Source organism: Streptomyces sp. NPDC022910, from assembly GCF_055561075.1.
Genome location: NZ_JBVHHL010000015.1, coordinates 1 through 56,915 on the forward strand (window position 1 = coordinate 1; position 56,915 = coordinate 56,915).

Sequence of the window (56,915 nt, forward strand, 5' to 3'; positions counted from 1 at the left end):
GGAGATCCGCGACGACCTCCACGAAGCCTTCCTCACCCTCGGCTGCAGCATCATCTGCTGGCGCCGACTGAAGACCTCTTTTTGCTAGGAGTCCTAACAGGGCCTGCCACACCCCGGCCTCCTGCCAGTCCCGCAGCCTGCGCCAGCACGTACTGCCCGAGCCGTAGCCCAGCTCCTGCGGCAGGAACTCCCAGGGGATCCCGGTGTACAGCACGAACAGGATCCCGTTGAGCACCTGCCGGTCATCCAGCCGTTTGCGCCCCGGATACCGGGTGCGACGTTCGATTACCGGCAGCAGCGGAGCGATCCGCTCCCACAGCCCGTCCTCGACCTCCCACGGCCTCCGCTGCCCCATACCCACCCCGATCCATCGGATGTGGGCACAACGTTGACTGACGGCCTGTCATTCCAAGGAAACGACCGGTCATTTTGCTAGGAGTCCTAAAGAACGGCAGCTAGGGGAGCCGAAAGCTGCCCCACACCTGCCCCACACGGACTGGTCAGCACCCGTATCAGGGTGAGACATACTGGGAAAAAGCGCCCATAGCGACCAGGTCGCGCCCGGGAACGACGAAAGGGTCTGTGTCCAGCATTGCTGCTGGACACAGACCCTTTCGGTCGTGTGGCGGCGCCAGGATTCGAACCTGGGAAGGCTGAGCCGGCAGATTTACAGTCTGCTCCCTTTGGCCGCTCGGGCACACCGCCGGGGTTGCTGCCTCGGACCCGCTTTTCCGCGGTGCTCCCTGGCAACGACGTAAACGATACCTGATACGCAGGGGTGCTTCGCCACCCAATAGATCGGCACTCGGAGGGGAGCGGGTGGCTAGGCTTAGCCGGATGCAACCCGGATCGACGCCGGGCCAGGCGGCCGCGCTCCCGCACGCCGATACGCACCCCGATCCAACCCGATACAAGGAGCCACAGGACATGGCCGACTCCAGTTTCGACATCGTCTCGAAGGTCGAGCGGCAGGAGGTCGACAACGCCCTCAACCAGGCCGCCAAGGAGATCTCGCAGCGCTACGACTTCAAGAACGTCGGCGCCTCTATCACCTGGTCCGGCGACAAGATCCTGATGCAGGCCAACTCCGAGGACCGGGTCAAGGCCATCCTCGACGTCTTCGAGTCGAAGCTGGTCAAGCGCGGGGTCTCCCTGAAGTCACTCGACGCCGGTGAGCCGCAGCTGTCCGGCAAGGAGTACAAAATCTTCGCGTCGATCGAGGAGGGCATCTCCCAGGACAACGCGAAGAAAGTCGCGAAGATCATCCGCGATGAGGGTCCGAAGGGCATCAAGGCGCAGGTGCAGGGCGACGAGCTGCGCGTCAGCTCGAAGAGCCGCGACGACCTCCAGGCCGTGATCGCCCTTCTGAAGGGGAAGGACTTCGACTTCGCGCTGCAGTTCGTGAACTACCGGTAGGTCGTCGAGCGGTACGAGGAAGGGTGGGCACCCCGGACCGGGGTGCCCACCCCTTTCTGCTGCTGGCTGCGGCTTCAGGCGGTGCTCAGCGGCGTGAGTCACCGAACAGGATGCGGTAGATGATCAGCAGCACCAGCGAGCCGCCGATAGCGGCCGCCCAGGTGGCGCCGTCATAGAACTGCTTGGCGACCGGGTGGTGCAGCCAGCGCGCGGAGATCCAGCCGCCGATGAAGGCACCCGCGATGCCGATGAGAGTGGTCCCGATGAACCCGCCGGGGTCCTTGCCCGGCAGCAGGAACTTGGCGATGGCGCCTGCCAACAAGCCCAGAATGATCCAGCTGACAATGCCCATGCCGTGAACCTGCCTCTCCGCGCTGTGCCTGTGCTGTGCTCCTGCTCCGGCCAGGCTGTGTTCATGCGTTGACGCTGCTTGTGTTGCTGTCGGTCGCGCTCGACCCTGCGTTCGTGCGGGCCGTCGCTGTCGGGGAGGACGCCTCGGCTGCGGCCACGGTTGCAGGGATCAGTAGGGTTCGCCTCATGACACAGTCCAGGGCACAGCAGCCCGGTGGCGTGGGACTACGACGGACCCTCGGGGTCGGAGACGCCGTCGTCATCGGGCTCGGGTCGATGGTCGGGGCCGGGATTTTCGCGGCCCTGGCCCCTGCGGCGCGGGCGGCCGGGTCCGGGCTGCTGATCGGGCTCGCGGTCGCCGCCGTGGTCGCCTACTGCAACGCGGCGTCCTCGGCGCGACTGGCCGCCCTCTATCCCGCCTCAGGCGGTACGTATGTGTACGGGCGTGAGCGGCTCGGAGCGTTCTGGGGGTATCTGGCCGGCTGGTCGTTCGTCGTCGGGAAGACCGCTTCCTGCGCGGCGATGGCACTCACCGTGGGCACGTACGTCTGGCCGGGGCAGGCGCACGCCGTGGCCGTCACGGCCGTCGTCGCGCTGACCGCCGTGAACTATGGCGGCATGCAGAAGTCGGCCCTGCTGACCCGGGTGATCGTCGCAGTGGTCCTGGCTGTCCTCGCTTCCGTGGTCGTCGTATGTCTCGGGTCCGCGGCGGCCGACGCCGCACGGCTGGATGTCGGCGGCGCCGACGGCGCCGGGGTACTGCAGGCGGCCGGGCTGCTGTTCTTCGCGTTCGCCGGGTATGCACGGATCGCCACGCTCGGCGAGGAGGTACGCGATCCGGCGCGCACCATCCCACGCGCGATCCCGCTGGCCCTGGGCATCACGCTGGTGGTGTACGCGGGGGTGGCTGTCGCTGTCCTTTCCGTGCTGGGTGCAGGTGGGCTCGGGAACGCGGCGGCGCCACTGGCCGACGCGGTACGGGCGGCGGGCGTACCCGGTCTCGCGCCGGTGGTGCGGGGAAGCGCCGCCGTGGCCGCGCTGGGCTCGCTGCTGGCGCTCATCCTGGGTGTCTCACGGACGACGCTGGCCATGGCGCGCGACCGGCATCTGCCCGGTGCACTGGCGGCCGTGCATCCGCGGTTCCAGGTGCCGCACCGGGCCGAGCTGTCCGTGGGCGTCGTGGTGGCTGCACTCGCCGCAACGGTGGACGTGCGGGGCGCGATCGGTTTCTCCTCCTTCGGGGTGCTGGCGTATTACGCCATCGCCAACGCCTCCGCCTGGACGCTCGACTCGGCGCCGGCATCGCGCGTCGTTCCGGCGGTCGGGATCCTCGGGTGCATCACGCTGGCATTCGCGCTTCCGGGAGTCTCGGTGGGCGTCGGCGCGGGTGTCGTGGGCCTGGGGGCGGTCGCGTACGGCGTACGGCGATGGATGGCCGCGCGGTAGCCGCCGGCAAAGGCCCCCGCGCAGCCGACGCCACACGAACGTGCCCGGCTACGAGGCCCGCGCGGCGCCCGTGCGTATCGGGAAGTCCGGCCACGGCGGCAGGTCCGCGCCGTCATGGGACTCCTCGTACCAGCCGGTGCCGTCGAGCCAGGCCTGCAGCCAGTCAGCCAGGCCGGGGGCGTCCACGTACCAGGCGTGGTCTGCGTCGTCGGCGTTCGGCTCGTAGAGCAGGACCGTGCCCTGCGGGGTGCGGCAGTCCACGCAGGCGTACATCCCGCAGCCCCAGTGGGATATCGGCAGGACGCCTTCGGGCCAGACCCAGTCGGGGTCCTTGCGGCCGCTCTCGCGGTTCGCGAAATACTGCGGGACGGCGGCGGGCTCGCTGGACGGCGGGCTGTCGAGCAGGGGCAACAGGCCGTACTCGGGGCCGAATCCGCCATCTCCTATCCGCAGGTACAGCGCGGCGAGCAGTGGGGGCAGGGAGAAGCCCAGGGCTGCCTCCGCGCGGCCGAGGACGGCCTCCGCCACGGGCTCGGGAAGCGAAGGCCAGCCCCATGGCCGGGCGTTGCGGGCCTGTTCCGCCACCCTGTCCAGCAACTGCTCGTTCTCGGTCATGGGTTCATGATGCAGCGTGCCACTGACACTCGGGCGGCCTGTGGACAACCGTCGGCCCCGGCCCTCTCATGCGTGAGGTCCGCGCTCCCACCCCGGACCGGCTCGGCGGTCAGCGTGTCGCGAACGGCTGGTCCGTGGGCACGATTTCGCGGCCCAGAGGGAGCAGTGAGACCGGGATGAGCTTGAAGTTGGCGATGCCGAACGGGATGCCGATGATCGTGAGGCACAGGGCGATGCCCGTGACGATGTGGGCGAGGGCCAGCCACCAGCCCGCCAGGATCAGCCACAGGACATTGCCGAGGCAGGAGGGCGCGCCCGCGTCGCGGCGCTCGACCGTCGTATAGCCGAAGGGCCACAGCGCGTAGAGGCCGATACGGAACGCGGCTATGCCGAACGGGATACCGAGAATGGTGATGCACAGGAGCACGCCCGCCAACAGGTAGCCCAGGAACAGCCAGAAGCCGCTCAGTACGAGCCAGATGACGTTCAGGATTGCCTTCACCGGTGACGACCTGCCATCTGCTCGAGCCGGGCGATGCGCTCCGCCATCGGCGGGTGAGTGGAGAACATCTTGGCGAGTCCCTGACCCGGACGGAAGGGGTTCGCGATCATCATGTGGCTCGCCGTCTCGATGCGTGGCTCGGGCGGCAGGGGAAGCTGCTTGGTACCCACCTCCAGCTTGCGCAGGGCGCTCGCTAGGGCGAGCGGGTCGCCGGTCAGCTGGGCGCCGGAGGCATCCGCCTGGTACTCCCTGGAGCGGCTGATGGCGAGCTGGATGACGGTCGCGGCGAGCGGGCCAAGGATCAAGATCAGCAGCATGCCGAGGATGCCGGGGCCCTCGTCGTCGTCCGAGCGGCCGACGGGGATCAGCCAGGCGAAGTTCACCAGGAACATGATCACCGAGGCGAGGGCCCCGGCGACCGACGAGATCAGGATGTCGCGGTTGTAGACATGGCTCAGCTCGTGCCCGATGACGCCACGCAGTTCACGCTCGTCGAGGAGGCGCAGGATGCCTTCGGTGCAGCACACGGCCGCGTTGCGCGGGTTACGGCCCGTCGCGAACGCGTTCGGCGCCTCCGTCGGCGAGATGTAGAGGCGGGGCATGGGCTGGCGGGCCTGGTTGGAGAGCTCGCGGACCATGCGGTACAGCGCAGGGGCCTCGAACTCGCTCACCGGTCGCGCACGCATCGCGCGTAGAGCCAGTTTGTCGCTGTTCCAGTACGCGTACGCGTTCGTGCCGAGTGCGACGACGACCGCGACGATCAGGCCCGTACGCCCGAAGAAGCTGCCGATCAGGATGATGAGTGCGGACAGTCCCCCGAGGAGTACTGCGGTCCTGAGCCCGTTGTGCCGGCGGTGCACGGTACGCCCTCCAAGTGGTGCGGCAGGGGAACCCTTTGTCTGCGAATGCTGTTGACTCCACTTCTCAGTGGACCCTCCCGCACTGGTCAACGCCAGGCGGGGAGCGCAAGTTCCCTTGTGTCGGCACCGGAGCGCGTGGGCCGTCCGGGTGACGCGGCAGTTCCCCACCCGCGCGTGGAGGGTCAGGTGTGTCCGCGCGCGTGCAGGCGTCCGTCAGAAGAGGCCGGTGGCGGAGAAACGGAGCACGAGCTGGGGCGCTCCGGAGAGGGCGATGCCGAGGACGGCGGTCAGGGCGATGGCGGCCGTGAGCGGGGCCGGGACGCGGTACTTCTCGGGCTCGCCCTCGGGGGCGCGGAAGAGCAGGGCCGTCCACTGGAGGTAGTAGAAGAGCGCGATCACCACGTTGACGGCCATCACCACGGCAAGCCAGCCCAGCCCCGCGTCGACGGCCGCCGAGAAGACGGTGACCTTCGCGAAGAGGCCGATGATGCCCGGCGGGAGGCCCGCCAGGCAGAGCAGGAAGAACGCCAGGAACAGGGCGGCGAGGGGGTTCGACGCGTACAGGCCGCGGTAGTCGGTGATGCGGTTCAGGGCCCTGGAACGGCCCACGAGTGCGGCCACGGCGAACGCGCCGAGGTTCACCGCCGCGTACATCAGTGCGTAGGCCACGGTGGAGCCGATCGCCTTCTGGGCGTCCTTGGAGTAGGCCGCCGCGGCGATCGGCACGAGGAGGTAGCCGGCCTGGCCGACGGAGGACCAGGCCAGCAGGCGTACGGCGCTGTACGCGCGCGTGGCTTGCTGCCGGAGTGCGCCGACGTTGCCGACGGTCATGGTGAGGGCGGCCAGTGCGGCGAGTGCCGGGCCCCATACGCCGGAGTAGGACGGGAGGGCCACGACGGTGACCAGGATCAGGCCGGAGAAGCCGACCGCCTTGCCGACGACCGACAGGTAGGCGGCGACCGGCAGGGGCGCGCCGACGTATGTCTCGGGTACCCAGAAGTGGAACGGGACGGCGGCTGTCTTGAAGGCGAAGCCGACGAGTGTGAGGACCACACCCGTCTGGGCAAGCACGTGCAGCTGACCGTCCACGTGCTGGATCCGGTCGGCGATCTGGGTGAGGTAGAGGGTGCCCGTGGACGCGTACACGAAGCTGATGCCCATGAGGCTCACCGCGGTCGCGGTGACAGAGGACAGGAAGAACTTCAGGGCTGCTTCGGAGGACCTCTTGTCGCCGTATCGGATGCCGACGAGGGCGAAGGCGGGCAGGGAGGCGACCTCCAGGGCGACGATGAGGGTCGCCAGGTCACGGGAGGCGGGCAGCAGGGCGGCGCCGGCCGCCGAGGAGAGCAGCAGGAACCAGAATTCCCCTTCGGGCAGCTGCCTGTTGGCGTCCTTCAGGGCGGTGACGGACAGGAGGGCCGCGAGGAGGGCGCCGCCGAGGACCAGGAACTGGATGACGAGGGTGAAACGGTCCGCCGTGTAGCTGCACACGTGCGGGTCGCCCGCCAGGCAGAAGGTGGCGCGGTCGCCGTCCAGGAGGGGCAGCAGCATGAGCGCGGCGGCGGCGAGTCCTGCGACGGAGACCCAGCCGAGAAGGGCCTTCTTCTGCTCGCCCAGGAAGAGGTCGGCGACGAGGACGACGAGAGCAACGACGGCCGCGATGGTGGGCGGCGCGATCGCCAGCCAGTCGACGGACTGGACGAGGGAGCTCATCGGGTGCCTCCTGCGAGGAGCTGTTGCACGGCCGGGTCGGTCAGGCCGAGGAGGGCCCCGGGCCACAGGCCGGCGACGACGGTGAGGGCGACGAGCGGTGTCCAGGCCGCGAATTCGTATGTCTGGACGTCGGCGAGTTTCGTGGCCTCCGGCGGTACGACGCCCATGCACACGCGCCGTACAACGACGAGCATGTACGCGGCGGTGAGCAGTGTGCCGAACGCGGCGATAGCCATGAAGGCGAGGAAAGCCGGGCGGCTGAGGTCGGTGGCGGGCTTGAAAGCGCCGAACAGCGCCAGCATCTCGCCCCAGAATCCGGCCAGGCCGGGCAGTCCGAGGGAGGCGACGGCGCCGAAGGCGAGCAGCCCGCCGAGGCGGGGCGCCTTGGCGTACAGGGCGGCGCCGGTCTGCTCGGCGAGGGTGTCGAGATCGGTGGTGCCCGCGCGGTCCTTCAGTGCGCCGACCAGGAAGAAGAGGAGGCCGGTGATGAGGCCGTGGGCGATGTTGGCGAACAGCGCGCCGTTCACGCCGGTCGGGGTCGTCGTGGCGATGCCGAGCAGGACGAAACCCATGTGACCGACGGACGAGTAGGCGATGAGCCGCTTGAGGTCGCCCTTGGCGCCCCGCTTGGCGAGGGCGAGGCAGGCGAGGGATCCGTAGATGATCCCGACGACGGCGAAGGCGGCGAGGTAGGGCGCGAAGGTGTGGAAGCCGTTGGGCGCGATGGGCAGAAGGATCCGGACGAACCCGTACGTACCCATCTTCAGCAGGACACCGGCCAGCAGGACCGAGCCGACGGTCGGCGCGGCGGTGTGGGCGTCGGGCAGCCAGCTGTGCAGCGGCCACATCGGCGTCTTGACCGCGAGCCCGATTCCGATCGCCAAAACCGCGATGACCTGCACGGATGTGGTGAGTGACCGGCCGTTGTCAGTGGCGAGTGCCACCATGTCGAACGTGCCCGCCTTGAGTCCGATCAGGAGCAGGCCGAGCAGCATGACGACGGAGCCGAGCAGCGTGAAGAGGATGAACCTCCAGGCCGCACGGGTCCGCCCCTCACCGCCCCAGCGGGCGATGAGGAAGTACATCGGGATGAGGACCATCTCGAAGGCGAGGAAGAAGAGCAGCAGGTCGAGGACGGCGAAGGTCGCGAGGGTGCCGGCCTCGAGGACGAGGAGCAGGGCGACGAAGGCCTTCGGGGACGGGCCCGCAGGCATTTTGAAGTAGGAGTAGAGGGCACAGAGGAAGGTCAGCAGCGCGGTCAGGACCAGAAGGGGGAGGGAGATGCCGTCGATGCCGAGGTGGATCCGCACGTCGAGCGCGGGGATCCAGCTGATGTCGGTCGTGGCCTGCATCTTCGACGGATGGCCGTGGTCGAAGCCGAGCGCGAGAGCGATCGCCGCGATGAGCACGGCGCCGGTGACCGTCACACCGTGCCGGAGCACGGCCTGCTCGGGCGACTTCCCCTTCAGCCCGGGCGGGGCCGGCAGGAGAGCGGTGAGCGCGCCGATGAGCGGCACGACGACGATGAATGCAAGAAGGAACTGCATCACGGACTCGCTGATATCGATCACGCCTGCTCACGCTCCCGTGGCGACGAGGAGGGCGGCCACCGCCAGGACGACGGTGCCGGCGAGCAGCGCGCTCACATAGGTCTGCACATTGCCGGTCTGGGCGCGTCGTACGGCGGCCCCGAGCAGGCGGGGTAGGGCTCCGGCGCCGTGGACGTACGTCTCGACGACTTCGCGGTCGAGGAACCGGACGAGGCTCGCCGCGGCCAGCGCCGGACGGACGAAGAGCACGTCGTACACGCGGTCCAAGTGGAAGCCGACGGCCGCACGGCGGTGCAGTGGGCCGAGCAGGAGACGGCCGGGATCCGCCGGGTCGGGTGCGTAGGCCACATCCCCGTACGCGGGAGCGTGGCTCGCGATGGCCTCTGCCTCGACCAGGCCGGCGTCCGCCTCCGGGTGGGCCGCGACCGCACCCAGCGGTATGCGGGCCGCGAGCGCGGTGGTGTGCCGCCACGCGCCGTACGTCACGAGGCCGCCGACCAGGGCGAGGCCCGTACCGAGGACGGAGGTGGTGAGCGTCGGCGTCAGGGTGCGGCCGTCGAACCAGTCGGGCAGCACCGCGTACGCGAGTCCGAACGCCAGCGAGGGGACGGCGAGGACCCACAGCACGGCGTTCATGACGAGGGGCTGCTTGCCGTGGTCGGGAGCCTCGACGCCGTGGCCACGGAAGGCCAGCAGCCACAGGCGGGTCGCGTATGCGGCGGTGAGCAGGGCCGTGACCAGGCCGGTGACGAGGACGATCCAGCCGGCGGCGACGGGTGCGTGCTCGGTGTGGCCGGTGGCGACGTGCTCGGCGGCGCCGAGGACGGACTCCTTGGAGAAGAAGCCGGCGAAGGGGGGAATCGCGGCGAGCGCGAGGAGCGCCACGGTCATCGTCCAGTAGGCGTCGGGGACACGCAGGCGCAGGTCCTTCATACGGGACATGGCGGCGAGCGAGTTGGTGCCGGCGGCGTGGATGATCACGCCGGCGGCGAGGAACAGCAGCGCCTTGAAGGCGCCGTGGGACAGGAGGTGGAAGACGGCGGCGCCGCGGTCACCGACGGCGAGCGCGCCGGTCATGTAACCGAGCTGGCCGACCGTCGAGTACGCAAGGACGCGCTTGATGTCGTCCTGGGCGAGCGCGGCGAGCGCCGAGCCGGCCATCGTGACGGCGGCCATGACGGCGAGGACCAGCATCGCGGCCGAGGAGGCCTCGAAGACCGGGAGGAGACGGGCGATGAAGTAGACACCGGCGGCGACCATGGTCGCGGCGTGGATCAGGGCGGAGACGGGGGTCGGGCCCGCCATCGCGTCGGGGAGCCAGGTGTGCAGCGGGAACTGCGCCGACTTGCCCGCCACTCCGGCCAGGAGCAGCAGGGCGATCAGGGTCGGGTAGTGCAGTCCGCCGCTCGCGACGGTGCCGAGGACCTTCGTGAGGCGGAAGGAGCCGGCGTCGGTGCCCAGCGCGAACAGTCCGATCAGGAAGGGGACGTCGCCGAGCTTGGTCACCAGGAAGGCCTTGATGGAGGCGGCGCGGGCCTCCGGGGTCTCCCAATAGTGGCCGACCAGGAAGTAGGAGCAGATGCCCATGACTTCCCAGCCGACCAGCAGCACGATCAGGTCGCCCGAGTAGACGACCAGCAGCATCGCGGAGGTGAACAGGGAGACGAGAGCGGCGTACGAGGGGTAGCGCGGGTCGTCGCGCAGATAGCCCGTGGAGTAGATCTGCACGCAGGAGGCGACGACGCCCACCAGGACGGCGACGAGGGCGGCGAAGCCGTCGATGTGCAGGGCGAGTTCGATCGGGACCGAACCGGTGGGCGTGAGCTCGGTGGCGGAGTCGATGGCCGGTCCACCGCCCTGACCCGCGGCGACCAGCACGGCCAGCACGAGTGAGACAAGGCTGGGCAGGACGGCGAGCGGGCGGACGAAGCCGGGGGCCGTGCGACCGAGCAGCAGGCCGGCCGCGGCGCCCAGGAACGGAAGAAGGGGGACGAGAACGGCGAGGGTGGTCGTGGTCACGCGGTGGCCTCAGCCTTCTCAGCCGCGGGGCTGTCGCTTTCGTGGCCCTCGGCGGTGTCGCGGAGTCGGTCGATGTCCGAGGTGCCGCGGTTGCGGTAGACGGCGAGGACGATCGCCAGGCCGATCCCGATCTCGGCGGCGGCGATGGCGATGGTGAACAGAGTCAGAGCCTGGCCGGAGTGCAGCGTTTCGCGGGCGGCCCTACTCAGCCATACGTCGAAGGCGACGAGGTTGAGGTTGACGGCGTTGAGCATCAGCTCGACCGACATCAGGACGAGGATCGCGTTGCGGCGGGCGAGGACGCCGTACAGGCCCGTCGAGAAGAGGAGGGCGGAGAGCACGGCGGGATAGGCGAGGTGCATCAGCGGATGCCTTCCTTCTCGCTCCGGGTGCCCGGGACGGTCGGAGGACTCGCGGTGGTGGTCGCCTCGTTCGCCTTCGCCTTGCGGGAAAGGACGATCGCGCCGACCAGGGCGGCGAGGAGGAGGACGGAGAGGGCCTCGAAGGGAAGGACCCAGCTCTGGAACAGGCTCGCGCCGGTGACCTTGGTGGAGCCGGATGCGGCGCCGTCCAGATCGATCCAGGTCGTACGGAAGGCGTCGACGACCACCCAGACCAGGGCGGCCCCGGCGGCGACGGCCACGGTGAGGGCCGCCCAGCGGTTGCCGGAGTCGGCGTCCGGGGAGCGGCCGATAGGCGCCTTGGTGAGCATCAGCCCGAACAGGAGGAGGACGACGACGGAACCGACGTAGATGAGCACCTGCATCCACGCGATGAACTCGGCGGTGAGCAGGAGGTACTCGACGGCGAGGCCACCCAGGGTCACCACGAGCCACAGGGCGGCATGCACCAGCTGCCTGGTGGTGACGGTGATGAGCGCGGCGCCGAAGGTCACCAGGCCGACGAGGAGGAAGGCGATCTCCACGCCGGTCGGGGAGAGAAAGCCGTGCGTTTCGGTGGCGGCCGTGGTCGCCACAGCGGAGGCGAGGCTCACGACTCTCCTCCCTGCGGACCGGCGGGCTCGGTCGGCTCGGCCTGCGCGGCGGCCAGTTTCTCGGCGGTTTTGCGGGCCGCGGCGATCTCCTTGGGTTCCTCGGCACCGGGATCGAGGGCGGGCGGGGCCGGCACGGTCCACATCCACTCGCGGAGCTTGTCGCGCTCGTGGGTGAGGTCGCGGATGTCCGTCTCGGCGTACTCGAACTCCGGGGACCAGAACAGGGCGTCGAAGGGGCAGACCTCGATGCAGATACCGCAGTACATGCAGAGGGAGAAGTCGATGGCGAAGCGGTCGAGCACGTTGCGGCTGCGCTCGCGGCCGCCGGGGGCCGCAGCCGGGATCGTCTCCTTGTGGGAGTCGATGTAGATGCACCAGTCCGGGCACTCGCGGGCGCACAGCATGCAGACCGTGCAGTTCTCCTCGAACAGGCCGATGACGCCGCGGCTGCGGGGCGGGAGGGCGGGCTGGGTGTCCGGGTACTGCTCGGTGACGGACTTCTTCGTCATCGTGCGGAGGGTGACGGCCAGGCCCTTGGCGAGACCGGAGCCAGGAATCGGCAGGCGGGGCCGCCCGGAGGGGGTCTTTGAGGAGCGGTGGTCGGGCGACGGTCGGGACACTAGGAGATCACCACCTTGACGATGCCGGTGACGGCGATCTGAGCGAGGGACAGGGGGACAAGGAGGGTCCAGGAGAGCTTCTGGAGCTGGTCCTCGCGCAGGCGGGGATAGGTGACGCGGAGCCAGATGACCACGAAGGCGAGAATCGCGGTCTTCAGGAGCGTCCACAGCCAGCCGAGGCCGTCGGCGCCCCAGGGGCCGTGCCATCCGCCCAGGAAGAGGACGGTGGTCAGACCGCACAGGACGATGATTCCGGCGTATTCGGCGAGGAGGAACAGGGCGAAACGGAGGCCGGTGTACTCGGTGTACGCACCGAAGATGATCTCCGAGTCGGCGACAGGCATGTCGAAGGGCGGGCGTTGCAGCTCGGCGAGGCCGGCGACGAAGAAGACGAGCGCGCCGACGATCTGCCAGGGCACCCACCACCAATGGAAGGCGCCGACGATGCCGGGGAGCGAGACGGTGCCCGCAGCCATCGCCACCGAGGCGGCGGCGAGCAGCATCGGCAGTTCGTAGGCGAGCAGCTGGGCGGCGGTGCGGAGGCCGCCGAGGAGGGAGAACTTGTTGGCGGAGGCCCAGCCGGCCATGAGCGAGCCGAGGACGCCGACGCCCATGACGGCCAGCACGAAGAAGATGCCCGCGTCGACGACCTGACCGACGGCGCCCTCGCTCGGGCCGATCGGGATGGCGAGGAGGACAAGGAGGTACGGGAGAAGCGCGACGGCGGGGGCCAGCTGGAAGATGCGGCGGTCCGCGCCCGCCGGGACGACGTCCTCCTTCTGCGCGAACTTCACACCGTCGGCGACGAGCTGGGCCCAGCCGTGGAAGCCACCGGCGTACATCGGGCCGAGGCGGCCCTGCATGTGGGCCATGACCTTGTGTTCGGTCTGGCCGATGATCAGGGGGAAGGTGAGGAAGACGACGAACACGACGAGGAGTCGCAGAGCGACGTCGAGAGCGCCGTTCACTGCGTGCCTCCGGAGGGGTCGTCGGGGGTGGGGGTCGCGTCGGGGTTCGCAGACTCAGGAGGCCGGGCTTCACCGGGCCGGGCGTCACCGGGCCGGGCGTCACCTCCGACCGCTTCGGCCTCGGCTTCAGGCGCGGCCTCGGCTTCAGACGCGGCCTCGGCTTCAGGCGCCGGTACGGCTTCAGGCGCCTGCTCGGGTTCCGCCCCTGCGGCGGCGCCCTCGGCTCTCGCCCCGGCCTCCGCCGTGGCGGGCGGTTCGGGAGCGGGCTCGGGCTGGTCGAAGGCCGGGCGGGCGTGATGCCAAGGGGCGTCGGAGCTGCGCGGCGCGGCGGCGGGCCTGACGTCCGCGTCCTCGGATTCCCTGGCACCCGCACGTTGGGAGGCGGAACCCTCGGACGCGCTGCGCGCACGACGCGGACCGGCCGCAGGAGCCGCCGGAGCCGGAGAAGCACCCTTCTGCCCTGCGCCCTGCGCACTCTCCGCCGCACGCTGCGAAGCCGAACCGTCCGACACACTCCGCGCTCGACGCGGACCCGCCGCCGGAGCCGCAGCGCCGCCGCCGGTCTCCGCTCCCCGCTCGGACACCGAGCCCTCCGACGCGCTCCTCGCCCGACGGGGTGCGATCGGGATTTCCGTGGGCCCGCCCGTGGCGGGAGCCTGACTTGCCGAGCCCTCGGCTGCCGTGCGGGTGCGCCGGGTCGGGCGGTCACCTCCCGTACGGCCCGCGGCTCGGGAAGGGCGATCACCCGCCGTGCGGCCCGCGGCTCGTGCCGGGCGGGCGGGGGCAGGGGGAAGCTGGCCCTTGAGGGGGCCCCACTCGTTGGGGTCGGGGACGCCTGGGGGCAGCATCTGACGGCGCTTGGGGCCGCCGTGGTCCGACTCGCCCGGTTCCTTCGCGCCGGGCCAGGCCTTGGCGACCCGGGCGGCCAGGACGAAGTCCTTGCGCAGCGGGTGGCCCTCGAAACTGTCGGGCAGGAGAAGGTGGTCCAGCCCCGGGTGGCCCTCGAAGGTGACGCCGAACATCTCGTGGGTCTCCCGTTCGTGCCAGGCGGCGCCCGCGTAGACGCCCACGGCGGAGGGGAGGACGGGAGCCTCGTGCGGGACCGTGGTGCGGACCAGGAGGCGGTGGACCGGGGACAGGGCCACCACATGGGCCGAGACGCGCAGGCCCGTGCCCGGTTCGTCGACCGCGCTCAGCCAGTCGAAGTACGTGCAGCCCAGGTCGTCGCGGGCGACCCGCAGCGCCTCGGTCCAGCCCGTCGGGGGTACGTCGACCGTCAGGACGTCGTACGCCTCCTCGGCCGTGGCCTCCGGGCCGAAGAGATCCTCGGCGGGTGCGGGCAGCCAGCCGGCCGTGGTCATCGATCCACCCCCGAGCCCGTGCCCGAGCCCGCGTCCGGACCCGAGGCCTGCGACGTACCCGGAAGCGACGTCGGGGACGGCGGCTTGACCAGGCCGCTCTGCAGGGCGCCCGTGGACGGCCGCGTCGCGCCGTACCGCTCCCCGAGCGACTCGCGCGCGATCTTCTCCTGAAGCTTGAGGATGCCCTGGAGCAGCGCCTCGGGGCGCGGCGGGCAGCCGGGGACGTACACGTCCACCGGGATGATCTGGTCGACACCCTTGGTGACGGAGTACGAGTCCCAGTAGGGGCCGCCGCAGTTCGAACACGCGCCGAAGGAGATGACGTACTTCGGCTCGGGCATCTGCTCGTACAGGCGTTTGATGGCCGGGGCCATCTTGTCCGTGACCGTGCCGGACACCACCATCAGGTCGGCCTGGCGCGGGCCGGGTGCGAACGGGATCACGCCCAGCCGGATGAAGTCGTGGCGGGCCATCGACGCGGCGATGAACTCGATGGCGCAGCAGGCGAGGCCGAAGTTGAAGACCCACAGGGAGTAGCGGCGGCCCCAGTTCAGGACCACCTTCATCGGCTCGGGCGCAAGGCGGGCCAGCGTGCCGAGCCTCCCCCTGCCTTCGGCGGGGGGACTCCCAGGCTCCGGCAGCAGCACAGGCTCCGGAGTCGGCGGAGTCGAGGGGTTCACGTCCATGCCAGGACGCCCTTCTTGTATGCGTACAGCAGTCCCACGGCCAGGAAGCCGAGGAAGATGAACATCTCCACGAGCGTCGTCGCGCCGTAGCCGGGGGCGGCGAAGACCGTCGCCCAGGGGAACAGGAAGATCGAGTCGACTGCGAAGATCACGTACAGGAACGCGTACACGTAGTAGCGGACCTGTGTATGCGCCCAGCCCTCGCCGACGGGGTCGACGCCGCACTCGTACGTCAGAAGCTTTTCGGGCGTGGGCACAACGGGGCGCAGCAGGCGGCCCGCGCCGAAGGCGACGGCTACGAAGAGCACGCCGATGACGGCGAGCAGCCCGACGACGGAGTAGGACTGGAAGTAGCCCGCCGCGACGGCGATCCCGGCGGTCCTCGCGCTTCCGGTCTCCGCCATGACAACGACGGCGGTCGGATCCGGCACGTCAGCCCCTCGCTCCCTGACCTCGTGACCCTGGTGAATCTTGTGTTCGACGTTCTGTACGCACGGGAGTCTAGGCCCTGCTAAAGAAAGGGTAAGCAGCCCGTCGCGCCTCGGGACGCGCTGGTACTCGCCGTGTGGTTCCGATCCCGTGGCCCTGGTGCGGCTCCGCTCACGCATCGGCGGATACCGCCGGGGTGGGGTTTGCCCCAGTGCACTGCGGCGGTCCGCCTCATGGCGCCCCGGCGCACCGTCTTGGCAGGCTGGCGGACATGACCGAACAAGGCCGGAAGATATGACCGAACCCTTCACGAGCCCCGGCGTCCCGGACGGCGAGCGTCCGCCGCCGCGTCTCGCCCTGGACGGGTACACCTGGCGGGAGATCGCACATCTGCTCGCGAATCTGCCCATGGCACTGGTGGGCTTCACGTATGTGGTGACGGTGCTGTTCACGGGGGCGGGCCTGACGGTGACCGTGATCGGCTTCCCGATGCTGGCGGCCGGGCTGCTGGGCGCGCGGCAGCTCGGCAAGCTGGAGCGGGCGCGGGCCAGGGTCCTGCTCGGGGTGCGGGTGGAGGAGCCGAGCCCGCTGCCGTTGCGCAGGGGTGGCGGGTGGCTCCGGCGACTGTGGCTGGCGCTGAAGGACCCGGTGGGCTGGCGGACCGTCCTCTACGACTTCATCCGGCTGCCCTGGGGGATCGCGACCTTCACGGTGACGTTGGTGTCGCTGTTCGTCCTGTGGCCGGTTCTGCCGTTCCTCGCGCGCGGGCTGACGAACGTGGACCGGGCGATGGTGCGCGGACTTCTGTCCCCCTCCGACGAACTGGAGCGGCGCATCGCGGAGCTGGAGTCCGACCGCGGGGTGGTCGTGGACACGGCGGCGGCGGATCTGCGGCGCATCGAGCGCGATCTGCACGACGGGGCTCAGGCCCGGCTGGTGAACCTGGCGATGGGGCTGGGTCTGGCCAAGGAGAAGCTGCTCGAGGACCCGGACTCGGCGGCGGCGATGGTCGAGGAGGCGCACGGCGAGGTGAAGCTGGCGCTGCAGGAGCTGCGGGACCTCGCACGGGGCATCCATCCGGCGGTCCTGACCGACCGCGGTCTGGACGCGGCCCTGTCGGCGGTCGCCGCGCGCTGCACCGTGCCGGTGAAGGTGACCGTGGACCTGGAGACGAGAGCGGCCGCGGCGATCGAGGGCATCGCCTACTTCACGGTCTCCGAGCTGCTGCAGAACATCAGCAAGCACAGCGGGGCGAGGGCCGCCTCGGTCGACGTCTGGCGCAGGGACGAACGGCTGCTGATGCAGGTGCGGGACGACGGCCGCGGCGGCGCCCGCCTCGACGGCGGCACCGGTATGGCGGGGCTCGCGGAGCGGCTGGGCGCGGTCGACGGACTGTTCGTCGTCGATTCGCCGGTGGGCGGCCCGACGGTCGTCACCGCGGAGCTGCCGTGGCGGGACCGGGGGGCCGGGGCGCGGCGGGGGTAGCGGGTACGCGAAGGAGGTCGTGGAAGCGGTCGTACATGGGGACCCACGACCGCTTCCGCCGTACCCGGGCACGCGTACGGGCACGCGCCCGCTCCCGGCGTTCCAGGAGGCACCCGGTCCCTCCCAGCGTGCGGGGAACGGCTGCCGATCGCACAAGACCGGTCCCGGCGTGCGGGCGCACGGCTCGCTTCCACCTGCGCGGGGGCACTTTCGTGTGCGTCCGGCGTGCGGGGGTGGGGAAAACCCCCGCTTCAAGACGCCGACCCGCTCCATGGGCGCATGCGGGGGGAGACAGCAGGGTGGAGGTACGAACCGGCGCCCGGGTCGAAGGACCGACCGCGCCGGGGTGGACGACGAGGAGAACGGACGACGCCGATGGCCACGCAGTACGGGCAGGGGTACGGAGAGTGGGGCGGCCCTGGATCCCAGGGCGCCGAGGGGCGCCTGCACCGGCTCCCGGCCGCTCTGCGCGCACCGATCGAGGGGCGCAGCTGGGGTGAGCTGTGCTACCTGCTGCTGAGCCTGCCGATCGGGATCATGATGTTCACCTACAGCGTCACGATGTTCTCGATCGGAGTCGGTCTGCTGGTCACGTTCCTCGGGATCCCGGTGCTCGCGGCGGCGCTCGCAGGGTGCCGGGGGCTCGGGGCGCTGGAACGGGCACGGGCACGGGGTCTGCTGGGGCTCGAGGTGGCCGATCCGGAACCGCCGGCGATGAAGCGGCGGGGCCCGGCGGGCTGGATCGGGGCGATGCTCAGGAGCGGTACGTCGTGGCGGCACATGCTGTACACGGTGCTGCAGATGCCCTGGGCTGTGTTCTCCTTCACCGTCGGGGTGACCTTCTGGGTGTGCGGCTGGGCACTGCTGACGTATCCGCTGTGGTTCTGGCTGTTCCGTGTGTACGGCGGTCACGGCGGGATTCAGCTGTACGGCGACGAGACGCATCACGTCTACCTCGACAACCCGTTCGAGATCACGGTGACCGCGCTGGTGGGGTTGTTGATCACGCTGGCCACGCCGTGGATCGTACGGGGCCTGACGACCGTGGACCGGCTGCTGGTGCACGGGCTGCTCGGGCCGTCGCGGCTGGTGACGCGGGTGGTGGAGCTGGAGTCGGACCGCGGGGTGGTGGTCGACACGGCGGCGGCGGATCTGCGGCGCATCGAGCGCGATCTGCACGACGGGGCGCAGGCCCGGCTGGTGGCGCTGGCCATGGATCTGGGACTGGCGAAGGAGAAGCTGGCGGAGGATCCGCAGGCGGCGGCAAGGATGGTGGACGAGGCACACGGAGAGGTGAAGACGGCGCTGCAGGAACTGCGGGACCTCGCCCGCGGAATCCATCCGGCGGTGCTGACGGACCGGGGGCTGGATGCGGCGCTGTCGGCGGTGGCCTCGCGGTGCACCGTGCCGGTGCAGGTGGAGGTGGACCTGCCGTCGAGGCCGGCGCCGGCGATCGAGGGGATCGCCTACTTCACGGTGTCGGAGCTGCTGCAGAACATCAGCAAGCACGCCCGGGCGTCGCGGGCGACGGTCGACGTGTGGCGGGTGGAGGACCGGCTGCTGTTGCAGGTGACGGACGACGGGCTGGGGGGCGCGGACGCCGCCGCCGGGTCGGGGCTGGCCGGGCTGGCCGGGCGTCTCGACGCCGTGGACGGGATCCTGCTGGTGGATTCCCCGGCCGGGGGACCGACCCGGATCACCGCCGAACTGCCGTGGCGGTCGGCCTGACCGCCACGGGCGCAGCACACTCCGGCACGCCGCCCCGTTCGTTCGTCGAACAGGGGGCTCGGCCGTATGGGGCACGCCCTCGCAGGCATCTCCTCCTTGCGGACGCCTTCCTTCTGCCGACGCGCTGAACACGCCCGGCCAGTCTGTCCGCAGGCCCGGTGAGAAACCGCGGACAGCGGGATACTGAGGAGCCGAGGGGCGGTGAGACGACGGGCCGCCCAGGACACCGCCGGACGCGCAGGACAGCGCGCCCGGAGACGGAAGGCTCGGGGGGCCGAGGATCGTGGAGGACAGGGTGCGGGTGGTCATCGCCGAGGATTCAGTGCTGCTCAGGGAGGGCCTGACCCGGCTGCTGACCGACCGCGGGCACGAGGTCGTCGCCGGTGTCGGGGACGGGGACGGGCTGATCAAGACCATCACCGAGTTGGCGGACCGCGGCGAGATGCCCGACGTGGTCGTCGCCGACGTACGGATGCCGCCGACCCATACGGACGAAGGGGTCCGGGCCGCGGTCCAGCTGCGCAAGGCACATCCCGGACTCGGCGTGCTGGTGCTGTCCCAGTACGTCGAGGAGCGGTACGCCACCGAACTGCTGGCCGCTTCGAGCCGCGGTGTCGGCTATCTGCTCAAGGACCGGGTCGCCGAGGTGCGCGAGTTCGTGGACGCCGTGGTGCGGGTGGCCCAGGGGGGCACCGCGCTGGACCCGGAGGTCGTGGCGCAGCTGCTCGGACGCAGCCGAAAGCAGGACGTGCTGGCCGCGCTCACCCCGCGGGAGCGGGAGGTCCTAGGACTGATGGCCGAGGGGCGGACGAACTCCGCGATAGCCCGGCAGCTCGTCGTGAGCGACGGAGCCGTCGAGAAGCACGTCAGCAACATCTTCCTGAAGCTCGGCCTGTCGCAGAGTGACGGGGATCACCGGCGTGTTCTGGCCGTCCTCACCTACCTCAACTCCTGATCGCTGACACTGTTTCAGACAGCGGGGTCGGGATGCTCTCGGGTCGAGTGTCCCGCCGGCTCCGCGCCGGCCACCGCCGCGGAGCCGGCAGCGGCCAGTACCCCGGAAGCACCAGAACCAAAGGATGAGCAGGGAGCGTCTTCAAGAGCATCGTCGGGGGCGGGTAAATCATGACAAGTCAGGGCGTCGGGCCGTCTCACCATGGTGTCCATCATGCGAACGACCGAGGGAAGGCGACCCTTACCGACGTAGGGTTGACCATGGGAAGGCCGGCGGGACGGCCGCACCCGGTCAGCCGCCTCGAGGGAGGTCCAGTTCAGTGACCAGCCAGGTCAGCAGTCCAGCGGAGCAGGCCGACGGAGCCGTCGTAGGAGAACAGCGCAAACCGGCGGGCGCGAAGGACGTACACAAGCTCGACCGGGTGATCATCCGGTTCGCGGGAGACTCCGGTGACGGCATGCAGCTCACCGGAGACCGCTTCACCTCGGAGACGGCGTCTTTCGGCAACGACCTGTCGACGCTGCCGAACTTCCCCGCCGAGATCCGCGCCCCCGCGGGCACCCTGCCGGGCGTCTCGTCGTTCCAGCTGCACTTCGCCGATCACGACATCCTGACCCCCGGGGACGCGCCGAACGTACTGGTGGCGATGAACCCGGCCGCCCTGAAGGCGAACATCGACGACCTGCCCCGCGGCGCGGAGATCATCGTCAACACGGACGAGTTCACCAAGCGCGCCATGCAGAAGGTCGGCTACGACACCAGTCCTCTGGAGGACGGGTCGCTGGACGGCTACAACGTCCATCCCGTACCGCTGACCACCCTCACCGTCGAGGCGCTGAAGGAGTTCGACCTCACCCGCAAGGAGGCCGAGCGCAGCAAGAACATGTTCGCGCTGGGCCTGCTGTCGTGGATGTACCACCGGCCGACCGAGGGCACCGAGAAGTTCCTGAAGTCGAAGTTCGCGAAGAAGCCGGACATCGCGGCCGCCAACATCGCCGCCTTCCGGGCCGGCTGGAACTTCGGCGAGACGACGGAGGACTTCGCGGTCTCGTATGAGGTCGCGCCCGCCGTCAAGGCATTCCCGGTGGGCACGTACCGGAACATCTCCGGGAACCTCGCCCTGTCCTACGGTCTGGTCGCCGCCTCCCGCCAGGCGGACCTGCCGCTGTTCCTGGGCTCCTATCCGATCACCCCCGCCTCGGACATCCTGCACGAGCTGTCCAAGCACAAGAACTTCGGTGTGCGAACCTTCCAGGCCGAGGACGAGATCGCGGGCATCGGTGCCGCGCTGGGCGCGGCCTTCGGCGGCTCGCTCGCCGTGACCACGACCTCCGGCCCCGGCGTGGCCCTCAAGAGCGAGACCATCGGTCTCGCGGTCTCCCTGGAGCTGCCGCTCCTGGTCATCGACATCCAGCGCGGCGGGCCGTCCACCGGTCTGCCGACCAAGACGGAGCAGGCCGACCTGCTGCAGGCGATGTACGGGCGCAACGGCGAGGCGCCGGTCCCGGTCATCGCCCCGCGCACCCCGGCCGACTGCTTCGACGCTGCCCTGGAAGCGGCCCGGATCGCGCTCACCTACCGCACGCCCGTCTTCCTGTTGTCCGACGGCTATCTGGCCAACGGCTCCGAGCCCTGGCGGATCCCGGAGGTGGATGAGCTGCCGGACCTGCGGGTGCAGTTCGCCCAGGGTCCGAACCACACGCTGGACGACGGCACCGAGGTGTTCTGGCCGTACAAGCGTGATGCGCAGACCCTCGCCCGGCCGTGGGCGATCCCGGGGACGCCGGGCCTGGAGCACCGCATCGGCGGCATCGAGAAGCAGGACGGCACGGGCAACATCTCCTACGACCCCGCCAACCACGACTTCATGGTGCGGACGCGCCAGGCGAAGGTCGACGGAATCGTGGTACCCGACATCGAGGTGAACGACCCGCACGAGGCGAAGACCCTCGTCCTGGGCTGGGGGTCCACATACGGCCCGATCACCGCGGCTGTACGGCGGCTGCGGGCGGCCGGGGAGTCGGTCGCGCAGGCCCATCTGTGCCACCTCAACCCGTTCCCGCGGAATCTCGGCCCGGTTCTGAAGCGTTACGAGAAGGTGGTGATCCCCGAGATGAACCTCGGTCAGCTCGCCATGCTCATCCGGGCGAAGTACCTGATCGACGCCCACTCGTACAACCAGGTCAACGGCATGCCGTTCAAGGCCGAACAGCTCGCCGCGGCTCTCAAGGAGGCCATCGATGGCTGAGACGACCACGGAAGGCACGGGCACGATCGAGGCGCTCTCCCTCGTTCCCAAGGCCGTGGCCCGGCAGTCCATGAAGGACTTCAAGTCCGATCAGGAAGTGCGCTGGTGCCCCGGTTGCGGTGACTACGCGATCCTCGCCGCCGTCCAGGGTTTCATGCCGGAACTGGGCCTGGCCAGGGAGAACGTCGTCTTCGTCTCGGGCATCGGCTGCTCGTCCCGCTTCCCGTACTACATGAACACGTACGGCATGCACTCCATCCACGGCCGCGCGCCCGCGATCGCGACGGGCCTCGCCAGCTCGCGCCGCGACCTGTCCGTGTGGGTGGTCACCGGTGACGGCGACGCGCTGTCCATCGGCGGCAACCACCTCATCCACGCCCTGCGCCGCAACGTCAACCTGAAGATCCTGCTGTTCAACAACCGGATCTACGGCCTCACCAAGGGCCAGTACTCGCCTACCTCCGAGGTCGGCAAGATCACCAAGTCGACGCCGATGGGCTCGCTCGACGCCCCCTTCAACCCGGTGTCGCTGGCGATCGGCGCCGAGGCGTCCTTCGTGGCACGCACGGTCGACTCCGACCGCAAGCACCTGACCGGGGTGCTGCGCCAAGCCGCCGCCCACCCCGGCACCGCCCTGGTGGAGATCTACCAGAACTGCAACATCTTCAACGACGGCGCATTCGACGCCCTCAAGGACAAGCAGACCGCCGAGGAAGCCGTGATCCGCCTGGAGCACGGGCAGCCGATCCGCTTCGGACCGGAGGGCTCGCGCGGTGTCCTACGGGATGTGCGGACCGGCGACCTGAAGGTCGTCTCCATCACCCCGGAGAACGCGTCGGACATCCTCGTCCACGACGCCCACGCCGCCTCCCCCACCACGGCGTTCGCGCTGTCCCGGCTGGCCGACCCGGACACCCTCTACAACACTCCGATCGGCGTCTTCCGCTCCGTGGAGCGGCCCGTCTACGACACCCAGATGGCCGACCAGCTCGACACCGCAATCGAGCAGAACGGCAAGGGTGACCTGGCGGCGCTGCTGGCCGGCAAAGACACCTGGACCGTTGTCGGCTAGGACACCGACACCGCGCGGTTCACGAGGCCCGGGCCTTCAGCGCTCGGGCCTCGTCGTATGCCTGGCGCGCCTCCTCGACGTCGGCCATGCGCTCCCTCGTCCACAGCGCCAGCGCGCTCACTTGCTCGGCCGCCTCGCGGCCCAGGTCGGTCAGGGAGTAGTCGACTCTCGGGGGGATCACCGGCTTGGCGTCGCGGTGGACCAGGCCGTCGCGCTCCAGGGTCTGCAGGGTCTGGGTGAGCATCTTCTCGCTGACACGGGCCACTCGCCCGATCGCCCGGCGCAGCTCGCTGAAACGGTGGGGGCGCTCGAGGAGCTCGATCAGGACGAGAACGCCCCAGCGGCTGGTGACGTGCTCCAGGACGAGGCGGTAGGGGCACATCGCCGAATCGGTGTCGCCTCCGTCGGCGACTGAGCTGCTTACTGCCATGACAGTACCTTACTTCAAAGTGGGTACTTTCCTCTAGTTAGTGCCCCTCCTAGGGTGAGTGGCACACGCACCCCACAAGGAGATCCAAGTCATGAGCATCGTCGTCACGGGAGCCACCGGACACCTCGGCCGTCACGTCGTGGAGCAGCTGCTGGAGAAGGTTCCGGCCGAGGAGATCACCGCGGTCGTCCGCACCCCGGAGAAGGCCGCCGACTTCGCGGAGCGCGGCGTGCGGATCGCGGTCGCCGACTACAACGCGCCCGAGACCTTCGACGGCCTCTTCTCCGCCGGCGACAAGGTGCTGCTGATCTCCGGCAACGAGTTCGACAAGGGACGGGTCCAGCAGCACAAGGTCGTCCTCGACGCCGCCAAGGCCGCCGATGTCGCGCTCCTCGCCTACACCAGCGCCCCCGGCAGTCTGACGGCCGCCCTCGCCGACGACCACCGGGGCACCGAGGAGGCGATCCTGGCCTCGGGCGTGCCGCACGTGCTGCTGCGCAACGGCTGGTACAACGAGGTCTTCACCGACCAGCTCGCGTCCGTGCTGCAGTACAACGCCGTCACCCAGGCCGCCGGTGACGGCCGGGTCAGCTCGGCCTCCCGTGCCGACTACGCGGCCGCCGCGGTCGCCGTACTGACCGGCGAGGGCCACGAGAACAAGACGTACGAGCTGGGCGGCGACGAGGCATGGAGCTTCGCCGAGTACGCGGCCGAGCTGAGCAAGCAGACCGGCAAGGAGATCGCGTACAACGCCGTCTCCGTCGAGGCCTTCACCGGCATCCTGACCGGCGCCGGCCTTCCCGAGATCTTCGCCGCGATCCTGGCCGGCGTGGACGTGTCCATCGAGAAGGGTGAGCTGGTCGTCACCAGCGGCGACCTGTCCCGCCTGGCCGGCCGTCCGACCACGCCGATCGCCGAGTCGATCAGGGCCGCGCTCAAGGGCTGAACCTCCCCCGGCGGGTCCTTGCGTTTCCAGTCGCGCCTGTCATGACCGTATGGCGATACGGGCATGACTGGCGGGGCCGCTCGCGCTACCTTCATGGGTGCTGCACGGGAGCAGTCGCGCGAGAAGGAGGGGCCCGTGGCCGAGAAGTCGAAGGGTGAGCGGCAGACAGGTCTGCTGAACGGCTTCGCGGCGTACGGAATGTGGGGGCTCGTCCCTCTCTTCTGGCCTCTGCTGAAGCCCGCCGGGGCAATGGAGATCCTCGCCCACCGGATGGTCTGGTCCCTGGTTCTCGTCGGCGTCGCGCTGGTGGTGATGCGGCGCTGGGCCTGGGCGGGCGAGCTGCTGCGGCAGCCGCGCAGGCTCGGGCTGGTCACGATCGCAGCGGCGGTCATCACCGTGAACTGGGGCGTCTACATCTGGGCCGTCAACAGCGGCCACGTTGTGGAGGCCTCGCTGGGCTACTTCATCAACCCGCTCGTCACCATCGCGATGGGCGTGCTGATCCTGAAGGAGCGGTTGCGGCCCGTCCAGTGGGCGGCGGTCGCAGTGGGCTTCGCCGCCGTCCTCGTCCTGACGATCGGCTACGGCCGCCCGCCGTGGATCTCACTCTGCCTCGCCTTCTCCTTCGCCACGTACGGCCTGGTGAAGAAGAAGGTCGGTCTGGGCGGCATCGAGTCCCTGGCGGCGGAAACGGCCGTCCAGTTCGTGCCCGCGCTGGCGTATCTGCTGTGGCTCGGGACGCACGGCGAATCGACGTTCACCACCCATGGACCGGGGCACGCGGCGCTGCTCGCCGCCACCGGTGTCGTCACCGCTCTGCCTCTCGTCTGCTTCGGCGCCGCCGCGATCCGTGTGCCGCTGTCCACGCTCGGTCTGCTCCAGTACCTGGCGCCGGTCTTCCAGTTCCTGCTGGGCATCCTCTACTTCCACGAGGCGATGCCGCCGGAGCGCTGGGCGGGCTTCGCGCTGGTCTGGCTCGCGCTGGCACTGCTGACCGGCGACGCGCTGCGTACGGCCCGCCGGGCAGCACGCGCGCTCAGGGCCGGGATCGGCGCGCCCCGCGCCGTCATCGCTGCCGGAACGACGGGCACGGCCTCGAGCGCGGACGATGTGGCGGCGGAGTCGGATCGGCCGGTGGACGCCCGGCCGTAGCCGGCGGCCGCCCTGTCGGCACCCCGGTCGACGTGAGAGGGGCCAGGCCGTGTGCGGCCCTGGCCCCTTCGAGTCACTGAGCGTAGGGGGGTGCGCCGCCGACGGCGTTGCGGGCGCGTTCGGCGAGGCGGCCCATACGGGTGCGGGCGCGTTCCAGTTGGTCCAGGTCATCCGCGGCGGGGCCCCCGTCGGCGGCGAGTGCGCTCCACACGCCGATGAGGTCACGGCCCAGGTGCAGTCCCTGGATCGGGTCGCGGACGGCACGCCAGGCGGCGGCCGCGCTCTGCACGTTCCCGTACGCGCCGCGCGGGTCTCCCAGGCGGTGGCGGAGCCGGGCCAGGTCGAGCGACAGATGGAAGGACCGCAGGGGGTCCGCGGCCAGGTAGGCGACGTACGCGGTGAGTTCGCGCAGGCGCAGCACGTCGTGATGGTCGCCGCCGAGGGCCGCGGTGGCCTCGGCCACCGTCTGCTCCGCCAGGGCGGCGGCCTCCTCGATGCGGCCCTGCTTCACGGCCGCGTTGATCCGGGCCATGGGCTCCGCGATCGGCCCGGCCGCGCCGCCGGGCGGCACGGCACCGGACTCGGGCGCGAGCACGGCTTCGGCCACGGAGTCGAACTCCCGCACGGGCGGTTCCTTGACCTCGTCCTCGATCTCGGCGAAGGGAACGGTCCTCGGGGGCAGGGCGGGCTTCCAACCGGGGGCGGAGTACGGATCCGGTTCGGCGTCCGCGTCCGTGGCCGGAGGCACGGCGACTTCGGGAGTCTCCACGGTCGAGGGAGCAGGCGCGGGCCAGACGGGCGGCTTCGCCGTGACGGGAGGCGGAGGCGGTGTGCCCGGAGCAGTGGACGGCTCGCGGGGCGCGACCGGGCCGGCGGACGGGGAGAGCGGTGGGACAGGACCGGGCTGCGGTTCGGACGGCACAGCGGGTCCGGAGGGGATCACCGGCGGCGGGCCGAACGTCCCTGTGGGCGGCAAAACCGTGCCAGGGGCGGAGGCGCCGGGCAACACCTGGGCCGGCCCGGACGTCACGCTGATCAACGATGCCTCCTCAGGCACGGCCCACAGAACAAATGTGGAGACCGCGCCCCCCGGTCGTGCCGGAGCACCGTCCTGGGCGGGGCCGACGGACTCGGGCCGGGGAGCGGGGTCGGCCGAGGGGACCGGGGCGGATCGCGGTGCAGGCTCGGGCCCGGCCGGAGAAGCGGTGGCGAAGCCCTGCGGCGCGGAGGCGGCAGGCTCGACCACAACGGCAGCGGCAGCCTGGGGCGGGGACGCGGGCACCGACGGCACCGGGGCCTGCTGCGGTGCCGAGGCCGGAGATTGAGCCGAGGCAGGCACGGACCGCTGAGACACCGCAGCACGGTCCGGTACGGGCGCCGACGGCTGTGACACCGGAGCGCGGTCCGGTGCGGGCGCGGGAGGCTCAGCCGACACCCGCACCGACGGCCGTGACACCGGAACCTGCTGCGGTGCCGAGACCGGAGGTTGAACCGAGGCAGGCACGGACGGCTGTGACACCGGAGCGCGGAGCGGTGCGGGCGCGTACGGCCGTGTCGCCGGGGCGCGGTGCCGTGCCGGGGCGGGAGGTCGGCCCGGCGTCGGCGCGGGCGGCCGTGTGGGGTCGGGTGTTGCCGAATCCGCCGACGCGCGCAGGACGTGGGTGGGGGCCTCGACGCCGAGCGACTGCGCGGTCCCCGGATGTGTGGGGCGGGACTCCGCCGCAGCGGGCGCCTGCTCGGCGGGACGTGGTGCCGACGGTGCGTTCGCGTCCTGGCCCGCTCTCGGCGGGAACGCCGGGGCCGTCGTACCCGGCGTCGGGTTCTGGGAGGCCACCGCTCGCAGCACGTGCGTGGCCTTGTAGCGGCGCGGAGTCTGCGGCTCGGCCTCCGGTGCGTCCGCCGCCCCGGGCGCGCCCACCCGCACCGGTTCCTCCGTGTACTCGCTCGAGCCGTCCACGTACACCCGGATCGGTACGACGAAACCGATCCGTTCGTCGTGGACCCTCGCCAGGACGGGGTGGCCGGTGGTGAGGGCGAGGCGATGGAGGTGGTCCAGGACGGCTTGCTGGAGCGGTTCGCCCGACCCGGCGACCACCGGAATCCCGCCCACGGTCGCCCCCGCACCCGGCGCCGCCGGTACATGGACCTCGATCGGCGTCACTCCGGCCACGGCGCCCTCCTCGGAGACGGCCCCGGCAGCGGAGCGCCCCCGCCTGTGTTCGCGGCTGAGTCGAGACATCGTTCCCTCACTCGGATCGGTCGGTCGAGGAAAGGGCGGTGTCGGCGGAGAAAGAAGGTGCCGCGGTGTCCCCACAAAGAGCGCACATGCGCCCAGCGTACGCGGGCCGACCGCAGCGCCACCGACGCCGTATGCATGCGTCCCCGCAGACCCGAGCGACCGACTTCGCCACGACGCCCCGCCCGGCGCCTCGGCTCCCGCGGGCGGCCGCCACCCCGGCAACCGGCCTGACCGCGCGGCCTGTTCGGCCCGCCTTCGGCGCCTCCACGGCGCTCCCGACCCCGTGCGGCATCGACTCCTCCGGGTCTCCGGCTCCGGACATGCGTACGGAGACGTACGTACGCACCCGAGTCTCCCGCTCCCGTACGGCATCCCGCGTCACCGCAGCGTCACAGACTCGTCCCAGGAACCCTTGCCCCGTTACCGATCCCCGTACCGGACGTGAAGATCGAGGTGCGACGAGCGAGCGAGGAGAGTGGCGATGCAGAGGATCGCGCAACAAGGGTCCGACGGTCCCGAGGTCTGGCTTCGCGGGCCCGTGGCCGCCACCGGACCGCGGCCGAGAAGTGCCCAAGGCTCCGTGCTTCCGCGTCAGTTCGCTTGGGTGGCCACCCACGGCGGAGCCGGCGTCTCCACCCTCGCCAGTGTCTTCGGCGGCTTCGACGCGGGCCGCGGCTGGCCCCGCCCCGACCAGGGCGAACCCGCCTCGGTGCTCCTGGTCGCGCGCACCCATGCGACCGGTCTGCAGGCCGTCCTCGACTCCCTGGATGTCTTCCGTCGCGGCGAGGCGCCACCCGGCCTCGACCTCGACGCCGTCGTGCTGGTCGCGGACGCGCCCGGTCGACTGCCGCGCCAACTCGGCAAGCACGTCAAGATGATCGAGTCGACGATCGACGTCTACCGCGTACCGTGGGTGCCGGCCTGGCGCACCGGCGACCTGAGCGGACCGTCGCCCCGCGAGTGCAGGCAACTCGCCCGGCTGACAGGTGCGTTCACGCCGTCCGGCGGCCGAAGGCACCGGTGACCATGCGCTGGAGCGTCCACGGGGAACGCGCGCTGTACGACACGCCCTGGCATGAGGCGCCGCTCACCCACTTCCCGTACGAGACCGCAGTCGTGTGAGCCCTACGCGGTGATGTCCTTCGTCGTGAAGCGCGCCCAGGCCGCCGACCCGAAGACCGCAGCGTACAGGGCCTGCAGGCCCAGATTGCGGGTCAGGTCGTCCCAGTAGACCGGGTCGCGCATGAGGTCCGCGAAGGACAGCCAGTAGTGCGAGAAGAAGTACGGCTGCAGTGCGTGCAACTGGGGGATCTGGTCGAGGATCTGCACCGTGATCAGCAGGCCGACCGTCGTCGCCATCGCCGCGATACCGCTGTTGGTCAGGGTGGAGACGAACAGGCCCAGGGCCGCCACACCGATCAGGGACGCGGCGACCACCAGCGCGATCAGCAGGGCACGGCCGAGTCCGTCGGCGAAGCTGATCCGTGTGCCCGAGATCGTCGTCAGGTCGCCCAGGGGGAAGAGCAGCGCGCCCATCGCGAGCGCCGAGACCGCGACGACGAGGGTGGCTACGAGGCAGAAGGCCATCGTGGTCGCGTACTTGGCCAGGAGGAGGCGGGTACGCCCGGCAGGGGCGACCAGGAGGTAGCGCAGCGTCCCGGAGTTCGCCTCGCCGGCGATCGCGTCGCCCGCGATGACGCCGATCGCCATCGGCAGGAAGAACGGGAGCGTGGCGGCGAGCGCGGTGAAGACCAGGAACAGGCCGTTGTTGGTGATCTGCGTGATGAACGCCGGGCCGCCGTCGCCGCCCCGTGCGCCGACGCCGGAACCGTCGCTCGACTCGATCTTGACCGCGATCCCGACCAGGATCGGCACACCGGCCAGCACGGCGAGCAGAGCGAGCGTGCGCCAGCGCCGGAACGTGGTCACCAGCTCACTGCGCAGCAGGCCGAACGTCCACAAAGGGCTCGTTTTCCGGGAAACCAGGGCCCGGCTCGCCCCGGCCTGCTCAACCTGCGACATCGAAGCCCTCTCCTGTCAGCGCCACGAACGCCTCCTCCAGGGAGGGGCGTTCGACGCCGAAGCCACGGACACGAACTCCTGCGGTGACCAACGCGGCGTTCAGGTCCGCCGGTTCACGGTCCGGGGGTTCACCCGTCACCCGGCCCTCCCCCACCACCACGTCGGCCACGCCTTGTTCCTTCAGGACCCGGGCCGCGTCCGTCACGTCCGGGGTCGTCACGACGAGGCGTCCGCGCGCCCCGGCCGCCAGCTCCGCCACCGCGCCCTGCGTGATCAGCCGACCCTGGGCCATCACCGCGGCGTGCGTGCAGACCTGCTCGATCTCGTCGAGCAGGTGGGAGGAGAGGAAGACGGTCGTGCCGTCGGACGCCAGCTCCCTCACCAGGGAACGGATTTCGCGCATGCCCTGCGGGTCGAGACCGTTGGTCGGCTCGTCCAGGACGAGAAGGCTGCGGGGCTGGAGCAGGGCGGCGGCGAGTCCGAGGCGCTGCTTCATGCCCAGGGAGTACGCCTTCGCCTTCTTGCCGGCCGCCGCCGTGAGGCCGACCCGGTCCAGCGCGGAGGCGACGCGGGCGCGCCGGGTGCGCGGGTCGGCGGTGGGGTCGGCGGCGTCGTACCGCAGGAGGTTGTCGCGGCCGGAGAGGAAGCCGTACAGGGCCGGGCCCTCGATGAGCGCGCCGACGTGCGGGAGCACGGCGCGCGAGGCCCGGGGCACGGGCTGCCCGAGGACGCGCGCTGTGCCCGAGGTGGGCTCGATCAGGCCCATCAGCATGCGGATGGTGGTCGTCTTGCCCGAGCCGTTCGGCCCGAGGAAGCCGAAGACGCTGCCCGCCGGGACGGTCAGATCGAGCCCGTCCACGGCGAGCTGCCCGCCGCGGTAGCGCTTGGTGAGGGCGCGGGTGGCGATGACCGGGGCTTCCGGGTCGCTCGTCACGCGTCCTCCCCCGCTTTCGCTTCCGCGGCGGACAGTTCCTCCATGGGCTCTCCTGCTCGTGCCGTCCGTACAGGGGCTACTTGCCCGCGTTCGCCGCCTTCACCAGCGCGTCCTTGGTGACCGCGCCCGCGTACACCTTGCCGTCGTCCGTGATCAGGGCGTTGACCAGGCGGGTCGAAAAGACAGTGCCCGAACCGAACTTGCCCTTGACGTGGTCGCCCAGCGAGTTCATGAAGCCGGAGATCGCGCTGCCGTCGGACGACGAGCCCGAGGGCACTCCGCCCTCGCTGCCGGTGTCGGCCACGACGATCGTGTTCCAGCCCTCGCCGATGGTCTTCGGCTCGGGGCCCTGGGCTGCCTTCTCCATGTCCTTGGGCCGCGCCTTCCCCGTGCCCTCGGGCTGCGCCTTCTGCTCCGCCTTCAGGTCGTCGCCCTGGGTGACCTTCGTACCCTTGGGCGGCGTGAAGTCGAATGTCGACGCGGCCGGCTTGGCGAACGAGACCTCGGTGAAGCCCGCGTCCACGACGGCCGCGCCGCCTGTCGCCGGAGTAAGCGTGAACTTCAGCGGCAGCCCGGTCTTCGCGTCCACCGCGATGCTGATCGCGCCGACCGTGGTGCCCGACTGCTTCGGCTTGATGAGCAGCTTGTAGGCGTCCCGGCCCGCGACCTGGGCCGTGCCGTCGACCGTCACGGACGTCGTCGTGTCGGCGGCCTTCAGGGCCTCCTCGGCGAAGTCCTTCGGCGTGGCCGGTACGTCCTCGGGCGTGGCCTTCTCGCCCTTGTGGTCGCCCGCGCCCGTCGAGTGGTACGCCTGGTTGGACGCGCTGTCGTAGGCCCACACGTCGTCGCCGTTGCGGATGACGCTGTATTCTGCGGCCTTCTCGATGAGCGAGAGCTTCTGCTTGTCCTGGCCGTCCGTGGCGACGCGTACGGTGTGCGTTCCGGAAGCCAGTTCGAGCAGCTTGGCGCTCGGGGCGGCGGCCGAGCCGTCCTTGCCCGCCGCCCCCTGGGAGAGCGCCCCCGAGGTGAGGCTGCTCTCCAGACCGCCCAGGTCGGGCAGGCCGAGGTCCGTGCTGATCTTCACCGTGCCGGACAGCTGCTGGACGTCCGACTTGGCGATCTTCTCGATGAGCTGCTGTGCGCTGATCTTCGGCAGGTCGGGGTCGCCGGATCCCGCGAACGCCGGGACCAGCCCGATGGTCGCCGCGGCCACTCCCACCACCGCCACCGGGACGACGTACCGCGCGGCCGTGCGCCGCCCGTCGCGTACTTCCTCGACCTCCCCGGCGGGTTTGCTGTCGTCGGATTCGTACGGTGCCATGTGTGCCTTACCTCCGTCGTCGGCGGCGGCTGTCGTCCGTGCAAGCGTCCACCCCTACGCCGCCATTCTCACCCGAACTCCTGTGAGGTGGTGTCTTCAATCTGACCAAATCGGCCGGGGAGAAGCGTCAGCCCGCGGGCTCAACTCCGCGTAATCCTGGGGTATGACATGGCGGGGCGGCGCCTCCCCCGACCCGTAGGGGTCGGGGGAGGCGCCGCTCTCAGGGACCGTCGAGTTGCGGAACCCGCGAATCAGTGCTGCACGAAGACGTAGTCGGCCTGGTACGGGACGCCCACGACGGTCCCGGGGGTGCAGGAACCGGTCGGCGCGACGCCGCCGACCGTGTTCAGGCGCAGTATCTCGGCAGTGTCCGCGAGCAGGCCGTGATGCCTACCGGACTGGGTGGCCTTGAGGTCGAGTTCGGGGATGTTGGTGTCGCCGTTCGGGGTCTTCGTCAGGACCGCGCCGGTGACGGCACTGCGGTCGGGAGCGACCCACTGCGGCATATCGGAGTCGGGCTTCACGAAAGAGTGCCGGATGTTGCCGCCGAGCAGTGCGGCGACATCGCGCCGGGTGAAGGCGTAGCCGCCGGCGGCCGGCTTGCACTCGTAGATCTGCTTGCCCCTGACCACCGAGGCCTGGAAGTTGTCCAGGGCGTGGCGGAAGTCGAAGGCGGTGGTGACGTTGCGGAGCTGGCCGCGGACGGCCCCGCCGGGGAACTCGGCGGTGTGCAGGTTGGCATAGAAAGCGCCGGGGTCGCTCTTGAGCTGCGACAGCAGCGCGGCGTCCGCGACCTTCACGCTGCCGACGACGGTGTGGCGCTTGATGCCCTTCTTCAGCAGCTTACTGAAGTCGATCTTGACTCCGCCGTTGACTCCCTTGGCGCCCTGGTGGATGTGGAGCAGGGTGGGCCGGTCGATGCCGCGCCAGGTGATGGCGACGGAGACCGTGTTGCCCTTGACCTTGACGAATTCCGGGGCAGCGCCGTCCTTGTCGCCGACGGCGGGACCGCCGGCGACGGGCACCTCGTTGGCGCCTCGGAGGCTCGCGACCAGGATGGTGCCGCCGGAGCCGGTGCCGGTGCCGGTGCCGGTGCCGGTGCCGACGAGGGTGCCGCTCTGGGTCTGGTCGGCGTGCCCGGCGTGGTCAGTGCCGTGCTGCGCCCTGGCCGACGGCGAAGGCCGGGATGACCGCGGCGGCCACACCGGCCACGGTGGCCACGGCGACACCCGTGAAGATCAGGCTGGTGCGGCGCTTCGTGAACGTAGCGTCAGTACGCATGATCGGAAATCTCCCCGTATCCGAGCTGACGCCCCCTGCGTCAGCTTCTGGGCATGGATACGGACCCGATCCAAGCCTGGACTCAATCCTATAATGTGACCTGTCTCACGCTTCATGAATGTGCATGACAGAACTGTTACGAATGTGCCAGGCGTGTCACAGGAGGCAGCTGTGGACGGCGGGGCGGCGTCAGCCGGCCCGGTGCACCACCGCATCGCACATTTCCACGAGGGCCGTCTTCGCGCCGCACTCCGGCAGCGGAGCCAGGGCCGAGCGGGCGTCCTCCGCATAGCGGACCGTGTCGCGGCGGGCCTGCTCCAGCGCCGGGTGGACACGCAGCCGGGCCAGGGCCTCGGCGTGGCGGGCGTCGTCCGTGAGGTCCGAGTCCAGGAGCTCGCACAGGGTGACGTCCTCGGACAGCCCCAGGCGTTCCGCGCGCTCGCGCAGGCGCAGGACCGGCAGGGTGGGGATGCCTTCGCGCAGATCCGTGCCGGGCGTCTTCCCGGACTCGCGCGAGTCCGAGGCGATGTCCAGGACGTCGTCGGCAAGCTGGAACGCCACACCCAACCGCTCGCCGTACTGCGTCAGAACGTCCACGACCGTCTCGTCGGCACCCGACATCATCGCGCCGAAGCGGCACGCCACCGCCACCAGCGAGCCCGTCTTGCCGCCAAGGACGTCGAGGTAGTGCTCCACCGGATCACGGCCGTCCCGGGGGCCGGCCGTCTCCAGGATCTGGCCGGTGACCAGCCGCTCGAACGCCTCGGCCTGGATGCGCACCGCCTCCGGGCCGAGGTCGGCCAGGATGTGCGACGCCCTCGCGAACAGGAAGTCACCGGTGAGGACCGCGACCGAGTTGCCCCAGCGGGTGTTCGCGCTGTCCACCCCGCGCCGCACCTCGGCCTCGTCCATCACGTCGTCGTGGTACAGCGTGGCGAGATGGGTCAGCTCCACGACCACGGCCGAGGGCACGACCCCGGGCGCGTAAGGATCGCCGAACTGCGCCGCGAGCATCACGAGCAACGGCCGGAACCGCTTGCCGCCCGCGCGCACGAGATGCTGCGCGGCCTCCGTGATGAAGGGCACCTCGCTCTTGGTGGCGTCGAGCAACCCTTCCTCGACAGCGGCCAATCCGGCCTGGACATCGGCCTCCAGAGCCTGGTCCCGCACGCTCAGCCCGAACGGCCCGACGACGGTCACGTGGGGTCTCCTGTCTGCGACGTCTGCTGACGATCACACGGTCGGTCTCAAGGACGGTCACTTGGTCGATGGCGTTGCCTGTCGACGTGGCTCATCGAGTTTGTCGATCTGTCGCCGCCATCACTCAAGTCAGCGTATCCGGTCGGGTTTCGATCACAGCGAGCGCCCACTGTTCCAGGCCGGGCGGTATCGGATCACGAACGGTATGTTCTTGATCAGGCGATACGAACAGACATTCATCGACATAACGGAAAAGCGCCTCTCGCAGCCGGTACCGGCCCCTGATGTCCTTCCGCGTACCCCGCCGGACGCATCCCATCGGGACGTGTGTCCCCAGGCCGTACGCATGTCCCCGGCCGTACGCACCGGCCGCCGTCACCCGGCCGGGCGCAGACAGGGGCACCGGTCCTCGCTTCCCGCGTCCGCCGCGACACACCGGTCCACTACGGACGCCGTCGAGGAGTCGGAGGTCACGCGCATGCACATCCGTACGTCCTTCCCCCACGAGACGACTCACGGCGACTTCTGGATCCCGCTCCAGGACGGCATGCGTCTGTACGCGCGCGCGTGGCGTCCGCTGACCGGGGAGCCCGTCCCGGCCCTCCTCGAGTACCTCCCCTGCCGCCTCGGCGACTCGACCGCGCCCCGCGACTGGCAGCGGCACCCCTGGTACGCGGGCCACGGTTACGTCTCCGTGCGCGTGGACGCGCGCGGACACGGCAATTCCGACGGCCTGCCGGCCGACGCGTACTCGGCAACCGCGCCGTCCGACGGAGTCGAGGTCGTCGAGTGGCTGGCGGCACAGCCCTGGTGCGACGGACGGGTGGGCATGTTCGGCATCGGCCGGGGCGGCCTCGCCTCCCTTCGGGTCGCGGCCCTCGCGCCCGAGCCGCTCAGGGCGGTCGTCGCGGTCTGCGCCACGGATGACGGCTGGGACAACGACGTGCCCCACCTGGGCGCTTCCGCCCTCGCCGCCGGCCTGCCCGCCCGGGCGGCGGCGCTGCTCGCTCTCGTGGCCCGTCCGCCGGACCCGGCGCACGTGGGCACGGTGTGGCGGGACGTCTGGGCCAGGCGCCTGGAGGCGCTGGACCCGCTCGTCCACGCCTGGCCGGCCCACCCGGCGTGGGACGACCACCGGCGACACGGCGACATCCGGGAGGACCACGGCGCGCTCCGGGCGGCCGTGCTCGCGGTGGGCGGCTGGCACGACCCGTACCGGGACACCGTGCTCGGGCTCGTGGAGCACCTTCCGGCCGATCGCGTCCGCGGTCTGATCGGGCCGTGGGCACACCAGTACCCGGACCACGGTCTGCCGGGCCCGGCGATCGGCTTCCTCCAGGAGACGCTCCGCTGGTGGGACCACTGGCTCAAGGACAAGGACACGGGGGTCATGGCGGAGCCGTCGCTGCGGGCGTACATCAGCACCCCGCACCCTCCGGCGACGAGGTACGACGTGCTTCCGGGCCGCTGGGTCGGCGAGCCGTCCTGGCCGTCACCGAACGTCACCCGGGTCTCGTACACGCTCCGGGGTGCGCCCGTACCCGTCCGGTCCCCGATGCACACCGGCCTCGACGCGGGCGGCTTCGTCGCCCGCGGCGACGAAGCCGGCCTGCCTCCCGACCAGCGCGAGGAGGACGCGAGGTCGGTGTGCTTCGAGTTCGAGGCGGCCGAGGAGACCTGGGTACTGGGGCGGCCGAGGGTGCGGCTGCGGCTGACCTGTCCCGTGCCGCGCGGTCAAGTGGTCGCCCGCCTCTGCGACGTGGCGCCCGACGGGTCGTCGACGCTGGTCAGCCGAGGGGCCCTGAACCTGTTGACACGCCGCGGCCCCGACCGGGCGGCTCCCTGGATTCCCGGGGCGACGGAGGACGTGGTGTTCGAGCTGAGCGGGATCGGCCACGCCTTCCCGCCCGGGCACCGCATCCGCCTCGCCGTCTCCTCCGCGTACTGGCCATGGCTGTGGCCCCAGCCGGGTTCGGAGGCCGGCTTCACGCTGGACCCGGCGGGCAGCTCGCTCGAACTACCGGTGCGGTCCCGGGAGTCGGGGCCGGACATCACCTTCGGGGAGCCGGAGCAGTCGGAGCCACTCGGCGTCAGCGACGCTGCCACGCTCGACGAACCCCGCCCGGAGCGCCTGGTGGTGCGGGACGTCGCGAGGGGCGAGTGGCTCCTGGTGGTCGACCCGCGCCACAACGGCACCCGTGTGTACCCCGACGGCCTCGAAGTCACCGAGGACGCGCTGGAGGCGTACACCATCGAGGACTCGGGCCCGCTGACCGCGCGTACCCGCTGCGACTGGTCGGTCCGGCTGCACCGTCCGGAGCGGGGATGGGACGCAAGGGTGGAGACCCACTCCGAGATCACCTGCACCGCGGCGGACTTCGTCACCTGGAACGAGGTCGTCTGCAAGGACGGCTACGAGGTGGTGTTCCACCGGACGTGGGAGGGGCGGATCTCCCGCACGGCGGGATAGACGGCGGCGCCACCCGACTGCCTATTTGCACCATGGATAGCGCAATGTCCAAGTCTCGAGCAGGCGGACTCCACTCACACCCCTGTCCATTTTGTCCGAATTGATGCCCGATTTACCTTAATTGCCAATTGTGATCCAAGTAAGGGCGAAGTGAAATGGGTCACGCGCCCGCCAGGAGAGGCACTCGGGGCGAGTCATCAACGCCCCCTTTGCAAAGGGCAAGTTGAACCCCCCTCAACAAAATTGATCATCTCCCCTATTCCCTGACGTCAGGGTCAATTGGGTCGGAGTGTGAATTCCGAGCTTGTTCCCGACATGTGCTCTCGCATACCTTCCCTTCGACCCGAGCGGAACGCCGAATCCTGCCGCCGCTCGACAACCCATCGACCCAGCACGGCAGGAGCGGGGGACCCAGGTAAGTCGCCGAACCGGACACCACGCCGGAACGGCTTGGGGTGAAGCCGTGCCTCGACACCGAGGACACGGCCGGGCACCTCCCCGCCCGAACCCGACAGCTCACCTCGCAGGCGACGGAGAGGAATGCCACATGTCCGCTTTCGCCCTGCCCGCACGCCGTCGGGACCGCCGCTCCAAGGCCGGCCGCATCACCCGTGCCCTCGCTGTCGCGGGGACCGGAGCCGCCGTTCTCGCCCTCCCGATCCTGGGTGCGACCGGCGCTTCGGCCGCCACCCCCACGGCCACGACGACCAAGGCCACCAGCGTGACGTCCCGCGCCGGCAGCCTCGACAGCTGGATCCGCCAGTCGCTGGTGATCATGCGGCAGCACGGGATCCCCGGCTCGTACAACGGCATCTACCGCAACGTGATGCGCGAGTCCTCGGGCAACCCGCGTGCCATCAACCTCTGGGACTCGAACGCCCAGAAGGGCATCCCGTCCAAGGGGCTCCTCCAGGTCATCGACCCGACCTTCCGGGCTTACCACGTGCCGGGCACGGCCTTCGACCCGTACGACCCGGTCGCGAACATCACGGCCGCGTGCAACTACGCCGCCCACCGGTACGGCTCGATCGACAACGTCAACAGCGCGTACTGAGATGTGCCCGACGGGGCCCCGTCGGCCGGGAACTCTCGACTGAGAGCTCCCGGCCGGCCCTTCGGCTTACGGACTCTCGACTGAGGACTCTCGACTGAGGGCTACCGTCCCGGGAACATTCGCTCGAGGACGACGGCGATGCCGTCGTCCTCGTTCGACGTGGTGATCTCGTCGGCGACCGCCTTGAGTTCAGGGTGGGCGTTGGCCATGGCGACGCCGTGCGCCGCCCATTCGAACATGGGGATGTCGTTGGGCATGTCCCCGAAGGCGACGGTCTCCGACGGGCTCAGGCCCAGGAATTCCGCGGCCAACGCGAGCCCCGTCGCCTTGGTGATGCCGCATGGCTGGAGTTCGACGGTGCCAGGCCCCGACATGGTGACCGTCGCCAGGGAGCCGACCGCGCCACGGGCCGCCGTCGCCAACTCGTCGTCGGACAGGGCGTGGTGGCGCAGCAGGACCTTGCTGATGGGCTCGCACCACAGGTCGTCCCGCCGCCGGACCCGCACCGCGGGCAGTGTGGGGTGCGGCATCAGGTAGCCGGGCTCGATGAGTGTGAGCCCGTGCACCCCGTCCTGGTCGACGGCCGCGTACACCTGTCCCACCTCGGCCTCGATCTTGCCGAGCGCGGTCTCGGCCAACTCCCGGTCCAGAGTGACGGAGAACAGCAGCCGGTCCGCGCCGGCGTCGTACACCTGCGCGCCCTGGCCGCACACCGCGAGCCCCCTGCCGCCGAGGTCGTCGAGCAGCGGCCGCACCCGGGGCGCCGGGCGCCCCGTCACCACGAGGTGCTGTGCGCCGGCCGCACCGGCCCGCGCCAGCGCGGCCCTTGACCGGTCGGAGAGCGTGTCGTCACCACGCAGCAGCGTTCCGTCCAGGTCAGTGGCGATGAGTGAGTATGCGAGGGGTGCGGCCATGATCAGAGAATACGGATGGAAACGCCCCAGCGGTCCAGCGTGAACCGGACGACGTCCGGTATCCCGTGCGCACCGGAAGGCGCACGGAGCCTGCGTCGCACCACGGGTTTCGGCAAACGGCCGCACCGGCCCGACATCGCTTTCCCGCCCACTGTTGAGCCCCGCACCCTCGGCCGGCTCCAGTGCCGTCCGCGTCAGGCGCCGGCCTCCAGCAGGCGGCGCCCCAGCCATGCGGGCGGCCTCCCGGAGTTCGCGTGACCGGACGACACGTAACTGCGCTTTGATCGCGGTGGGTTGCTCGGCGTACCACTCCGGTTCGTCGGTGGTGGCGACACGGCGCGTGGTGCCCGCGTCGATCGCCTCGGACCTGCCCAGGCTGCGCGGCAGCCATCGGGCGACCGCCTCGACGGGCGCGTCGACGACAACCCCGACCTCGTATGTCCGGCCCTCGGCGAGGTGTTCCTCCAGCGTCTCCATCGGACACAGACCAGGTGATGAGGCCCACGCTCCGGCGGGTGGTGATGCGGAGCGACTTCTGACCCCGGGCACACGGACCGGGTGGCGGGGGCGCGCTGTGTCGCCCCCGCACTCGCTCCGGCTCAGCCGTGTGCCGCCGCCAGGTGCTTGGCCAGCCGCGGGGACGCGAACTCCGTGCCGCACACGAAGCGCATCACCGGTCCGTACGAGGCCGCCGCCGGGAGGCCCGTGAAGTACAGACCCGGGACGGAGGACACATATCCCGCGCCGAGCTTCGGCGTGCCCCGGCTCACCGCCAGTTCCGTGCGCAGTTCGTGGCCCAGGAAGTCCATGGCGGCGATGTCCACGCGGTAGCCCGTGGCGGCGATGACATGGTCCGCGGTCAGGTCCTGCGTGCGGCCCCCGTGGGTCCGTACCGCCAGGACCGGGCTGCCGTCGGGTACGGAGGCACCGACGATACCGGCGACCTCGCGCACCTCCACCTTGCCGTCGAACCGGTCCTTCAGCCACCACGCGCCGAGCGGGCCGAGGACGCGGCGGACCAGGTAGTGGCGCGTCTGGGCCGGCAGGAAGCGGTACGGGTGCGGGTAGTAGCTCAGCGCCCACAGCGACCAGGCGCGGCCGAAGGGCGATTCGGGGCGCAGCTTCGGCTGGTTCCACGGGGGTGCGCCGAAATCGACCTTGCCCCGGCCCCGTGAGACCACGCATACGCGGGCGCCCGCCTCGGCCGCCAGCGCCGCCGTCTCCAGAGCCGACTGTCCCGCGCCGATGACCAGCAGCTCCTTGCCGGAGAACCGGGTCAGGTCGTGGTGCTGGGAACTGTGGGAGACCGGGCCCGTGGGCGTGGGTCCGTCCGCCGCCGCTCCCGCCAGCTCGGGCGGCAGATGGGCGAGGCCCGACAGTCCGGTCGCCACCACGACCGCCCGGGCGGCGAACAACTCGCCCGAGTCCAGCTTCAGCTCGAAGCCGGCGCCCCCACGGCGGTCCACGGAGACGACCCGGACCTGCTCCAGGTCGGGCACCAGCTTCTGCTGGAACCACTCCCCATATGCGATGAACGTCTCGACCGGGACGATGTCCTCGTCCGTCACCAGCCGGGGGATGCCCGCCGCGTCGCAGTAGTCGACCAGGGTGTGGCCGCGCTGCGGGGCGTCGATGTTCGAGGCGGCCGGGGTGGACTTCAGGAGCATGCCCTGCGGCATGTGGTCGCGCCAGCTCACCATCGGCTCGCCGAAGACGCGCACCGGGATACCGCGCGCCCGCAGATGGGCGGCGGTGGACAGGCCGAACGGCCCGGCACCGATGACTGCTACCGGTTGAATCACGAAGTCCCTCCCAGGACGCTACGTGCCTACTTCGTGGTGGAGCTGCCGAGCCGGGTTACCTGCCCGGACTCGTGATGCTGCCGCGGCGGTTGGTGCGCCACAGCTGATACAGGTGCTTCGCGCCCGGCCGCACGAAGCGCGCGAGCATCGTGAAGAACGGCCGCAGGTCGTCACCCGCGAGCCAGGCGAGTTCCGTACCGCTCGCGCGGGCCGGCGCGTGCGGCGTCGTATAGCCGCTGCGACGGTAGGCGAACAGGGCGGCCAGGTCGATGTTCTCCACGATGTAGCGGTGGCCGGCGCACTGTTCCCCCTCCGGGACGGCGCGGCCGGTCAGATCCAGGTGCATGGCGCGGACGACGTCCACCCCCGACTCGTTCTCGAAGAGCCGGAACTGGGCGCCCATGCGCGGGTTGAAGTCGAGCAGTTTGTACTGACCGTCGCGGCGGTCGAAGCGCAGGTCGAGGTCGACGATTCCGGTGAAGCCGACCTGTTTGATGAAACGCGCGGCGAGGTCGGCGAGTTCCGGATTGTCCACGACGTACGCATTGGCCGTCATGCCCGCGTGCGGCGGCCACGAGCGCACCTTGACACCGGTGAACATGGCGAGCGGGGTCGAGTCCTGGTCGAAGTACGCGTGCACGATCCAGTCCTCGGCGTCCTGCCGCGGCAGGTACTCCTGGAGGATCACTCCGGGGTGTTCGCCCCAGTCGCGGGCCAGCGTCAGCAGGCCCGCGCGGGTGGCGATCTTCGTCGTCCCGTTCACGGCGGGCTGCTTGCGCCGTACGAAGGCCTCGCGATTCTTGGCCACCAGCGGGAAGCGCGCCTTCTCTGCGAAGGCGACGATGTCGTCGTACGACTGCGGGAAGGCGGCCGCCGGGCTGGGGATGCCGTGTTCCACGCACAGTTCGTGCAGACCCTGCTTGCTGGCGAGGCGGCGCGGGAGCTTGGCGTCCACCTTCGGGAAAAGGAAGGGACCGCCCAGGATGTCCTGGTGCTCCGCGATCAGGACCGCGGCCTCCTCGTCGGTGGGGACGAGGACGGTGGGCCGGCCGATGCGGCGGCCGATGCGCAGCAAGCCCTCCACGAGCCGCTCCGGTTCCTCCGTCCCGGTGGTCGGCCACGGGAAGGCGCGCCGCAGATAGCGGGAGACCGCGGCCGGCGTGTAACGGTCCTCGGTGATCGCATACATCGGTACTCCGAGCCGGCCCAGGCTGCGGATGGCGCCCACCCCGCCGTGGTGCAGCGGATAGTCGCCGAATTTCACGATGAGCCCCGGTACGTCGCGGTCCGCGTCGAACGGCACGCTGCCGGTGCTCCTGGCCACGGGTCCCCCCACGTGTCCCCCCTATGGACCGGACCCACCCCGTCCGTGTCCCTAAAGGACGCTAAGCCGGAATTAGCCCCTCCGACAAGGTCTATTCGGACATTGCGAACTCTTTAGACACTGCCCAGACAGGCAACTGGCCCGTAACGTGTGCGGCGACCACATGGAACACGCTCCCATGCACGGCACATCTGAAGCGCACGAAAGAGAGGCAGCATCCGATGCCCCCCTTCGACGTCCCCGAGGGCGACCCCTTCGGCCCGCACAACCTCCCCTATGGGGTGTTCTCGCCCACCGGTTCCGACGAGCGGAGTGTCGGCGTCCGCCTGGGCGACCACGTGCTCGACGCGGGCGCGGCGGCGCGGGCGCTCGGCTCCCCGTACGCCTCCCTGCTGGCACGGCCGTTCCTGGGCCCGCTGCTGGCCGCCGGCCGCACCGCCTGGTCGGACGTGCGCCGGGCGCTGACCGCGTGGGTGACGGTGCCCGCCCACCGGGAGACCGTCGAGCCCCTCCTGCACCCGCTGTCCGAGGTGACCCTGCACCTGCCCTTCGAGGTCGCGGACTACGTCGACTTCTATGCCTCCGAGAACCACGCCCGCAATGTCGGGCAGATTTTCCGCCCGGACGCGGCGGACTCCCTGACCCCCAACTGGAAGCACCTGCCGATCGGCTACCACGGCAGGTCAGGCACGGTGGTGGTGTCGGGCACCGACGTCGTACGTCCGCAGGGTCAGCGCAAGGCACCCACGGACCCGGAGCCGGTCTTCGGGCCCTCCGTCCGTCTGGACATCGAGGCGGAGGTGGGATTCGTGGTGGGCGTGCCGTCGGAGTTGGGTCGGCCGGTCCCGCTGTCGGCCTTCCGCGACCATGTGTTCGGTCTCTGCCTGCTCAACGACTGGTCGGCGCGGGACATCCAGGCCTGGGAATATGTGCCGCTCGGACCGTTCCTCGGCAAGTCGTTCGCCACGTCCGTCTCGGCGTGGATCACCCCTCTGGACGCGCTGGAGGAGGCACGGGTGGCGCCGCCGGAGCGCACGCACGCGCTGCTGCCCTACCTGGACGACTCACAGGAGGAACCTACGGGCTACGACCTGCGTATCTCCGTGGCGGTCAACGGGCATGTGGTGTCCGAGCCTCCGTTCTCGACGATGTACTGGACAGCGGCGCAGCAGTTGGCACACATGACGGTGAACGGGGCGTCCCTGCGAACGGGCGACCTGTACGGCTCGGGCACCGTGAGCGGCCCGGCGGAACACCAGCGCGGCTCGCTCCTCGAACTGACCTGGAACGGGCGGGATCCGCTCGAACTCCCGGACGGCAAGCGGACGTTCCTGGAGGACGGGGACGTGGTGACGCTGACGGCATGGGCACCGGGGCCGGACGGGACCCGGGTGGGCCTGGGAGAGGTAACGGGCCGGGTGGCGCCGAGCACCTGAGCATGGCGGCACGGGTGGGCACTGAGAGTCCCTGTGCTCGAAGAGTTTGGGGGAGGAACCCTGCCGCCGCCGGATTGCACAACCTGCCCCTGGGCAACCGGGACCACCCCGGACAAGCTCCGCTCTTGGCCGCCCCTATACCCAGTCCTCCGGCTCCGGCTCCCCCTCCGGCTCCGGCTCCCCCTCCGGCTCCGGCTCCGGCTCTCCCTCCGGCTGCGGCCACTCCGGGTCGGTGACCTTGTCCGAAGCCGAGTCACTGTCCAGCGACGCCAGGACCCCGAGCACCCCCTCCCCGTACGTGGCGAGCTTCTTCTCTCCCACCCCGCTGATCGTGCCGAGCTCCGCCACCGTCTTCGGGCGGACCGCAGCGATCTCACGGAGCGTCGCGTCGTGGAAGATCACGTATGCGGGGACACCCTGTTCCTTCGCCTGGGCGGCGCGCCAGGAGCGCAGGGCTTCGAAGACGGGGAGCAGCTCCGGCGGAAGCTCGGCCGCGGCCTTGGGGGAACGCTCGCCCTTCGGTGCGGCGGACCGCGCGACCGTGGGCTTGGGCAGCTCCTTGCGCAGCGGCACCTCGTGCTCCTGCCGCAGCACCGCCCCGCTCGCCTCGGTCAGCACCAGCGTCCCGTACTCGCCCTCGACCGCGAGCAGGCTCTGCGCCAGCAACTGCCGGATGACACCCCGCCATTCGCCCTCGGTCAACTCCTCGCCGATACCGAACACGGACAGCTGGTCATGGTCGAACTGGATGACCTTGGCCGTGCGCCGCCCCAGCAGAATGTCGACGATCTGCACCGCGCCGAACTTCTGCCGCCGCTCCCGGTCCAGCCGCCACACCGTGGACAGAACCTTCTGCGCGGCGATCGTCCCGTCCCAGGTGTCGGGCGGCACCAGGCAGGTGTCGCAGTTGCCGCAGCCGCCCGGCTCCGGGTCCTGACCGAAGTAGGCGAGCAGCTGGCCACGGCGGCACTGCGCGGTCTCGCACAGCGCCAGCATCGCGTCCAGGTGCGCCTGGGCCCGGCGACGGAACGCCTCGTCGCCCTCCCCGGACTGGATCAGCTTGCGCTGCTGTATGACGTCGTTGAGCCCGTAGGCCATCCAGGCCGTGGACGGCAGCCCGTCGCGACCCGCCCGGCCCGTCTCCTGGTAGTAGCCCTCGACCGACTTCGGCAGGTCCAGATGCGCGACGAACCGTACGTCCGGCTTGTCGATGCCCATCCCGAAGGCGATCGTCGCGACCACGACCAGACCGTCCTCGCGCAGGAAGCGGGACTGGTGCGCCGCCCGAGTGCCCGCGTCCAGGCCCGCGTGGTACGGCACCGCCTCGATGCCGTTGCGGGACAGGAACTCCGCCGTCTTCTCCACGGAGTTCCGCGAGAGGCAGTACACGATGCCCGCCTCGCCGGCGTGCTCCTCACGCAGGAACGTGAGCAGCTGCTTCCTCGGGTCGGCCTTCGGGATGATCCGGTACTGGATGTTGGGCCGGTCGAAGCTCGCCACGAAGTGGCGGGCCCCCGGCATGTTCAGCCGTTGGGTGATCTCCTGGTGCGTCGCGTGCGTCGCGGTCGCCGTGAGCGCGATCCGGGGGACCTCCGGCCAGCGCTCCCCCAACAGGGAGAGGGTCAGGTAGTCGGGGCGGAAGTCGTGACCCCACTGGGACACGCAGTGCGCCTCGTCGATCGCGAACACGGAGATCTTGCCGCGCGAGAGCAGGTCGAGGGTGGACTCCAGGCGCAGCCGCTCCGGGGCCAGATAGAGCAGGTCCAGCTCGCCGGCCAGGAACTCCGCCTCCACCACGCGCCGCTCGTCGAAGTCCTGCGTGGAGTTGACGAACCCGGCGCGCACGCCGAGCGCCCGCAGCGCGTCCACCTGGTCCTGCATCAGCGCGATCAGGGGCGAGACGACCACGCCCGTCCCCGGTCTCACCAGGGCCGGGATCTGGTAGCAGAGCGACTTGCCGCCGCCGGTCGGCATGAGGACGACGGCGTCGCCGCCGGCCACCACATGCTCGATGATCGCTTCCTGCTCGCCGCGGAAGGTCTCGTAGCCGAAGACCCGGTGCAGCGTGGCCTGCGCCTCGCTCCCGCCGCCGGGCGCCGGCCTCAAGCCTGCCTCGGTCATCACACCCGTCCCGTCCATCGCCCGTCCCCCGTACGTCGTCCCTCGACCACGACGTCCACGATAGGGGGCCACGCCGACAGGTCCAGAGTTATCCACAGGCTCTCCTGTCGACCCAGGTCAAGGACACGGCAGTCGTTCACACTGACGCGCAAGACCTGCCCGTTTCCGGCGGATAGTCTGAATGGACCGGCGAGACTCCGTCCCATGGGAGCACTGATGAGCGTCGCACCGAAGGCGTCCACGCCCAGCTGGCCGATCCCGCCGGAGGGCGGCTGGACCGCCGACGACCTGGACCGGCTTCCGAATCTGCCTCCGCACACGGAATTGATCGACGGGAGCCTCGTCTTCGTGAGTCCGCAGACCGTCTTTCACGAGCGTGCCATCGACTTTTTCAAGTGGCAGCTCCAGTCTCTGGCACCTGCTGACCTTGAGGTCTTCCGCGAGTTCACCATCGATCTCGACAGCCAGAACAGGCCCGAACCTGACGTGGTCGTGGTACAGGGGGACGTGGTGCAGGACCCGGAGCAAACCCGGTTTCCTGCCGAAGCCGTCGTCCTGGCCATCGAGGTCGTCTCGGAGGACTCCGTCTCGCGAGACCGCGAGACCAAACCCATGAAGTACGCCCGGGCCAAGATCGCCCACTACTGGCGGGTCGAGAACGAGAAGGGCCGCGCCGCGGTGCACGCCTTCGAGTTGGAGCCCACCACAGGCACGTACACCAGCGTGGGGATCTACCGCGAGCGGATGAAGGTGGAGGTCCCGTTCCCCGTGGACCTGGACCTCACCCAGATCAAGACGCGTCGCACGCCGAACCAGTAAGCCGCACATACGACGGCCCGGCACCCCCCGAGCGGGCACCGGGCCGTCGCCCTGCGGGCGGTGTGCGTCAGCGCACGAACACCCCCGCCTGACTCGCCAGGTCCAGGAAGTACTGCGGCGCCACACCCAGCACCACCGTGACCGCCACGCCCGCCCCGATCGCGGTCATCGTCAGCGGTGAGGGCACCGCCACCGTGGGGCCTTCGGGATGCGGCTCGCTGAAGAACATCAGGACGATCACGCGGATGTAGAAGAACGCGGCGATCGCCGACGAGATCACACCGATCACGACCAGCGGCACCGCCCCGCCCTCCGCCGCCGCCTTGAACACGGCGAACTTCCCGGCGAAGCCGGAGGTCAGCGGAATGCCCGCGAAGGCCAGCAGGAACACCGCGAACACGGCCGCCACCAGCGGCGACCTGCGCCCGAGCCCCGCCCACTTGGACAGGTGCGTCGCCTCTCCGCCGGCGTCGCGGACGAGCGTCACGACGGCGAAGGCGCCGATCGTCACGAAGGAGTACGCGGCCAGATAGAAGAGGACCGAGGACACGCCGTCCCGTGTCGTCGCGATGACACCGGCGAGGATGAAGCCCGCGTGCGCGATCGACGAGTAGGCGAGCAGACGCTTGATGTCGGTCTGGGTGATGGCGACGATCGCGCCGCCCAGCATCGTGACGATCGCGACCGCCCACATCACCGGCCGCCAGTCCCAGCGCATGCCCGGCAGGACGACGTACAGCAGCCGCAGCAGCGCACCGAACGCCGCCACCTTGGTCGCCGCCGCCATGAAGCCGGTCACCGGGGTCGGGGCGCCCTGGTACACGTCCGGCGTCCACATGTGGAACGGCACCGCGGCCACCTTGAACAGCAGGCCCATCACGATCATGGCGGCGCCGATCAGGAGCAGCGCGTCGTTGCCCATGGTGCCCGCGAGCGCCGGGTCGATGTTCGTGACCGTGCCGTCGACGACCTGGGCGATCGTCGCGTACGAGACCGAGCCCGCGTACCCGTACAGCAGCGCGATGCCGAACAGCGTGAACGCCGAGGCGAACGCGCCGAGCAGGAAGTACTTGACCGCCGCCTCCTGCGACATGAGCCGCTTGCGGCGGGCCAGGGCGCACAGCAGATACAGCGGAAGCGAGAAGACTTCCAGGGCGACGAAGAGGGTCAGCAGGTCGTTCGCCGAGGGGAAGACGAGCATGCCGCCGACCGCGAACAGAAGCAGCGGGAACGCCTCGGTCGTGGTGAACCCCGCCTTCACGGCGGCCTTCTCGCTCTCACTGCCCGGCACGGACGCTGCCTGCGCGGCGAAGGAGTCGACCCGGTTGCCGTGCGCCGCCGGGTCCAGGCGCCGCTCGGCGAAGGTGAACACGCCGAGCAGACCGGTCAGCAGGATCGTCCCCTGCAGGAACAGGGACGGTCCGTCGACCGCGATGGCGCCCATCGCGGCGATGTGCGCCTTCGTGGTGCCGTACCCGTCGGCCGCGAGCGCCACGACCGCGGCGAACGCGGCGGCGAGAGCGACGACCGATACGAACGCCTGTGCGTAATAACGCGACTTGCGCGGGACGAACGCCTCGATCAGCACCCCGGCGAGTGCACCGCCGATGACGATCAAGGTTGGGGACAACTGTCCGTATTCGATCTTCGGCGCGTCGATCTTCGAGATCGGGTCGGCCGCGGTTGTCCACAGGCTGTGGACGGCTGCTGCGCTCACTTGGCCGCCTCCACCTCGGGCTTGGGGTCGGTCTGGTGTACGTCGGACATGGTCTGCTGGACCGCCGGGTTGACGATGTCGGTGACCGGCTTCGGGTAGACGCCCAGGAAGATCAGCAACGCGATCAGCGGGGCGACCACCAGAAGTTCACGCACGCGCAGGTCCGGCATCTCGGCGACCTCCGCCTTCACCGGGCCCGTCATCGTCCGCTGGTAGAGGACGAGGGTGTAGAGCGCGGCGAGGACGATGCCGAAGGTGGCGATGATGCCGATCGCCGGGTGGCGCGCGAACGTGCCGACCAGGACCAGGAACTCACTGACGAAGGGCGCCAGGCCCGGCAGGGACAGGGTCGCCAGACCGCCGATCAGGAACGTGCCGGCGAGCACCGGCGCGACCTTCTGCACGCCGCCGTAGTCCGCGATCAGACGCGAGCCGCGGCGCGAGATCAGGAAGCCCGCCACCAGCATCAGGGCAGCGGTCGAGATCCCGTGGTTGACCATGTAGAGGGTCGCCCCGGACTGGCCCTGGCTGGTCATCGCGAAGATGCCCATGATGATGAAGCCGAAGTGCGAGATCGACGCGTACGCCACCAGCCGCTTGATGTCGCGCTGGCCGACGGCGACCAGCGCGCCGTAGATGATGCTGATGAGCGCCAGGACGAGGATGACGGGCGTCGCCCACTTGCTCGCCTCCGGGAACAGCTGGAGGCAGAAGCGGAGCATCGCGAAGGTACCCACCTTGTCGACGACCGCCGTGATCAGCACGGCGACCGGGGCGGTGGCCTCCCCCATGGCGTTGGGCAGCCAGGTGTGCAGCGGCCACAGCGGCGCCTTCACCGCGAAGGCGAAGAAGAAGCCGAGGAACAGCCAGCGTTCGGTGCTGGTCGCCATGTGCAGCGAGCCGTTCGCCCGCGCCTGCACGATCTCCGGGAGCGAGAAGCTGCCCGCCTGCACATAGAGGCCGATCACCGCGGCCAGCATGATCAGGCCGCCGACCAGGTTGTAGAGGAGGAACTTCACGGCGGCGTACGACCGCTGCGTGGAGGCCGCCTTTTCACCGTGCTCGTGCGCACGGTCCCCGAAGCCGCCGATGAGGAAGTACATCGGGATGAGCATGGCTTCGAAGAAGATGTAGAAGACGAAGACGTCGGTGGCCTCGAAGGAGAGGATCACCATCGCCTCGACGGCCAGGATCAGGGCGAAGAAGCCCTGCGTCGGCCGCCAGCGGCGGCTTCCGGTCTCCAGCGGATCGGCGTCGTGCCAGCCCGCCAGGATCACGAACGGGATCAGCAGCGCGGTCAGCGCGATGAGCGCCACCGCGATGCCGTCCACCCCCAGCTCGTACCGCACCCCGAAGTCCTTGATCCAGGCGTGCGATTCGGTGAGCTGGTAGCGGGAGCCACCCGGCTCGAAGCGGACCGCGATCATCGCGGCGAGTACGAGCGTGGCGAGCGAGACGAGCAGCGCCAGCCACTTGGCCGCCGTGCGCTGTGCGGCCGGGACCGCGGCTGTGACGATCGCCCCCACGGCCGGGAGCACCGCCGTCGCTGTCAGCAGAGGAAAGGACATGGCTATCAGACCGCCCTCATCAGCAGGGTCAGGGCGACGAGTACCGCCGCACCGCCGAACATCGAGACCGCGTACGACCGCGCGTAGCCGTTCTGCAGTCGGCGGAGCCGACCGGAGAGGCCGCCGACCGAGGCGGCGGTGCCGTTGACGACGCCGTCGACCAAGGTGTGGTCCACATAGACCAGGGAGCGCGTGAGGTGCTCTCCACCGCGAACGAGGACGACGTGGTTGAAGTCGTCCTGGAGCAGGTCGCGCCGGGCAGCCCGGGTGAGCATCGATCCACGCGGGGCGACGGCGGGGACCGGGCGGCGGCCGTACTGGGCGTAGGCGATGCCGGCGCCGACGACGAGGAGGACCAAGGTCGCGGCCGTGACCGTCCCGGCGCTGAACGGGGAGTGGCCCTCCTCGTGTCCGGTGACGGGCTCCAGCCAGTGCAGGAAGCGGTCGCCGAGCGAGAACAACCCGCCCGCGAACACTGACCCGAACGCCAGCACGATCATCGGGATCGTCATGACCTTGGGCGACTCGTGCGGATGCGGTTCCGCGTGCTCGCCCCGGGTCTCGGCGGCCGGCTCCACGCTGGGCTCGGCCGGCGACGGGGTCTCGGTGTGACGCCAGCGCTCCTCGCCGAAGAACGTCATCAGCATGACGCGCGTCATGTAGTACGCCGTGATGGCCGCGCCCAGCAGGGCCGCGCCGCCCAGGATCCAGCCCTCGGTGCCGCCCTTGGCGAAGGCCGCCTCGATGATCTTGTCCTTGGAGAAGAAGCCGGACAGGCCCGGGAAGCCGATGATGGCGAGGTAACCGAGGCCGAAGGTGACGAACGTGACCGGCATGTACTTCCTCAGGCCGCCGTACTTGCGCATGTCGACCTCGTCGTTCATGCCGTGCATGACCGATCCGGCGCCGAGGAACAGACCGGCCTTGAAGAAGCCGTGCGTCACCAGGTGCATGATCGCGAAGACATAGCCGATGGGGCCGAGGCCGGCGGCGAGCACCATGTAGCCGATCTGCGACATGGTCGAGCCGGCCAGTGCCTTCTTGATGTCGTCCTTCGCGCAACCGACGATCGCACCGAAGAGGAGCGTGACGGCGCCGACCACGGTGACGGCCAGTTGTGCGTCGGGGGCGGCATTGAAGATCGCGCCGGAGCGGACGATCAGGTACACGCCCGCGGTCACCATGGTGGCGGCGTGAATGAGGGCCGAGACCGGGGTCGGACCCTCCATCGCGTCCCCGAGCCAGGACTGCAGCGGCACCTGCGCCGACTTGCCGCACGCGGCGAGCAGCAGCATCAGACCGATGGCGGTGAGCTTGCCCTCGCCCGTCCTGTCCACGTCAGCGAAGACCGTCCCGAAGGCGAACGTCCCGAACGTCGTGAACATCAGCATGATGGCGATCGACAGGCCCATGTCGCCGACGCGGTTGACCAGGAACGCCTTCTTCGCCGCGGTCGCCGCGCTGGGCTTGTGCTGCCAGAAGCCGATCAGCAGGTACGAGGCGAGACCGACGCCCTCCCAGCCGACGTACAGCAGCAGGTAGTTGTCCGCGAGGACGAGCAGCAGCATCGCCGCGAGGAACAGGTTCAGATAGCCGAAGAAGCGGCGCCTGCGCTCGTCGTGCGCCATGTACCCGACCGAGTACAGGTGGATGAGCGAGCCGACGCCGGTGATCAGCAGGACGAACGTCATCGACAGCTGGTCGAGGCGGAAGGCGACGTCGGCCTGGAAGCCGCCCACCGGGACCCAGCTGAACAGGTGCTGCGTCAGGGTCCGGTGCTCGGCGCCCTTCCCCAGCATGTCGGTGAAGAGGACGACACCGAACACGAAGGAGACAGCGGCCAGTACCGTGCCGATCCAGTGGCCGACGGCGTCCAGCCTTCTGCCGCCGCACAGCAGGACGGCCGCTCCGAGCAGGGGCGCCGCGATCAGCAGCGCAATCAGGTTCTCCACGATTCAGCGACCCCTTACAGCTTCATCAGGCTGGCGTCGTCGACCGAGGCCGAGTGGCGGGTACGGAACAGCGACACGATGATCGCGAGACCGACCACGACCTCCGCGGCGGCGACGACCATCGTGAAGAAGGCGATGATCTGGCCGTCGAGATTGCCGTGCATCCGGGAGAAGGTGACGAACGCGAGGTTGCAGGCGTTGAGCATCAGCTCGATGCACATGAACACCACGATCGCGTTCCGCCGGATCAGCACGCCGGTCGCGCCGATTGTGAACAACAGGGCGGCGAGATACAGGTAGTTGACCGGGTTCACTTCGACGCCTCCTCCGTCCTCTTGAGCGTCGGCCGCTCGTCCTCGGGCCGCTCCAGCCGCTCGGCGGCGCGCTGTTCCAGGGCCTTCAGGTCACCGATCGCCTCGTCGGACACGTCGCGGACCTGGCCGCGGTCCCGCAGCGTCTTGCTGACGGTCAGCTCGGACGGGGTGCCGTCCGGGAGGAGACCGGCGATGTCCACCGCGTTGTGCCGGGCGTAGACGCCGGGGGCCGGCAGCGGCGGAACGTGCTTGCCCTCGCGTACACGCTGCTCGGACAGTTCGCGCTGGGTCCTGACGCGCTCGGTGCGCTCGCGGTGGGTGAGCACCATGGCACCGACCGCGGCCGTGATGAGCAGGGCGCCGGTGATTTCGAAGGCGAACACGTACTTCGTGAAGATGAGGGCGGCCAGGCCCTCCACGTTGCCGTTGGCGTTCGCCTTGCCCAGGCCGTCGAAGTCCTTCAGGGACGCGTTGGCGATGCCCGCGAGCAGCAGTATGCCGAAGCCGAGCCCGCACAGAAGGGCCAGCCAGCGCTGGCCCTTGATGGTTTCCTTCAGGGAGTCCGCCGCCGTGACGCCGACGAGCATCACCACGAACAGGAACAGCATCATGATCGCGCCGGTGTAGACGACGATCTGGACGATCCCGAGGAAGTAGGCGCCGTTGGCGAGGTAGAACACCGCCAGCACGATCATGGTGCCTGCCAGGCAGAGCGCGCTGTGCACGGCCTTCTTCATGAAGACGGTGCACAGGGCGCCGAGCACCGCGACGGTGCCCAGGACCCAGAACTGGAAGGCCTCTCCGGTCGAGGTGGAGTAGGCGGCGAGTTGCGGGCTCATGCGTCAGCCCCCTGTTCTCCGGGCTTTTCTCCCTTGGAGACGGCCACCTGACGCTCCGTGCCGGGCGCGGCCTCCGTCACCAGGCCCCGGTAGTAGTCCTGCTCGTCCGTCCCCGGGTAGATGGCGTGGGGCGTGTCGACCATGCCCTCTTCCAGACCGGCGAGCAGCTGCTCCTTGGTGTAGATGAGGTTGGCGCGGCTGGAGTCCGCCAGCTCGAACTCGTTGGTCATCGTGAGCGCGCGCGTGGGGCACGCCTCGATGCACAGGCCGCACAGGATGCAGCGGGCGTAGTTGATCTGGTAGACCCGCCCGTACCGCTCGCCCGGCGAGTAGCGCTCCTCGTCCGTGTTGTCCGCGCCCTCGACGTAGATCGCGTCGGCGGGGCAGGCCCAGGCGCACAGCTCGCAGCCGACGCACTTCTCCAGGCCGTCCGGATGGCGGTTGAGCTGGTGCCGGCCGTGGAACCGCGGAGCCGTGGTCTTCTTCTGCTCCGGGTACTGCTCGGTCAGCCGCTTCTTGAACATGGCCTTGAAGGTCACGCCGAAGCCGGCCACGGGGTTCTGGAAGCCAGGCTTCGACTGCCCGGTCTCCTTGGGCTCCTCAGCCATCGGACGCCTCCTTTCGATCCGAAGATCCGTCACTGACAGTGTCCGTCCCGCCACTGACAATCAACTCCCGCTCCCTGCGCGAGCGGCGCCGCGGGACCGGCGGCAGCGTCTGTCCCGGCAGCGGCGGTACGGGGAATCCGCCCGCCATCGGGTCGAAGGCGGCGGGCTCCTCGGCGGGCCGCTCGGCCTCCTTGGGCTTCTCGCGGAACATGTCGACGACGAACGACAGCAGCAGCAGCGTGAGGACGCCGCCGGCGACGTAGAGGGCGATGTCGCCGAAGCCGTAGTTCTCGTTGCGCAGCGCCCGTACGGTCGCGACGAGCATCAGCCAGACCACGGAGACCGGGATGAGGACCTTCCAGCCGAGCTTCATCAGCTGGTCGTAGCGGACACGCGGGAGCGTGCCGCGCAGCCAGATGAAGAAGAACAGCAGCAGCTGGACCTTGACGACGAACCAGAGCAACGGCCACCAGCCGTGGTTGGCTCCCGCCCAGAAGCTGCTGATCGGCCACGGAGCCCGCCAGCCGCCCAGGAAGAGCGTGGCCGACACGGCCGAGACGGTCACCATGTTCACGTACTCGGCGAGCATGAACATCGCGAACTTGATCGACGAGTACTCGGTGTTGAAGCCGCCGACCAGGTCGCCCTCGGACTCCGGCATGTCGAAGGGGGCGCGGTTGGTCTCGCCGACCATCGTGACGATATAGATGATGAACGAGACCGGCAGGAGCAGGATGAACCAGCGGTCGTGCTGCTGCTCGACGATCCTCGACGTCGACATCGACCCCGAGTAGAGGAACACGGAGGCGAAGGCGGCGCCCATCGCGATCTCGTACGAGATCATCTGCGCACAGGAGCGCAGACCGCCCAGCAGCGGGTAGGTGGACCCGGAACTCCAGCCCGCCAGCACGATGCCGTAGATCCCGACCGAGGCGACCGCGAGGATGTAGAGCATCGCGATCGGCAGGTCGGTCAGCTGCATCGTGGTGCGGTGGCCGAAGATCGAGATCTCGTTGCCCGCGGGCCCGAAGGGGATCACCGCGATCGCCATGAAGGCCGGGATGGCCGCGACGATCGGCGCGAGGACGTAGACCACCTTGTCCGCGCGCTTGACGATGAGGTCTTCCTTGAGCATCAGCTTCACGCCGTCGGCGAGCGACTGGAGCATGCCCCAGGGACCGTGCCGGTTGGGGCCGATGCGCAACTGCATCCAGGCGACGACCTTGCGCTCCCACACGATGGAGAACAGCACGGTCACCATCAGGAAGGCGAAGCAGAAGACCGCCTTGACGGCGACCAGCCACCAGGGGTCGCGGCCGAACATGGAGAGGTCTTCAGCGGCGAGGTACGGGCTCATGCCTCCACCTCCTTGGGGGCGTCGGCGTCGAAGGTCGCCGGGCCGATGCGGACGAGGGTGCCGGGCAGCGCCCCGGTGTCGGAGGCGACGCCTCCGCCCGTGGAGTTCAGCGGGAGCCAGACGACGCGGTCGGGCATCTCGGTGATCTGCAGCGGGAGTTCGACGGTTCCGGCGGGGCCGGTGACGGTCAGGGCGTCGCCGTCCTCGACCCCCGCCTCGGCGGCGGTGGCGGCGGACACGCGCGCGTGTGCCGCGTGCCGGGTACCGGCGAGCGCGTCGTCGCCGTCCTGGAGGCGGCCCTGGTCGAGCAGGAGCCGGTGGCCGGCGAGCACGGCCTCCCCGGCGGCCGGGCGCGGCGGCTGTGCGCCGATCTCCAGGGGGTTGTTCGCCCGCTGCCCTTCCCATGCACCGAGCCGGTCCAGCTCCACGCGCGCGGTGCGCAGGTCGGGCAGTCCCAGGTGGACGTCCATCGCGTCGGCGAGCATCTGGAGCACCCGTGTGTCGGTGGGCGCCAGGGAACGGGTCATCTGGTCGGGCTTGAGCGCAGCCTCGAAGAGGCGGGCCCGGCCCTCCCAGTTGAGGAAGGTGCCGGCCTTCTCGGCGACCGCCGCGACCGGCAGCACCACGTCCGCGCGCTCGGCGACCTCGCTGGGGCGCAGTTCGAGCGAGACGAGGAAGTCCACCGCGGAGAGCGCCTCACGCGCGCGTGCCGGATCGGGCAGGTCGGCGACCTCGACACCGGCGACCACCAGGGCCCGCAGCTCACCCGCGGCCGCGGCCTCGACGATCTGACCGGTGTCCCGGCCGTAGCGGTGCGGGAGCTCGGCGACGCCCCAGACGGCGGCGACCTCCTCCCGCGCGCGCGGGTCGGTGGCCGGACGTCCGCCCGGCAGCAGCGAGGGCAGCGCGCCCACCTCGACCGCCCCGCGCTCCCCGGCCCGGCGCGGAATCCACACCAGACCGGCGCCGGTCGCGGCCGCGGTCCGGACGGCGGCGGTGAGTCCGCCCGCCACACCGGCGAGGCGTTCACCGACGACGATCACCGCGCCCTCGGTGCGCAGCGCCTCGGCGGCCCGTACGCCGTCCTCCTCCAGGCCGACCTTGCCGGCCAGCGCGTCCAGCCACTCGGTCTCGGTGCCGGGCGCGGCGGCCAGCAGTGTGCCGCCGGCCTTCGTGAGGCCCCGGGTGGCGTGCGTGGCGAGGGAGAAGACCTGCTGCCCGTGCCCCCGCCAGGCCTTGCGCAGCCGGAGGAAGACGCCGGGGGCCTCCTCCTCGGACTCGAACCCGACGAGCAGGACGGCGGGTGCCTTCTCCAGGGAGGTGTACGTGACGCCGCTGCCGTCGAGATCGCGGCCGCGTCCGGCGATCCGGGCGGCCAGGAAGTCGGCCTCCTCGGCGCTGTGCACACGCGCGCGGAAGTCGATGTCGTTCGTGCCGAGGGCCACGCGCGCGAACTTGCTGTACGCGTAGGCGTCCTCGACGGTCAGCCGGCCGCCGGTCAGTACACCGGCCCGGCCCCGCGCGGCGAGCAGGCCCTGGGCGGCGGCCTGAAGCGCCTGGGGCCAGGACGCGGGCTCGAGCTCCCCGGACTCGCCCCGCACCAGCGGCGTGTCGAGCCGGTCCTTGAGCTGCGCGTAGCGGAACGCGAAGCGCCCCTTGTCGCAGATCCACTCCTCGTTGACCTCGGGGTCGTTGGCCGCGAGGCGCCGCATGACCTTGCCGCGCCGGTGGTCCGTGCGGGTCGCGCAGCCGCCGGAGCAGTGCTCGCACACGGACGGCGACGAGACGAGGTCGAAGGGCCGGGAGCGGAAGCGGTACGCCGCCGACGTGAGCGCCCCTACGGGGCAGATCTGGATGGTGTTCCCGGAGAAGTACGACTCGAAGGGGTCGCCTTCGCCCGTGCCCACCTGCTGGAGCGCGCCCCGTTCGAGCAGCTCGATCATCGGGTCGCCCGCGATCTGGTTGGAGAAGCGGGTGCAGCGGGCACACAGCACGCACCGCTCGCGGTCGAGCAGCACCTGGGTGGAGATCGGGACGGGCTTCTCGTAGGTGCGCTTGCGGCCCTCGAAGCGGGACT

49 protein-coding genes, 1 tRNA gene and 1 riboswitch (1 of these 51 running past the window's edge) are annotated in these 56,915 nt (G+C 70.2%); of the genes, 14 read left to right on the forward strand and 36 right to left on the reverse strand.

The window, feature by feature from the left end; genetic code table 11:
* Both ACZ3TS_RS16660 and ACZ3TS_RS16665 read right to left on the reverse strand, forming a co-directional pair.
* On the reverse strand, window positions 1–355 hold a 355-nt coding region (locus tag ACZ3TS_RS16660; RefSeq protein WP_467618356.1), incomplete at its 3' end, for a transposase.
* 268 nt (window positions 356–623) lie between these two features.
* Window positions 624–705 (reverse strand) — tRNA-Tyr (locus ACZ3TS_RS16665).
* Window positions 706–927: 222 nt separating this feature from the next.
* Between ACZ3TS_RS16665 and ACZ3TS_RS16670 the strand changes: the two genes are divergently transcribed.
* Window positions 928–1,416, forward strand: coding sequence for a YajQ family cyclic di-GMP-binding protein (locus ACZ3TS_RS16670; protein ID WP_467618358.1), 489 nt, complete (start codon window positions 928–930; stop codon window positions 1,414–1,416).
* An 85-nt stretch (window positions 1,417–1,501) separates the two neighbouring features.
* On the opposite strand, the gene ACZ3TS_RS16675 is transcribed toward ACZ3TS_RS16670, so the two are convergent.
* On the reverse strand, window positions 1,502–1,768 hold the full coding sequence (locus tag ACZ3TS_RS16675) for a GlsB/YeaQ/YmgE family stress response membrane protein (RefSeq protein ID WP_467618360.1): 267 nt from the start codon (window positions 1,766–1,768) through the stop codon (window positions 1,502–1,504).
* A 185-nt stretch (window positions 1,769–1,953) separates the two neighbouring features.
* Here ACZ3TS_RS16675 and ACZ3TS_RS16680 point away from each other — a divergent pair, with 185 nt between their 5' ends.
* Window positions 1,954–3,213, forward strand: coding sequence for an APC family permease (locus ACZ3TS_RS16680; RefSeq protein ID WP_467618362.1), 1,260 nt, complete (start codon window positions 1,954–1,956; stop codon window positions 3,211–3,213).
* Between the two features lie 48 nt (window positions 3,214–3,261).
* On the opposite strand, the gene ACZ3TS_RS16685 is transcribed toward ACZ3TS_RS16680, so the two are convergent.
* The 13 genes from ACZ3TS_RS16685 to ACZ3TS_RS16745 form a co-directional block, all read right to left on the reverse strand.
* Window positions 3,262–3,828, reverse strand: a complete 567-nt coding sequence (locus tag ACZ3TS_RS16685; RefSeq protein ID WP_467618365.1) for an SMI1/KNR4 family protein — start codon at window positions 3,826–3,828, stop codon at window positions 3,262–3,264.
* Between the two features lie 109 nt (window positions 3,829–3,937).
* Window positions 3,938–4,330, reverse strand: a complete 393-nt coding sequence (locus ACZ3TS_RS16690) for a YccF domain-containing protein (RefSeq protein WP_467618367.1) — start codon at window positions 4,328–4,330, stop codon at window positions 3,938–3,940.
* The gene (htpX, locus tag ACZ3TS_RS16695) at window positions 4,327–5,190 is read right to left on the reverse strand and encodes a zinc metalloprotease HtpX (RefSeq protein ID WP_467618369.1); all 864 of its coding nucleotides are present in this window, start codon (window positions 5,188–5,190) and stop codon (window positions 4,327–4,329) included. Before htpX ends, ACZ3TS_RS16690 begins: the two co-directional genes overlap by 4 nt.
* Window positions 5,191–5,403: 213 nt before the next feature.
* Complete coding sequence (locus tag ACZ3TS_RS16700; RefSeq protein ID WP_467618372.1) at window positions 5,404–6,903, reverse strand: NADH-quinone oxidoreductase subunit N; 1,500 nt, start codon at window positions 6,901–6,903, stop codon at window positions 5,404–5,406.
* Entirely contained in the window at window positions 6,900–8,474 is a 1,575-nt protein-coding gene (locus ACZ3TS_RS16705; protein ID WP_467618374.1) for an NADH-quinone oxidoreductase subunit M, read from the reverse strand. Before ACZ3TS_RS16705 ends, ACZ3TS_RS16700 begins: the two co-directional genes overlap by 4 nt.
* Before the next feature lie 6 nt (window positions 8,475–8,480).
* Window positions 8,481–10,472, reverse strand: coding sequence for an NADH-quinone oxidoreductase subunit 5 family protein (locus tag ACZ3TS_RS16710; RefSeq protein WP_467618377.1), 1,992 nt, complete (start codon window positions 10,470–10,472; stop codon window positions 8,481–8,483).
* The gene (nuoK, locus tag ACZ3TS_RS16715) at window positions 10,469–10,834 is read right to left on the reverse strand and encodes an NADH-quinone oxidoreductase subunit NuoK (protein ID WP_467618379.1); all 366 of its coding nucleotides are present in this window, start codon (window positions 10,832–10,834) and stop codon (window positions 10,469–10,471) included. The genes ACZ3TS_RS16710 and nuoK (ACZ3TS_RS16715) overlap by 4 nt, the downstream gene beginning before the upstream one ends.
* Window positions 10,834–11,466, reverse strand: a complete 633-nt coding sequence (locus ACZ3TS_RS16720; RefSeq protein ID WP_467618381.1) for an NADH-quinone oxidoreductase subunit J family protein — start codon at window positions 11,464–11,466, stop codon at window positions 10,834–10,836. Before ACZ3TS_RS16720 ends, nuoK (ACZ3TS_RS16715) begins: the two co-directional genes overlap by 1 nt.
* The gene (locus ACZ3TS_RS16725) at window positions 11,463–11,975 is read right to left on the reverse strand and encodes a 4Fe-4S binding protein (RefSeq protein WP_467618382.1); all 513 of its coding nucleotides are present in this window, start codon (window positions 11,973–11,975) and stop codon (window positions 11,463–11,465) included. The genes ACZ3TS_RS16720 and ACZ3TS_RS16725 overlap by 4 nt, the downstream gene beginning before the upstream one ends.
* 110 nt (window positions 11,976–12,085) lie before the next feature.
* Window positions 12,086–13,054 carry a complex I subunit 1/NuoH family protein gene (locus ACZ3TS_RS16730; protein WP_467618385.1) on the reverse strand — a complete coding sequence of 323 codons (969 nt, stop codon included), beginning with the start codon at window positions 13,052–13,054 and terminating at the stop codon, window positions 12,086–12,088.
* A complete protein-coding gene (locus tag ACZ3TS_RS16735; protein WP_467618387.1) occupies window positions 13,051–14,415 on the reverse strand; it encodes an NADH-quinone oxidoreductase subunit C in 1,365 nt (454 codons plus the stop codon). The genes ACZ3TS_RS16730 and ACZ3TS_RS16735 overlap by 4 nt, the downstream gene beginning before the upstream one ends.
* A complete protein-coding gene (locus ACZ3TS_RS16740; protein ID WP_467618388.1) occupies window positions 14,412–15,101 on the reverse strand; it encodes an NADH-quinone oxidoreductase subunit B in 690 nt (229 codons plus the stop codon). The genes ACZ3TS_RS16735 and ACZ3TS_RS16740 overlap by 4 nt, the downstream gene beginning before the upstream one ends.
* Window positions 15,092–15,505 carry an NADH-quinone oxidoreductase subunit A gene (locus ACZ3TS_RS16745; RefSeq protein WP_467618634.1) on the reverse strand — a complete coding sequence of 138 codons (414 nt, stop codon included), beginning with the start codon at window positions 15,503–15,505 and terminating at the stop codon, window positions 15,092–15,094. Before ACZ3TS_RS16745 ends, ACZ3TS_RS16740 begins: the two co-directional genes overlap by 10 nt.
* A 319-nt stretch (window positions 15,506–15,824) precedes the next feature.
* Between ACZ3TS_RS16745 and ACZ3TS_RS16750 the strand changes: the two genes are divergently transcribed.
* From ACZ3TS_RS16750 to ACZ3TS_RS16770, 5 genes are all read left to right on the forward strand, one after another.
* Complete coding sequence (locus ACZ3TS_RS16750) at window positions 15,825–17,015, forward strand: sensor histidine kinase (RefSeq protein WP_467618390.1); 1,191 nt, start codon at window positions 15,825–15,827, stop codon at window positions 17,013–17,015.
* A 375-nt stretch (window positions 17,016–17,390) separates the two neighbouring features.
* The gene (locus ACZ3TS_RS16755) at window positions 17,391–18,743 is read left to right on the forward strand and encodes a sensor histidine kinase (protein WP_467618392.1); all 1,353 of its coding nucleotides are present in this window, start codon (window positions 17,391–17,393) and stop codon (window positions 18,741–18,743) included.
* Between the two features lie 295 nt (window positions 18,744–19,038).
* On the forward strand, window positions 19,039–19,698 hold the full coding sequence (locus ACZ3TS_RS16760) for a LuxR C-terminal-related transcriptional regulator (protein ID WP_467618636.1): 660 nt from the start codon (window positions 19,039–19,041) through the stop codon (window positions 19,696–19,698).
* A 319-nt stretch (window positions 19,699–20,017) separates the two neighbouring features.
* Window positions 20,018–21,946 (forward strand): 2-oxoacid:acceptor oxidoreductase subunit alpha, encoded by a 1,929-nt coding sequence (locus tag ACZ3TS_RS16765; RefSeq protein WP_467618393.1) that lies wholly within the window; start codon window positions 20,018–20,020, stop codon window positions 21,944–21,946.
* A complete protein-coding gene (locus ACZ3TS_RS16770; RefSeq protein ID WP_467618396.1) occupies window positions 21,939–23,018 on the forward strand; it encodes a 2-oxoacid:ferredoxin oxidoreductase subunit beta in 1,080 nt (359 codons plus the stop codon). The genes ACZ3TS_RS16765 and ACZ3TS_RS16770 overlap by 8 nt, the downstream gene beginning before the upstream one ends.
* Window positions 23,019–23,037: 19 nt before the next feature.
* Here ACZ3TS_RS16770 and ACZ3TS_RS16775 read toward each other — a convergent pair whose 3' ends face one another.
* Window positions 23,038–23,448 carry a winged helix-turn-helix transcriptional regulator gene (locus ACZ3TS_RS16775; RefSeq protein ID WP_467618397.1) on the reverse strand — a complete coding sequence of 137 codons (411 nt, stop codon included), beginning with the start codon at window positions 23,446–23,448 and terminating at the stop codon, window positions 23,038–23,040.
* 91 nt (window positions 23,449–23,539) lie between these two features.
* Between ACZ3TS_RS16775 and ACZ3TS_RS16780 the strand changes: the two genes are divergently transcribed.
* Together ACZ3TS_RS16780 and rarD are read left to right on the forward strand one after the other, a co-directional pair.
* On the forward strand, window positions 23,540–24,394 hold the full coding sequence (locus ACZ3TS_RS16780; protein ID WP_467618398.1) for an SDR family oxidoreductase: 855 nt from the start codon (window positions 23,540–23,542) through the stop codon (window positions 24,392–24,394).
* 135 nt (window positions 24,395–24,529) lie between these two features.
* Window positions 24,530–25,546 (forward strand): EamA family transporter RarD, encoded by a 1,017-nt coding sequence (gene rarD, locus ACZ3TS_RS16785; protein WP_467618400.1) that lies wholly within the window; start codon window positions 24,530–24,532, stop codon window positions 25,544–25,546.
* 73 nt (window positions 25,547–25,619) lie between these two features.
* Here the strand turns inward: rarD and ACZ3TS_RS16790 are convergent, their stop codons facing one another.
* The gene (locus ACZ3TS_RS16790; RefSeq protein ID WP_467618401.1) at window positions 25,620–27,716 is read right to left on the reverse strand and encodes a tetratricopeptide repeat protein; all 2,097 of its coding nucleotides are present in this window, start codon (window positions 27,714–27,716) and stop codon (window positions 25,620–25,622) included.
* A gap of 550 nt (window positions 27,717–28,266) precedes the next feature.
* Here ACZ3TS_RS16790 and ACZ3TS_RS16795 point away from each other — a divergent pair.
* Window positions 28,267–28,809, forward strand: coding sequence for a DUF6668 family protein (locus ACZ3TS_RS16795; protein ID WP_467618403.1), 543 nt, complete (start codon window positions 28,267–28,269; stop codon window positions 28,807–28,809).
* Window positions 28,810–28,910: 101 nt separating this feature from the next.
* Here the strand turns inward: ACZ3TS_RS16795 and ACZ3TS_RS16800 are convergent, their stop codons facing one another.
* The 6 genes from ACZ3TS_RS16800 to ACZ3TS_RS16825 form a co-directional block, all read right to left on the reverse strand.
* Window positions 28,911–29,807 (reverse strand): ABC transporter permease, encoded by an 897-nt coding sequence (locus tag ACZ3TS_RS16800; RefSeq protein ID WP_467618405.1) that lies wholly within the window; start codon window positions 29,805–29,807, stop codon window positions 28,911–28,913.
* Entirely contained in the window at window positions 29,794–30,741 is a 948-nt protein-coding gene (locus ACZ3TS_RS16805; protein ID WP_467618406.1) for an ABC transporter ATP-binding protein, read from the reverse strand. Before ACZ3TS_RS16805 ends, ACZ3TS_RS16800 begins: the two co-directional genes overlap by 14 nt.
* A 76-nt stretch (window positions 30,742–30,817) precedes the next feature.
* Entirely contained in the window at window positions 30,818–32,062 is a 1,245-nt protein-coding gene (locus ACZ3TS_RS16810) for a LolA family protein (RefSeq protein WP_467618408.1), read from the reverse strand.
* A 251-nt stretch (window positions 32,063–32,313) separates the two neighbouring features.
* The gene (locus tag ACZ3TS_RS16815) at window positions 32,314–33,267 is read right to left on the reverse strand and encodes a CHRD domain-containing protein (RefSeq protein WP_467618410.1); all 954 of its coding nucleotides are present in this window, start codon (window positions 33,265–33,267) and stop codon (window positions 32,314–32,316) included.
* Window positions 33,209–33,343 (reverse strand): hypothetical protein, encoded by a 135-nt coding sequence (locus ACZ3TS_RS16820; RefSeq protein ID WP_467618412.1) that lies wholly within the window; start codon window positions 33,341–33,343, stop codon window positions 33,209–33,211. The genes ACZ3TS_RS16815 and ACZ3TS_RS16820 overlap by 59 nt, the downstream gene beginning before the upstream one ends.
* A 189-nt stretch (window positions 33,344–33,532) precedes the next feature.
* Window positions 33,533–34,543 carry a polyprenyl synthetase family protein gene (locus tag ACZ3TS_RS16825; protein ID WP_467618414.1) on the reverse strand — a complete coding sequence of 337 codons (1,011 nt, stop codon included), beginning with the start codon at window positions 34,541–34,543 and terminating at the stop codon, window positions 33,533–33,535.
* Between the two features lie 478 nt (window positions 34,544–35,021).
* Between ACZ3TS_RS16825 and ACZ3TS_RS16830 the strand changes: the two genes are divergently transcribed.
* Entirely contained in the window at window positions 35,022–37,013 is a 1,992-nt protein-coding gene (locus tag ACZ3TS_RS16830; protein ID WP_467618417.1) for a CocE/NonD family hydrolase, read from the forward strand.
* Between the two features lie 343 nt (window positions 37,014–37,356).
* Window positions 37,357–37,556, forward strand: a riboswitch (cyclic di-AMP (ydaO/yuaA leader).
* A gap of 4 nt (window positions 37,557–37,560) precedes the next feature.
* Window positions 37,561–38,067 carry a transglycosylase SLT domain-containing protein gene (locus ACZ3TS_RS16835; protein WP_467618418.1) on the forward strand — a complete coding sequence of 169 codons (507 nt, stop codon included), beginning with the start codon at window positions 37,561–37,563 and terminating at the stop codon, window positions 38,065–38,067.
* Window positions 38,068–38,168: 101 nt separating this feature from the next.
* Here the strand turns inward: ACZ3TS_RS16835 and ACZ3TS_RS16840 are convergent, their stop codons facing one another.
* The 3 genes from ACZ3TS_RS16840 to ACZ3TS_RS16850 form a co-directional block, all read right to left on the reverse strand.
* On the reverse strand, window positions 38,169–38,981 hold the full coding sequence (locus ACZ3TS_RS16840) for an HAD family hydrolase (protein ID WP_467618420.1): 813 nt from the start codon (window positions 38,979–38,981) through the stop codon (window positions 38,169–38,171).
* Between the two features lie 599 nt (window positions 38,982–39,580).
* On the reverse strand, window positions 39,581–40,783 hold the full coding sequence (locus ACZ3TS_RS16845) for an FAD-dependent oxidoreductase (protein WP_467618421.1): 1,203 nt from the start codon (window positions 40,781–40,783) through the stop codon (window positions 39,581–39,583).
* 55 nt (window positions 40,784–40,838) lie between these two features.
* Window positions 40,839–42,107, reverse strand: a complete 1,269-nt coding sequence (locus tag ACZ3TS_RS16850; RefSeq protein WP_467618423.1) for a carboxylate--amine ligase — start codon at window positions 42,105–42,107, stop codon at window positions 40,839–40,841.
* 221 nt (window positions 42,108–42,328) lie between these two features.
* On the opposite strand from ACZ3TS_RS16850, the gene fahA reads away from it, so the two are divergent.
* Complete coding sequence (gene fahA / locus ACZ3TS_RS16855) at window positions 42,329–43,543, forward strand: fumarylacetoacetase (protein WP_467618426.1); 1,215 nt, start codon at window positions 42,329–42,331, stop codon at window positions 43,541–43,543.
* Between the two features lie 135 nt (window positions 43,544–43,678).
* Here fahA and recQ read toward each other — a convergent pair whose 3' ends face one another.
* Complete coding sequence (gene recQ, locus ACZ3TS_RS16860; protein ID WP_467618428.1) at window positions 43,679–45,664, reverse strand: DNA helicase RecQ; 1,986 nt, start codon at window positions 45,662–45,664, stop codon at window positions 43,679–43,681.
* Between the two features lie 216 nt (window positions 45,665–45,880).
* Between recQ and ACZ3TS_RS16865 the strand changes: the two genes are divergently transcribed.
* Window positions 45,881–46,483, forward strand: a complete 603-nt coding sequence (locus ACZ3TS_RS16865) for a Uma2 family endonuclease (protein WP_467618430.1) — start codon at window positions 45,881–45,883, stop codon at window positions 46,481–46,483.
* Between the two features lie 67 nt (window positions 46,484–46,550).
* Here ACZ3TS_RS16865 and nuoN read toward each other — a convergent pair whose 3' ends face one another.
* The 8 genes in view from nuoN to ACZ3TS_RS16905 are tightly spaced (at most 14 nt apart) and all read right to left on the reverse strand, a layout consistent with a single transcriptional unit that may run on beyond the window.
* Entirely contained in the window at window positions 46,551–48,200 is a 1,650-nt protein-coding gene (nuoN, locus tag ACZ3TS_RS16870) for an NADH-quinone oxidoreductase subunit NuoN (RefSeq protein WP_467618432.1), read from the reverse strand.
* Window positions 48,197–49,768: an NADH-quinone oxidoreductase subunit M gene (locus ACZ3TS_RS16875; RefSeq protein ID WP_467618434.1), complete on the reverse strand. Its 1,572-nt coding sequence runs from the start codon at window positions 49,766–49,768 to the stop codon at window positions 48,197–48,199. Before ACZ3TS_RS16875 ends, nuoN begins: the two co-directional genes overlap by 4 nt.
* A gap of 5 nt (window positions 49,769–49,773) precedes the next feature.
* Window positions 49,774–51,720: an NADH-quinone oxidoreductase subunit L gene (gene nuoL / locus ACZ3TS_RS16880; RefSeq protein WP_467618435.1), complete on the reverse strand. Its 1,947-nt coding sequence runs from the start codon at window positions 51,718–51,720 to the stop codon at window positions 49,774–49,776.
* Between the two features lie 14 nt (window positions 51,721–51,734).
* Window positions 51,735–52,034, reverse strand: a complete 300-nt coding sequence (gene nuoK, locus ACZ3TS_RS16885; protein WP_023547474.1) for an NADH-quinone oxidoreductase subunit NuoK — start codon at window positions 52,032–52,034, stop codon at window positions 51,735–51,737.
* A complete protein-coding gene (locus ACZ3TS_RS16890) occupies window positions 52,031–52,873 on the reverse strand; it encodes an NADH-quinone oxidoreductase subunit J (RefSeq protein ID WP_467618437.1) in 843 nt (280 codons plus the stop codon). Before ACZ3TS_RS16890 ends, nuoK (ACZ3TS_RS16885) begins: the two co-directional genes overlap by 4 nt.
* Complete coding sequence (gene nuoI, locus ACZ3TS_RS16895; RefSeq protein ID WP_467618440.1) at window positions 52,870–53,481, reverse strand: NADH-quinone oxidoreductase subunit NuoI; 612 nt, start codon at window positions 53,479–53,481, stop codon at window positions 52,870–52,872. The genes ACZ3TS_RS16890 and nuoI overlap by 4 nt, the downstream gene beginning before the upstream one ends.
* The gene (gene nuoH / locus ACZ3TS_RS16900; RefSeq protein ID WP_467618442.1) at window positions 53,474–54,838 is read right to left on the reverse strand and encodes an NADH-quinone oxidoreductase subunit NuoH; all 1,365 of its coding nucleotides are present in this window, start codon (window positions 54,836–54,838) and stop codon (window positions 53,474–53,476) included. Before nuoH ends, nuoI begins: the two co-directional genes overlap by 8 nt.
* Window positions 54,835–56,915 carry the 3' portion of an NADH-quinone oxidoreductase subunit G gene (locus ACZ3TS_RS16905; protein WP_467618444.1) on the reverse strand. It continues 424 nt past the right edge of the window, so 2,081 of the gene's 2,505 nt are visible here — the last part of the coding sequence; its start codon lies off the right edge, out of view — the gene reads right to left on this strand; it ends in the stop codon at window positions 54,835–54,837. The genes nuoH and ACZ3TS_RS16905 overlap by 4 nt, the downstream gene beginning before the upstream one ends.

What these genes read in the sequence shown, in the direction of transcription:
- ACZ3TS_RS16670 (WP_467618358.1), top strand. Translation starts at nt 928, where the DNA reads ATGGCCGACTCCAGTTTCGACATCGTCTCGAAGGTCGAGCGGCAGGAG.
- ACZ3TS_RS16675 (WP_467618360.1), bottom strand. Translation starts at nt 1,768, where the DNA reads ATGGGCATTGTCAGCTGGATCATTCTGGGCTTGTTGGCAGGCGCCATC.
- ACZ3TS_RS16680 (WP_467618362.1), top strand. Translation starts at nt 1,954, where the DNA reads ATGACACAGTCCAGGGCACAGCAGCCCGGTGGCGTGGGACTACGACGG.
- ACZ3TS_RS16685 (WP_467618365.1), bottom strand. Translation starts at nt 3,828, where the DNA reads ATGACCGAGAACGAGCAGTTGCTGGACAGGGTGGCGGAACAGGCCCGC.
- ACZ3TS_RS16700 (WP_467618372.1), bottom strand. Translation starts at nt 6,903, where the DNA reads ATGAGCTCCCTCGTCCAGTCCGTCGACTGGCTGGCGATCGCGCCGCCC.
- nuoK (WP_467618379.1), bottom strand. Translation starts at nt 10,834, where the DNA reads ATGCACCTCGCCTATCCCGCCGTGCTCTCCGCCCTCCTCTTCTCGACG.
- ACZ3TS_RS16725 (WP_467618382.1), bottom strand. Translation starts at nt 11,975, where the DNA reads ATGACGAAGAAGTCCGTCACCGAGCAGTACCCGGACACCCAGCCCGCC.
- ACZ3TS_RS16735 (WP_467618387.1), bottom strand. Translation starts at nt 14,415, where the DNA reads ATGACCACGGCCGGCTGGCTGCCCGCACCCGCCGAGGATCTCTTCGGC.
- ACZ3TS_RS16740 (WP_467618388.1), bottom strand. Translation starts at nt 15,101, where the DNA reads ATGGACGTGAACCCCTCGACTCCGCCGACTCCGGAGCCTGTGCTGCTG.
- ACZ3TS_RS16745 (WP_467618634.1), bottom strand. Translation starts at nt 15,505, where the DNA reads ATGGCGGAGACCGGAAGCGCGAGGACCGCCGGGATCGCCGTCGCGGCG.
- ACZ3TS_RS16750 (WP_467618390.1), top strand. Translation starts at nt 15,825, where the DNA reads ATGACCGAACCCTTCACGAGCCCCGGCGTCCCGGACGGCGAGCGTCCG.
- ACZ3TS_RS16755 (WP_467618392.1), top strand. Translation starts at nt 17,391, where the DNA reads ATGGCCACGCAGTACGGGCAGGGGTACGGAGAGTGGGGCGGCCCTGGA.
- ACZ3TS_RS16770 (WP_467618396.1), top strand. Translation starts at nt 21,939, where the DNA reads ATGGCTGAGACGACCACGGAAGGCACGGGCACGATCGAGGCGCTCTCC.
- ACZ3TS_RS16775 (WP_467618397.1), bottom strand. Translation starts at nt 23,448, where the DNA reads ATGGCAGTAAGCAGCTCAGTCGCCGACGGAGGCGACACCGATTCGGCG.
- ACZ3TS_RS16780 (WP_467618398.1), top strand. Translation starts at nt 23,540, where the DNA reads ATGAGCATCGTCGTCACGGGAGCCACCGGACACCTCGGCCGTCACGTC.
- ACZ3TS_RS16795 (WP_467618403.1), top strand. Translation starts at nt 28,267, where the DNA reads ATGCAGAGGATCGCGCAACAAGGGTCCGACGGTCCCGAGGTCTGGCTT.
- ACZ3TS_RS16800 (WP_467618405.1), bottom strand. Translation starts at nt 29,807, where the DNA reads ATGTCGCAGGTTGAGCAGGCCGGGGCGAGCCGGGCCCTGGTTTCCCGG.
- ACZ3TS_RS16810 (WP_467618408.1), bottom strand. Translation starts at nt 32,062, where the DNA reads ATGGCACCGTACGAATCCGACGACAGCAAACCCGCCGGGGAGGTCGAG.
- ACZ3TS_RS16820 (WP_467618412.1), bottom strand. Translation starts at nt 33,343, where the DNA reads ATGCGTACTGACGCTACGTTCACGAAGCGCCGCACCAGCCTGATCTTC.
- ACZ3TS_RS16830 (WP_467618417.1), top strand. Translation starts at nt 35,022, where the DNA reads ATGCACATCCGTACGTCCTTCCCCCACGAGACGACTCACGGCGACTTC.
- ACZ3TS_RS16835 (WP_467618418.1), top strand. Translation starts at nt 37,561, where the DNA reads ATGTCCGCTTTCGCCCTGCCCGCACGCCGTCGGGACCGCCGCTCCAAG.
- ACZ3TS_RS16840 (WP_467618420.1), bottom strand. Translation starts at nt 38,981, where the DNA reads ATGGCCGCACCCCTCGCATACTCACTCATCGCCACTGACCTGGACGGA.
- fahA (WP_467618426.1), top strand. Translation starts at nt 42,329, where the DNA reads ATGCCCCCCTTCGACGTCCCCGAGGGCGACCCCTTCGGCCCGCACAAC.
- recQ (WP_467618428.1), bottom strand. Translation starts at nt 45,664, where the DNA reads ATGACCGAGGCAGGCTTGAGGCCGGCGCCCGGCGGCGGGAGCGAGGCG.
- ACZ3TS_RS16865 (WP_467618430.1), top strand. Translation starts at nt 45,881, where the DNA reads ATGAGCGTCGCACCGAAGGCGTCCACGCCCAGCTGGCCGATCCCGCCG.
- ACZ3TS_RS16875 (WP_467618434.1), bottom strand. Translation starts at nt 49,768, where the DNA reads ATGTCCTTTCCTCTGCTGACAGCGACGGCGGTGCTCCCGGCCGTGGGG.
- ACZ3TS_RS16890 (WP_467618437.1), bottom strand. Translation starts at nt 52,873, where the DNA reads ATGAGCCCGCAACTCGCCGCCTACTCCACCTCGACCGGAGAGGCCTTC.
- nuoI (WP_467618440.1), bottom strand. Translation starts at nt 53,481, where the DNA reads ATGGCTGAGGAGCCCAAGGAGACCGGGCAGTCGAAGCCTGGCTTCCAG.
- nuoH (WP_467618442.1), bottom strand. Translation starts at nt 54,838, where the DNA reads ATGAGCCCGTACCTCGCCGCTGAAGACCTCTCCATGTTCGGCCGCGAC.